Origin of the sequence: Seonamhaeicola sediminis, assembly GCF_004358095.2 — a bacterium.
Taxonomy (GTDB): Bacteria; Bacteroidota; Bacteroidia; order Flavobacteriales; family Flavobacteriaceae; genus Seonamhaeicola; species Seonamhaeicola sediminis.
Genome location: NZ_SMZJ02000008.1, coordinates 1 through 57,671, shown reverse-complemented (window position 1 = coordinate 57,671; position 57,671 = coordinate 1). Strand labels below are relative to the sequence as shown.

General features: G+C 32.3%; 55 protein-coding genes, 2 tRNA genes and 1 pseudogene (1 of these 58 running past the window's edge). 47 read left to right on the top strand and 11 right to left on the bottom strand.

Going from position 1 to position 57,671, the window contains the following annotated elements:
• From E1J38_RS12570 to E1J38_RS12560, 3 genes are all read left to right on the top strand, one after another.
• On the top strand, window positions 1-185 hold the 3' portion of the coding sequence (locus E1J38_RS12570) for an OsmC family protein (RefSeq protein WP_133357163.1). 370 nt of this gene lie to the left of the window's left edge; the window shows 185 of its 555 coding nt (coding positions 371-555); its start codon lies beyond the left edge, outside the window; it ends in the stop codon at window positions 183-185.
• Between the two features lie 75 nt (window positions 186-260).
• Window positions 261-3,746, top strand: a complete 3,486-nt coding sequence (locus tag E1J38_RS12565) for a 4Fe-4S binding protein (RefSeq protein ID WP_133357164.1) — start codon at window positions 261-263, stop codon at window positions 3,744-3,746.
• Window positions 3,747-3,924: 178 nt separating this feature from the next.
• Window positions 3,925-5,259 (top strand): adenylate/guanylate cyclase domain-containing protein, encoded by a 1,335-nt coding sequence (locus E1J38_RS12560; RefSeq protein WP_133357165.1) that lies wholly within the window; start codon window positions 3,925-3,927, stop codon window positions 5,257-5,259.
• Window positions 5,260-5,298: 39 nt separating this feature from the next.
• Here E1J38_RS12560 and E1J38_RS12555 read toward each other — a convergent pair whose 3' ends face one another.
• Window positions 5,299-8,628 (bottom strand): tetratricopeptide repeat protein, encoded by a 3,330-nt coding sequence (locus tag E1J38_RS12555; RefSeq protein WP_186525866.1) that lies wholly within the window; start codon window positions 8,626-8,628, stop codon window positions 5,299-5,301.
• 123 nt (window positions 8,629-8,751) lie between these two features.
• Window positions 8,752-9,603, bottom strand: coding sequence for a universal stress protein (locus E1J38_RS12550; RefSeq protein WP_133357167.1), 852 nt, complete (start codon window positions 9,601-9,603; stop codon window positions 8,752-8,754).
• Between the two features lie 180 nt (window positions 9,604-9,783).
• Between E1J38_RS12550 and E1J38_RS12545 the strand changes: the two genes are divergently transcribed.
• The 5 genes from E1J38_RS12545 to E1J38_RS12525 all read left to right on the top strand — a co-directional run bounded on the left by E1J38_RS12545 (window position 9,784) and on the right by E1J38_RS12525 (window position 13,728).
• Entirely contained in the window at window positions 9,784-10,548 is a 765-nt protein-coding gene (locus E1J38_RS12545; protein WP_133357168.1) for a DUF3108 domain-containing protein, read from the top strand.
• A gap of 4 nt (window positions 10,549-10,552) precedes the next feature.
• Window positions 10,553-10,921: an FUSC family protein gene (locus E1J38_RS12540; protein ID WP_133357169.1), complete on the top strand. Its 369-nt coding sequence runs from the start codon at window positions 10,553-10,555 to the stop codon at window positions 10,919-10,921.
• 104 nt (window positions 10,922-11,025) lie between these two features.
• On the top strand, window positions 11,026-12,078 hold the full coding sequence (locus E1J38_RS12535) for a M28 family metallopeptidase (RefSeq protein WP_133357170.1): 1,053 nt from the start codon (window positions 11,026-11,028) through the stop codon (window positions 12,076-12,078).
• A gap of 64 nt (window positions 12,079-12,142) precedes the next feature.
• Window positions 12,143-13,156, top strand: coding sequence for a M28 family metallopeptidase (locus E1J38_RS12530; protein ID WP_133357171.1), 1,014 nt, complete (start codon window positions 12,143-12,145; stop codon window positions 13,154-13,156).
• A gap of 71 nt (window positions 13,157-13,227) precedes the next feature.
• Window positions 13,228-13,728: a hypothetical protein gene (locus E1J38_RS12525; RefSeq protein WP_133357172.1), complete on the top strand. Its 501-nt coding sequence runs from the start codon at window positions 13,228-13,230 to the stop codon at window positions 13,726-13,728.
• A 99-nt stretch (window positions 13,729-13,827) separates the two neighbouring features.
• Here the strand turns inward: E1J38_RS12525 and E1J38_RS12520 are convergent.
• Together E1J38_RS12520 and bshB1 are read right to left on the bottom strand one after the other, a co-directional pair.
• Window positions 13,828-13,903, bottom strand: a tRNA-His gene (locus tag E1J38_RS12520).
• Window positions 13,904-13,998: 95 nt separating this feature from the next.
• Entirely contained in the window at window positions 13,999-14,721 is a 723-nt protein-coding gene (gene bshB1, locus E1J38_RS12515; RefSeq protein WP_133357173.1) for a bacillithiol biosynthesis deacetylase BshB1, read from the bottom strand.
• A gap of 307 nt (window positions 14,722-15,028) precedes the next feature.
• On the opposite strand from bshB1, the gene E1J38_RS12510 reads away from it, so the two are divergent.
• The 3 genes from E1J38_RS12510 to E1J38_RS12500 all read left to right on the top strand — a co-directional run bounded on the left by E1J38_RS12510 (window position 15,029) and on the right by E1J38_RS12500 (window position 19,330).
• Complete coding sequence (locus tag E1J38_RS12510) at window positions 15,029-16,861, top strand: SLC13 family permease (protein ID WP_133357174.1); 1,833 nt, start codon at window positions 15,029-15,031, stop codon at window positions 16,859-16,861.
• A 41-nt stretch (window positions 16,862-16,902) separates the two neighbouring features.
• Complete coding sequence (gene pckA, locus E1J38_RS12505) at window positions 16,903-18,534, top strand: phosphoenolpyruvate carboxykinase (ATP) (RefSeq protein WP_133357175.1); 1,632 nt, start codon at window positions 16,903-16,905, stop codon at window positions 18,532-18,534.
• Window positions 18,535-18,670: 136 nt separating this feature from the next.
• Window positions 18,671-19,330 carry an HAD family hydrolase gene (locus tag E1J38_RS12500; RefSeq protein ID WP_133357176.1) on the top strand — a complete coding sequence of 220 codons (660 nt, stop codon included), beginning with the start codon at window positions 18,671-18,673 and terminating at the stop codon, window positions 19,328-19,330.
• Between the two features lie 7 nt (window positions 19,331-19,337).
• Here the strand turns inward: E1J38_RS12500 and mscL are convergent, their stop codons facing one another.
• The 3 genes from mscL to E1J38_RS12485 all read right to left on the bottom strand — a co-directional run bounded on the left by mscL (window position 19,338) and on the right by E1J38_RS12485 (window position 23,593).
• The gene (gene mscL / locus E1J38_RS12495) at window positions 19,338-19,787 is read right to left on the bottom strand and encodes a large conductance mechanosensitive channel protein MscL (protein ID WP_133357177.1); all 450 of its coding nucleotides are present in this window, start codon (window positions 19,785-19,787) and stop codon (window positions 19,338-19,340) included.
• Window positions 19,788-19,858: 71 nt separating this feature from the next.
• Window positions 19,859-23,152, bottom strand: coding sequence for a cytochrome c biogenesis protein (locus E1J38_RS12490; RefSeq protein WP_133357178.1), 3,294 nt, complete (start codon window positions 23,150-23,152; stop codon window positions 19,859-19,861).
• A 114-nt stretch (window positions 23,153-23,266) separates the two neighbouring features.
• Window positions 23,267-23,593: a group III truncated hemoglobin gene (locus E1J38_RS12485; protein WP_369407163.1), complete on the bottom strand. Its 327-nt coding sequence runs from the start codon at window positions 23,591-23,593 to the stop codon at window positions 23,267-23,269.
• Window positions 23,594-23,716: 123 nt separating this feature from the next.
• Between E1J38_RS12485 and E1J38_RS12480 the strand changes: the two genes are divergently transcribed.
• The 11 genes from E1J38_RS12480 (at window position 23,717) to E1J38_RS12430 (ending at window position 35,207) form a co-directional block, all read left to right on the top strand.
• The gene (locus E1J38_RS12480) at window positions 23,717-24,475 is read left to right on the top strand and encodes a Rossmann-like and DUF2520 domain-containing protein (RefSeq protein WP_133357179.1); all 759 of its coding nucleotides are present in this window, start codon (window positions 23,717-23,719) and stop codon (window positions 24,473-24,475) included.
• Window positions 24,465-24,995 (top strand): KdsC family phosphatase, encoded by a 531-nt coding sequence (locus E1J38_RS12475; RefSeq protein ID WP_133357180.1) that lies wholly within the window; start codon window positions 24,465-24,467, stop codon window positions 24,993-24,995. Before E1J38_RS12480 ends, E1J38_RS12475 begins: the two co-directional genes overlap by 11 nt.
• A 74-nt stretch (window positions 24,996-25,069) precedes the next feature.
• Window positions 25,070-25,978, top strand: a complete 909-nt coding sequence (locus E1J38_RS12470) for a geranylgeranylglycerol-phosphate geranylgeranyltransferase (protein ID WP_133357181.1) — start codon at window positions 25,070-25,072, stop codon at window positions 25,976-25,978.
• The gene (locus E1J38_RS12465) at window positions 25,979-26,572 is read left to right on the top strand and encodes a Maf-like protein (protein ID WP_133357182.1); all 594 of its coding nucleotides are present in this window, start codon (window positions 25,979-25,981) and stop codon (window positions 26,570-26,572) included. It begins immediately after the preceding gene.
• Window positions 26,573-26,602: 30 nt separating this feature from the next.
• Window positions 26,603-27,526 (top strand): septum formation inhibitor Maf, encoded by a 924-nt coding sequence (locus E1J38_RS12460; protein ID WP_133357183.1) that lies wholly within the window; start codon window positions 26,603-26,605, stop codon window positions 27,524-27,526.
• Between the two features lie 55 nt (window positions 27,527-27,581).
• Window positions 27,582-28,130, top strand: coding sequence for a mechanosensitive ion channel domain-containing protein (locus E1J38_RS12455; protein WP_133357184.1), 549 nt, complete (start codon window positions 27,582-27,584; stop codon window positions 28,128-28,130).
• A gap of 26 nt (window positions 28,131-28,156) precedes the next feature.
• Window positions 28,157-29,224, top strand: coding sequence for a magnesium/cobalt transporter CorA (corA, locus tag E1J38_RS12450; RefSeq protein ID WP_133357185.1), 1,068 nt, complete (start codon window positions 28,157-28,159; stop codon window positions 29,222-29,224).
• A 111-nt stretch (window positions 29,225-29,335) separates the two neighbouring features.
• Window positions 29,336-29,812: a hypothetical protein gene (locus E1J38_RS12445; protein ID WP_133357186.1), complete on the top strand. Its 477-nt coding sequence runs from the start codon at window positions 29,336-29,338 to the stop codon at window positions 29,810-29,812.
• A gap of 84 nt (window positions 29,813-29,896) precedes the next feature.
• Entirely contained in the window at window positions 29,897-32,419 is a 2,523-nt protein-coding gene (locus E1J38_RS12440; RefSeq protein WP_133357187.1) for a PIG-L family deacetylase, read from the top strand.
• Window positions 32,420-32,533: 114 nt separating this feature from the next.
• The gene (locus tag E1J38_RS12435; protein WP_133357188.1) at window positions 32,534-34,243 is read left to right on the top strand and encodes a sodium:solute symporter family protein; all 1,710 of its coding nucleotides are present in this window, start codon (window positions 32,534-32,536) and stop codon (window positions 34,241-34,243) included.
• Entirely contained in the window at window positions 34,215-35,207 is a 993-nt protein-coding gene (locus E1J38_RS12430; RefSeq protein WP_133357189.1) for a Gfo/Idh/MocA family protein, read from the top strand. Before E1J38_RS12435 ends, E1J38_RS12430 begins: the two co-directional genes overlap by 29 nt.
• 58 nt (window positions 35,208-35,265) lie before the next feature.
• On the opposite strand, the gene E1J38_RS12425 is transcribed toward E1J38_RS12430, so the two are convergent.
• A complete protein-coding gene (locus tag E1J38_RS12425) occupies window positions 35,266-36,117 on the bottom strand; it encodes a DUF2911 domain-containing protein (protein ID WP_133357190.1) in 852 nt (283 codons plus the stop codon).
• A gap of 201 nt (window positions 36,118-36,318) precedes the next feature.
• Between E1J38_RS12425 and E1J38_RS12420 the strand changes: the two genes are divergently transcribed.
• The 22 genes and pseudogenes from E1J38_RS12420 (at window position 36,319) to E1J38_RS12315 (ending at window position 52,680) form a co-directional block, all read left to right on the top strand.
• The gene (locus tag E1J38_RS12420; RefSeq protein ID WP_186525864.1) at window positions 36,319-36,975 is read left to right on the top strand and encodes an MIP/aquaporin family protein; all 657 of its coding nucleotides are present in this window, start codon (window positions 36,319-36,321) and stop codon (window positions 36,973-36,975) included.
• Window positions 36,976-37,074: 99 nt separating this feature from the next.
• A complete protein-coding gene (locus E1J38_RS12415; protein ID WP_133357192.1) occupies window positions 37,075-37,731 on the top strand; it encodes a TetR family transcriptional regulator C-terminal domain-containing protein in 657 nt (218 codons plus the stop codon).
• A 3-nt stretch (window positions 37,732-37,734) separates the two neighbouring features.
• Window positions 37,735-39,048, top strand: coding sequence for an ABC1 kinase family protein (locus E1J38_RS12410; protein ID WP_133357193.1), 1,314 nt, complete (start codon window positions 37,735-37,737; stop codon window positions 39,046-39,048).
• Window position 39,049: 1 nt separating this feature from the next.
• Window positions 39,050-39,682, top strand: coding sequence for a flavin reductase family protein (locus E1J38_RS12405; protein ID WP_133357194.1), 633 nt, complete (start codon window positions 39,050-39,052; stop codon window positions 39,680-39,682).
• Window positions 39,679-41,148 (top strand): SDR family oxidoreductase, encoded by a 1,470-nt coding sequence (locus E1J38_RS12400; protein WP_133357195.1) that lies wholly within the window; start codon window positions 39,679-39,681, stop codon window positions 41,146-41,148. The genes E1J38_RS12405 and E1J38_RS12400 overlap by 4 nt, the downstream gene beginning before the upstream one ends.
• Window positions 41,099-41,239 carry a DUF2256 domain-containing protein gene (locus E1J38_RS12395; RefSeq protein ID WP_133357196.1) on the top strand — a complete coding sequence of 47 codons (141 nt, stop codon included), beginning with the start codon at window positions 41,099-41,101 and terminating at the stop codon, window positions 41,237-41,239. The genes E1J38_RS12400 and E1J38_RS12395 overlap by 50 nt, the downstream gene beginning before the upstream one ends.
• Entirely contained in the window at window positions 41,215-42,525 is a 1,311-nt protein-coding gene (locus tag E1J38_RS12390; RefSeq protein ID WP_133357197.1) for a DASH family cryptochrome, read from the top strand. Before E1J38_RS12395 ends, E1J38_RS12390 begins: the two co-directional genes overlap by 25 nt.
• 3 nt (window positions 42,526-42,528) lie before the next feature.
• On the top strand, window positions 42,529-44,016 hold the full coding sequence (locus tag E1J38_RS12385; protein ID WP_133357198.1) for a cryptochrome/photolyase family protein: 1,488 nt from the start codon (window positions 42,529-42,531) through the stop codon (window positions 44,014-44,016).
• Entirely contained in the window at window positions 44,006-45,487 is a 1,482-nt protein-coding gene (locus E1J38_RS12380; RefSeq protein ID WP_186525867.1) for a cryptochrome/deoxyribodipyrimidine photo-lyase family protein, read from the top strand. Before E1J38_RS12385 ends, E1J38_RS12380 begins: the two co-directional genes overlap by 11 nt.
• Before the next feature lie 122 nt (window positions 45,488-45,609).
• Window positions 45,610-46,038, top strand: a complete 429-nt coding sequence (locus E1J38_RS12375; protein WP_133357200.1) for a hypothetical protein — start codon at window positions 45,610-45,612, stop codon at window positions 46,036-46,038.
• Window positions 46,035-46,308, top strand: a pseudogene (locus tag E1J38_RS12370) (TIGR03643 family protein). The gene E1J38_RS12375 and the pseudogene E1J38_RS12370 overlap by 4 nt, the downstream one beginning before the upstream one ends.
• Window positions 46,309-46,356: 48 nt before the next feature.
• On the top strand, window positions 46,357-47,052 hold the full coding sequence (folE, locus tag E1J38_RS12365) for a GTP cyclohydrolase I FolE (protein WP_133357201.1): 696 nt from the start codon (window positions 46,357-46,359) through the stop codon (window positions 47,050-47,052).
• Between the two features lie 4 nt (window positions 47,053-47,056).
• Entirely contained in the window at window positions 47,057-47,293 is a 237-nt protein-coding gene (locus E1J38_RS12360) for a hypothetical protein (RefSeq protein ID WP_133357202.1), read from the top strand.
• A 2-nt stretch (window positions 47,294-47,295) separates the two neighbouring features.
• On the top strand, window positions 47,296-47,979 hold the full coding sequence (locus E1J38_RS12355; RefSeq protein ID WP_133357203.1) for an SDR family NAD(P)-dependent oxidoreductase: 684 nt from the start codon (window positions 47,296-47,298) through the stop codon (window positions 47,977-47,979).
• Window positions 47,980-47,982: 3 nt separating this feature from the next.
• Window positions 47,983-48,513, top strand: coding sequence for a glutathione peroxidase (locus tag E1J38_RS12350; protein ID WP_133357204.1), 531 nt, complete (start codon window positions 47,983-47,985; stop codon window positions 48,511-48,513).
• A 7-nt stretch (window positions 48,514-48,520) separates the two neighbouring features.
• Window positions 48,521-48,697 (top strand): Lacal_2735 family protein, encoded by a 177-nt coding sequence (locus E1J38_RS12345; protein WP_133357205.1) that lies wholly within the window; start codon window positions 48,521-48,523, stop codon window positions 48,695-48,697.
• Window positions 48,684-49,145 (top strand): TspO/MBR family protein, encoded by a 462-nt coding sequence (locus E1J38_RS12340; protein WP_133357206.1) that lies wholly within the window; start codon window positions 48,684-48,686, stop codon window positions 49,143-49,145. The genes E1J38_RS12345 and E1J38_RS12340 overlap by 14 nt, the downstream gene beginning before the upstream one ends.
• Before the next feature lie 2 nt (window positions 49,146-49,147).
• Complete coding sequence (locus E1J38_RS12335; RefSeq protein WP_133357207.1) at window positions 49,148-49,609, top strand: SRPBCC family protein; 462 nt, start codon at window positions 49,148-49,150, stop codon at window positions 49,607-49,609.
• 6 nt (window positions 49,610-49,615) lie between these two features.
• Window positions 49,616-50,920: a cryptochrome/photolyase family protein gene (locus tag E1J38_RS12330; protein ID WP_133357208.1), complete on the top strand. Its 1,305-nt coding sequence runs from the start codon at window positions 49,616-49,618 to the stop codon at window positions 50,918-50,920.
• Window positions 50,921-51,066: 146 nt separating this feature from the next.
• Entirely contained in the window at window positions 51,067-51,297 is a 231-nt protein-coding gene (locus E1J38_RS12325; RefSeq protein WP_133357209.1) for a hypothetical protein, read from the top strand.
• Between the two features lie 244 nt (window positions 51,298-51,541).
• Window positions 51,542-52,177, top strand: a complete 636-nt coding sequence (locus E1J38_RS12320) for an MOSC domain-containing protein (protein WP_133357210.1) — start codon at window positions 51,542-51,544, stop codon at window positions 52,175-52,177.
• Window positions 52,177-52,680: a cupin domain-containing protein gene (locus E1J38_RS12315; RefSeq protein WP_133357211.1), complete on the top strand. Its 504-nt coding sequence runs from the start codon at window positions 52,177-52,179 to the stop codon at window positions 52,678-52,680. The genes E1J38_RS12320 and E1J38_RS12315 overlap by 1 nt, the downstream gene beginning before the upstream one ends.
• Before the next feature lie 17 nt (window positions 52,681-52,697).
• On the opposite strand, the gene E1J38_RS12310 is transcribed toward E1J38_RS12315, so the two are convergent.
• Complete coding sequence (locus tag E1J38_RS12310) at window positions 52,698-53,363, bottom strand: M15 family metallopeptidase (RefSeq protein WP_133357212.1); 666 nt, start codon at window positions 53,361-53,363, stop codon at window positions 52,698-52,700.
• A gap of 679 nt (window positions 53,364-54,042) precedes the next feature.
• On the opposite strand from E1J38_RS12310, the gene E1J38_RS12305 reads away from it, so the two are divergent.
• The 3 genes from E1J38_RS12305 to E1J38_RS12295 all read left to right on the top strand — a co-directional run bounded on the left by E1J38_RS12305 (window position 54,043) and on the right by E1J38_RS12295 (window position 57,013).
• Window positions 54,043-54,759, top strand: a complete 717-nt coding sequence (locus E1J38_RS12305; RefSeq protein ID WP_133357213.1) for an outer membrane beta-barrel protein — start codon at window positions 54,043-54,045, stop codon at window positions 54,757-54,759.
• A gap of 234 nt (window positions 54,760-54,993) precedes the next feature.
• Complete coding sequence (locus tag E1J38_RS12300; protein ID WP_133357214.1) at window positions 54,994-56,262, top strand: DUF819 family protein; 1,269 nt, start codon at window positions 54,994-54,996, stop codon at window positions 56,260-56,262.
• A 46-nt stretch (window positions 56,263-56,308) separates the two neighbouring features.
• Entirely contained in the window at window positions 56,309-57,013 is a 705-nt protein-coding gene (locus E1J38_RS12295) for a DUF4369 domain-containing protein (RefSeq protein ID WP_133357215.1), read from the top strand.
• 91 nt (window positions 57,014-57,104) lie between these two features.
• On the opposite strand, the gene E1J38_RS12290 is transcribed toward E1J38_RS12295, so the two are convergent.
• Together E1J38_RS12290 and E1J38_RS12285 are read right to left on the bottom strand one after the other, a co-directional pair.
• Window positions 57,105-57,178, bottom strand: a tRNA-Thr gene (locus tag E1J38_RS12290).
• Window positions 57,179-57,234: 56 nt separating this feature from the next.
• A complete protein-coding gene (locus tag E1J38_RS12285; protein ID WP_133357216.1) occupies window positions 57,235-57,504 on the bottom strand; it encodes a hypothetical protein in 270 nt (89 codons plus the stop codon).
• Between the last annotated feature and the right edge of the window lie 167 nt (window positions 57,505-57,671).

Sequence of the window (57,671 nt, the reverse complement as noted above, 5' to 3'; positions counted from 1 at the left end):
CAGATTTACATGGTTTCTTAGGATTAGATCCAGAAGTAAGAACTGGTTTTGATGGTATCACCATGCAATTAAGGGTAAAATCTGATGCTTCTGCAGAACAACTCGAGAGATTAGCTAAATTTTCTCCTGTTTTTGATATGATTAGCAATCCAACACCTGTTAAGATTGAAATTATAAAGCAGTAATAAACACCAAAATAATGGCTGCTATGTTAATAGCAGCCATTTTTCTTCATCAATCTTATTTTTCAACACCAAAATATGAAAACTTCAACACAACAAATTTCCAATGCAAATCAAGCGGTAGCAAGAATTGCTTATAAAACCAATGAGGTTCTTCCCATTTACCCCATTACACCTGCCTCTGAAATGAGTGAATTAGTGGAGCAATGGTGTTCTGAAAACAAACCAAACTGCTTTGGTAATGTACCTTCAGTTTTTCAAATGCAAAGTGAAGCCGGGGTAGCCGGCACAATGCATGGAGCCCTACAAACAGGTTCATTATCAACCACTTTCACAGCATCACAAGGCTTATTGCTTATGCTCCCTAATATGTGTAAAATTGCAGGCGAATTGACCCCTAATGTAATTCACGTAGCCACCAGAAGTATAGCAACCCATGCCCTATCTATATTTGGAGACCATAGTGATGTTATGGCGGTTCGTCAATCGGGGTACGCTATGTTAGGAAGCGCATCGGTAAAGGAAGCCCAGGATTTTGCACTTATAGCCCAAGCTGCAACCTTAGAGTCACGTATACCTTTTATTCACTTTTTTGATGGCTTTAGAACTTCTCATGAAATTTCAAGTATTGAACTGCTTTCTGAAGAAACCATTCAGTTTATGATGGACAAAAAAGCTATAAAAAACCATAAATTAAATGCCTTAAACCCTAACAGTCCAGTAATTAGAGGCACCTCTCAGGGCCCTGATGTATTCTTTCAAAGTAGAGAAGCCATCAATCCACTTTATCAGATTTGTCCTGATATTGTTCAAAACAAAATGAACACATTCGCATCTTTAACCAATAGACAATACAACCTATTCGACTATACGGGTGCAAAAGATGCCGAACATATTATTGTATCTATGGCTTCTTCAACAGAAACGATTGAGCAAACCATTCAGCAACTTAATAAAAAAGGGAATAAGTACGGTTTGATTAAAGTTAGATTATTCAGGCCATTCAGCACTAAACATCTATTACAGGCTTTACCAAAATCAGTAAAATCTATTGCTGTTTTGGACAGAACTAAAGAAGCAGGCTCTAATGGAGAGCCTTTGTATTTAGACATTTTAAAATCAATTGCCGAAGCATATCAAAATCATCAACTAAAAAAATTTCCTAAAGTTTTAGGGGGTAGATACGGGCTATCTTCAAAAGAATTTACGCCCAGTATGGTGAATGCTATTTTCAAAAATTCAAAACAATACCAACCTAAAAACAATTTCACTATTGGTATCAATGATGATGTCTTAAATTTAAGTTTAAATGTTTCTGAACCACTACATATTACCAACAATAATTATCAAACCATATTTTATCAGAAAAAAAACATCAAGCAAACTAAAAGTTTCACAAACATATTAAAGCTTATTTCAAAAAAAGAAAACACGTTTATTCAAGGTTATATACAATGCGATTATAAAAAGTCTAACGCTTATAACGCAGCGCATTTACGCATTGACAACAATCTTATAAAAGCACCATATTTAATAGAACAAGCTAATTTTATTGGTTGCCAGCAAGCTAACTTCACTTTAAACAACAACACTTTAAAAAATCTAAAATCAGGCGGTACGCTACTGGTTAACTCTTCACTAACGTCAAAAGCATACTGGCAATCATTATCAGTAAATATCCAAAGAGAAATTAAAAGAAATCGCATCAATTTACTAATTGTAAATATGACTGATATTGAGAAACTAGAAATATTTAAAAATGAAAATATATCTGAATTACATGCTTGCTTTCTAGCTTTAAAAAAAGATTTGATTTATTCTGAATCCATTAATGATTTAAACGACTTCATTTACAAGGTCGACACTACTAATATCAAAATAAGAGAAACTATTTTGAATCGTTTTGATGAATCTTTTGACCGTTCTCTTTTAGGCAAATTATTAAATAACAAAGGAAATGACATTCCAGTAAGCCAATTTCCTATAGATGGTACTTTTGAAAGTGACACCTCAAAATTCAATTTGGTTCAAAATTCAAAATTTATTCCAAAATGGGACACAGATACTTGTACCCAATGTGGTGCTTGTAGTATGGCATGTCCGCAAGCTGCTTTAAGAATTAAAGTTTTTAGTATTGATCATTTAAATAATGCTCCCAAAACTTTAAATCATATAGTTTCTCAAGATTTCGATTTAATGAATTATACCATTCAAATTAATCCAGACCAGTGTAATGGTTGCAATAACTGTGTGGATGCCTGTCCTGTAAAAGCACTAAAACTTGAAAAAAGTGAAAACGTTTACAAAGAACAAAAAAATAACTGGGAATATTTTAAGACTATTCCTGAATTTGATAGGAGTTTAATAGACACATCAAAAGTGAGCCAACAACAGTTACAAGAACCTTTATTCAAGTACTCAAACGGTGTTAAAGGTTGTGGTGAGGCACCCTATTTGAAACTTATATCGCAATTATTTGGAGAAAGATTATTAGTTGCAAATGCAACGGGCTCAAGTTCTATTTTTGGCGGTGCTTTACCAACAACACCTTGGTCTAAAAACAACAAAGGTCAAGGTCCTGCATGGTCTAACTCATTATTTGAAGATAATGCCGAATTTGGTCTAGGTTTTAGATTATCCATAAAACAAAAAGAACAACAAGCTAAACAACTCTTAGAAGAGTTATCATTTCAAGCAGGTTTTGAATTATCTTTCGATATCCTGAACAACCCTCAAAACACAGAGCAACAAATCAATCAACAAAAACAAAAAGTTGCTAATCTCAACACAATACTACAAAAGCTAAATACACCTAAAGCCAAAGATTTACTTTTGATTAGTGACGTCTTTATTAAAAAAAGTATTTGGATTGTTGGGGGCGATGGATGGGCTTACGATATTGGATTTGGGGGTATTGATCATGTGTTAGCATCAGGTGAAAACGTGAATATCCTAGTTTTGGACAATGAGGTTTATGATAACACTGGAGGACAAGCATCAAAAGCAACACCTTATGGTGCACAAGCAAAATTTGCCTTCAACGGAAAACAAAAACAGAAGAAAGATTTAGGCTTGTTAGCTATGAACTATGATAACATTTATGTAGCGTCTGTAGCTATAGGCGCAGACCAAGACCAAACCTTAAAAGCCTTTAATGAAGCTGAAAGTTTTGATGGACCTTCTGTAATCATTGCCTATTGCCACAGTGAATCCCATGGTATTGATATAAAAAGTCCAAGCCAATATCATAAAGCAGCTGTAAACTCTGGTCAATGGCTATTGTATAGAAATGACCCAAGACGGTCAGAATACAGGCAAAACACGTTTAAGCTAGATTCTAAGGTTCCTTCAATAAAAATTAAAGACTACCTAAAAAAGGAACAGCGTTTTTCAAAACTATTAAACTCTAACCTTGCGGACTTTCAAATTTTGATGAGGCAGATTCAAAAACATATAGATAATAGGTTTAATAAATATTTAGCAGTTTCTTCATCAAATCTCAGTAATAGAACAAAGCTTGTTCAAAATAAAAAATTTCAAATGATTTTGGGACATAAATCATAAAAAACAGAGTACGAAAGTATTAAAAATCTAATATTCTTTAGATGATTAAAAATGTGGTTATGGCTGTAACTTTTTAATCTGTATCTAATTACAAAAAAAAAGTCTTATTGAAAACATTTTACTTTTAATTATTAATCAAAAATGTTTTTAGTAACTTTAATACTCCAATCAATGCAAAATGCCAGAAGTAAAAGCTTCAATTATAACTTACACGGGAATCAACCAACAAGTTGAACATCATGATCTTGATGCTTCACTTTTGGAATGTTCTATAATGAACCAAATTCCACACATTCATGAATGTGGAGGTAATGGTTTGTGTACAACTTGCCGTATTAGAGTGATGGACGGACATAGTAATTTAAATCCTCGCACCTTAAAAGAACAAGAAGTTGCTAGGGTACGTAAATGGGATCCTTCCATTCGTTTAGCTTGTCAATGCTATACCAAAGGTAATGTAAGTATTCAACGTTTGGTTTGGACCAATTCTGAGGTTAACAGATTACAACTTGAAACCATTCCTGAGGGTGTGGCCGAAGAACGTCCTATAGCCATTTTATTCTGTGATATTAGAGGGTTTACAAAACTAGCTTCTGAAAATAGCTCTTTTGATGTGGCTCACATTTTAAACAGGTTTTACACGGTTTTGGGAGATCCTATCCTAATAAATAACGGTGTTATTTATCAATACGTAGGTGATGAAATTATTGGCTTATTTGGTGTCTCTGGTGGCTTGAAAAGTAAAAACTGCAAAGATGCTATAAGAGCTGCATTGGGCATGCAATATGCTATTGAACGCCTTAATCATATTGAACTGGTTGATTTTAATGTTAATCTAAAATTGGGAATAGGTATTAATTTTGGCAGAGCTTACATAGGTCATTTAGGTCATCCAAAGCACAAACAATTTGCTGTTGTTGGAGACCCTGTAAACACAGCAAGCAGAATACAATCTTTCAACAAACAAGCGCAAACCTCTATTTTAATTTCAGATTCTGTTTTCAAAAGTGTTTCACCAAATACTTTAGATATAGGACGCTCATTTTCAAATCAAATGGCCGGGCATGACCATGACACGGTAATACATGAATTATTTGGCTTTAAGGAAATGGACGTTCAGTTAGAATTACAACAGTCTCTTGATCATTTACTGAGAAATGAAGATGCTTTTGCTAGTAAGTTCTATGATAAAGTATTTACTAAAGCACCAGATGCTAAAGCCCTATTTAAAAATAATATGGCTTCTCAAGGAAGACTTCTAACCCACATGTTGGGTGGTATTGTTTATTCTATGAGTAGACCAGAACATCTTACTTTGGGGCTTAAACTCTTAGGGGAAAGTCATTCACGATACGGTGTTCAAGAAGGACATTATCCAGTTGTTTTAGAGTGTCTTATGGAAACTATAGAGGAAACATTAGGAAGCATGAGTAACCCACAACTTTTAAAGGCTTGGAAACAAGCCTTGGAAACTGTAACCTCAGAAATGAAACGCTTTGCCAAAGAAACTTAAACATATTATTTATTAAACTTAACATTAAATTTCACAAAGCTATTTTTTATCCATTTTATTAATCACTTCCCAATCCTCTGGTACTCCAGAAATAGTATACTCAGCAGATTTAGTCATAAAATAGTATGCTACGTCATCTTTTGGATTTTTATTGATTACCTTATCAAATAACGCTGAAGCTTTTGGAAACTCTTTGTTTAAAAAATGTTTCAAACCTTTATCAAAATCTTTAAGAGTCTTTAGTTTTAATTCTATCTGTTTCACCGAATCACCGTCAAAGCACTCATAAATTCCCATAGCATGCTGCTTTCCTTTTACCATTACCTTTCCTAAAAATCTAAAATTAAAATCTTCTTTATTTATAATAGTATCAATGCTTGCCTCACTTAAAATAATATTAGCACCATAGTGCTTGGTTACACCCTCCATACGAGATGCCGTATTAACTGTATCTGCAATTATGGCCGTATCGTTTCTATTGGGGTCACCAATGATACCCATTACCAACTTACCAGTGTGTAAGCCCATACCTACATGTATAATATCATAACCTTCTTTTTGTCTCCGTTCGTTATACTGTTGGATAACCTTTTGCATATCTATACACGCCATAAGTGCGTCTTGGGCTTGCTCGGGAAATAACGCCATGATACCATCTCCCAAATACTGATTTACAAATCCATTATTATTTTGAATTAAAGGCCCCATCCTTCCTACATAAGCATTGACAAATTTGAAATTCTGTTCTGGAGTCATAGATTCTGCCAAACTCGTATAATCTCTTACATCGGTAAATAAAACCGTTATTTCTTTTTCAATATAATCTCCTAACACAACATCAGTTATAGCCTCCCTTCCTACTGATCTTAAAAATTCATAGGGTACAAACTTACTTGTAGCCTTATGAATGCCATACAAGCTTAAATGCGTTTTAATTCTACTCAACAATTCGTTTTTTGAAAAAGGCTTTGTCAAGTAGTCATTAGCCCCTGCATTAAACCCTATTACCAGATCACTCACCCTATTTTTTGCAGTCAGTAATATAATTGGTAATTCACTGGTCAGGTAACGCCTCCTTATGATTTCACATACCTCATAGCCCGACATATTGGGCATCATAATATCCAATAAAACTAAATCAAATTTGTAACCCTCATCTAAAAGTTCTAATGCTTCTTTACCACTTCCTACTTCATGAACATTATATCCGGCTACTGAAAGGTGATTTTCTAAAACACGACGGTTAATAGGTTCATCATCAACAATTAAAATATTTGTATGATTTTTTAACTGAGGTATTTCTAATATAGATTCCTTTGAATTATGATTTGCCAAAGACTGAACTTGTAGACTTTCATCAGTTTGTTCAGAAAATGAATGGTCGCTTCGCTTATCTGGGCTTCTTGGAATTGTAAAACTAAATGTGGAACCTTCTCTGACTTTAGAATTTACTTCAATTTCGCCACCGTGTAATTCTACCAGCTGTTTGGTTACAGTTAAGCCTAATCCTGTACCTCCGTATTCACGTTCTGTTGAACCGTCAACTTGTTCAAAGGACTTAAATATTGCTTCAAACTTGTCTTCTGGAATCCCAATACCTGTATCTACTACATAAGTCTTTATAAACTCTCCATCAACCTTTGAGCTAATTTCAATTTTCCCTCTTTCAGTAAACTTAATAGCATTACCTATAATATTATATAGAATTTGCTGCAGCCTATTCTCATCTGCCCATACCAAAGGAATATCCTTAGGTATAGAATTCACCAACCTTACTGGTTTATCTTTCACAAATACCTCAGAAATTTTCAATGCCATACAAACAACAGAATACAAATCTACTGATTGTAAAGACAGGGTAATATCTTTATTCTTAAGTTTAGAAAAATCTAGGATATCGTTTACTAAATAAGATAATCGCTTACCACTATTTACAATCATGTCTAAATTTTCAATTGCTTTTTGAGACAATTGACCAGCTACACCATCCTTTAATGATTCAGATAACCCTATAATTCCATTTAAAGGTGTACGAAGTTCATGCGAAGTATTCGCTAAAAATTCATCTTTTAATTGATCTACTTGCTTTAATTTATTAACAATATTTCTTTCATTTTTTAGTTTAATACTTTTTTGTCTTGACTGCCAATAAACCCATCCTATTACCAACAACCCTATAGTACCAAATATTAGAAGGTTTATTTTATTTCTTTGTTTACTTAAGTCTTGAGCAAATTGTAATTCTTGTTTAGCCTGCTGTTTATTAAAGGCTATACTATCGGCAAGCTTTTGTTTGTCAAACTGATATTGCATTTCTTGCCGGGTAATTTCCTTAGTTTTCTCGTTGTTGAATAGTGAGTCTTTAGCTGTAATTGATTGTTTATAATATTGAAGCGATTTATTATAGTTACCTAGTTTTTCCCAAACTTTACTTAAACACTCACACGCTTCTTTTTCGGCAATTAAAACATTCATGTTGCGAGCTAATTCCAAACTTTTTTCACAATCTGATTTAGCTAAATAATATTTACTTGTATAAAAGTGGTTACCCCCACCCCGGTATAAATAATTGGATACTAAACCTTCGTTGTCTCCTATTTGTTCTTTAATTTTTATTGCTTTATTAAGATACTCCAAACCTTCTGTAAACCTGCCATGAATATTATAAAGCTGACCAATATTGCCATAGGCTCTAGATAGCGATCTTTGATCGTTAACTTCGTTAGAAAGCTCAGCACTGATTAATAAATTCTCTAAGGCTAGATCAAAATTCTTTAAGTTTGTATATACCAATCCAACATTATTGTATGCATGTGAGATTGAATATTTATTTCCAGATTTCTCTTTTAATTTTAAACTTAAATTATAATATTCAAGCGCTTTTTCTTGATTCTTCTGTCGTATATAAACATTACCCAAATTATTAGTAACTCTTGAGAGATTTAAAGTGTCATTTAAGCTCTCAGATAACTTATACCCTTGAAGTAAATAGTCTAAAGCCTTTGTAAAATCACCTAACTCATAATAAGTGATTCCAATATTATTATAAGTGGTTGCCATACCTTTCTCATCTGATAATTCAGTTAGCAACTCATGACTGGCAAAAAAAAATTTTAAGGATTCTGTAAACTGGCCTTTAGCCGCATAAGTATTACCAATAAATCTTAGAGAAGTTGCACGCCAGTTTGTGTTGTTTTTTTCTTCAGAAAATTTTAAAACCTTATTTCCAAAAACTCTTGCAGTATCAATATTTTTTCTAAAAAGTATCATGAAAGCATCTAAGCCTGCCTCAAAACGTATAGAATCTGTCTGTTTTTGATCTTCAAAAATAAATTTAAGACTATCTATTTTTTCTGTTTGCGAAATCAAAAAATTAACAAAGACTAAATAAAATAATATACAAAGTTTATATTTCATTAAGATATAGGAAACAATTGATTTTATTTCCTAAAGGTATAAAATAAACTTTTTGAACCGAAGGGGGTTAAGCGATTATGTATTAATTGTGGAACTCTCTACTACCAAGAAAGGCACATCAATACTGAAAGCGAAAGTTTCAAGAGCATGTCTTGTAAACAATCTATCTAAAAAGGAGTGCTTTTCACTAATCATAGATAACATATCTATATCATTATCAATAATATACTGATGCACAGTTTCAAACATATCTTTCTTATTAACATCAATAAAGTCATGAGTTGCTTCTGGGAAATAAGTGTTAAAAAAATCCATATTCTGTAATTGCTTTTGTGCCAAATGATGCTCATCGGCTACGTGCAAAATGTAAAGTTTAGAATTATTAAGAGCTAAAATATCTTTTAGTGTCTGTAACTCTTCAATAGAAAATAAATTTATGTGATTGGTTGTAAAAGCTATTTTCTTTAGTGTGGTATATCTACAACCATCAGGTACAGCCAAAACAGGCACATGACATCGTTGCATAACTCTTGCTGTATTACTACCAAACAGAACACGCTGTAAACCAGAAGCACCCTTAGTACCCATAATAATTAAATCTACTTGATGTTTGTCTGAAATCTGGTTTATAGAATCTATAAAATTGTCGTAATCAACTATGGAATGAAATTGATGTTTATCATTGTGCTGCTTTAGTTTAAGTCCAGATATAATATTTGTAATAGATTTTTTAGCGGCGTCTATTAATGTAGAATAGATTGTGGTAGATGAAGAAACCGACATCATATCATCAGAAATAAATGAGGATGCTTTTTGAACATTGAGAATATAAAAATCACATACCTCATTTTTAAGCAACTTGGTAGCGTATTTAATAGCGTTTATGGAATTCTTTGAAAAATCTGTAGGTAATAGTATAGTTTTCATTGCTACACAAATTTTGATGATACGTAAATATATATCTAGAATACAATAAAAACTATGACAATTATCAGTTGTACAATAGGTTACAGCGTGCCAAATAAAATTAGCAAAATAAGTCAAAGCATTGTATTTTCGGCACAATAAATGTTAAACCTAATGTTTTAACCTAAAAAGCCTTTTTTTATGACGCGTTTTCTTTTCCTAGTTATTATTTTTTGGTCATTTGCATGTACCGCCCAAAACACGGCCATAGCTCCAGGAGAAAAACTAGTATACACTGCATCTTATAACATGTCTGGGATACTTAATGATATTGCACAAGTAACCATGGAAACCAGTGATGTACAAACCTCTAAAGCTACACTTTTAAGATTAAAGTGTACCGCAGCAACCTATAGTAAATGGGATACCTTTTTTAAGATTAGAGACTTATATGAAAGCTATGTAAACCCAAAAACTTTGACACCTTATTTATACAAACGGAATATAAATGAAGGGAGCTATTTTAAGGCTATGAAATATACTTATAGCCATAAAACAAATACTATAAAGTCTGTTCAAACTAAAAAGAACAATCAGGTTCAAAACAAAGACTTTACGTTTAACTCTGGATCTAACGATATTGTTTCAACACTTTATAAATTGAGATTACTGGATTATGAAACCATGAGGGTTGGTCAACAAAAAACAATTAATGTTATTTTTGATAGAAAAGAAACCAAAGGGTATATAACCTACTTAGGAAAAGAAAACTTAAACACTGCTATTGGAACAAAAACATGTTACAAAATTTCAATTGGAAGCGACTCAAAAGCTTTAGAAGGTAGTAATTCAAATTTGCTATGGCTTACAGCAGATGCTAATAAAATTATAGTCTTTGGAAAATTTAAAATTCCAGTTGGTAATGGGGAGTTAAAAATTAAATCAGCCTCTGGATTAAAAAACTAAAAAAATGAAAAAACTATTTACTACACTAGCAATTATAGCTTCGCTTTTAGCAATAATATTCGCTATTTTGCCTATTTCCAATTTAGCTATAATTCCATCAATCTTGGCGCTTGTATTTGGTTTATTGGCTTTTTACTTTTCAAGAAAAACCGGACAAGTAAAAAAAATAATTCAATTTACTTTCTTATTAACCATTATGGCTTTGGCAATCACTACGTATAAAGCATTATTTATTAAAACCGAAGTAGCTGACACCCAGGAACTAAAAGCCACAGAATCGCAATCAAAAGAAGAAGCTTTAGAAGAACTAGAAGATTTAGAAATTGATGATATTGAAATTGATGCACCTGAACTAGAAGATATAGAACTATAAAGGTAAGTTTTTTCGCTATTATTTGTATCTTTGAGCAAAATAAAATTAGCACGCTTTATTAAAGTGCTAATACATCTGATTCAAAACACACAGATTACACACAGATGAAAATCATATGCATTCTCTCAATGCTAGCTCTTGTTGGTACTTGCGCTACACCAAAGTATACTACCAAAATTCAAAATTTAAAAGATAGTATTCAGCTTGTAGATAGTGTTGCTGTTATAAAATATGCTAGTACGATTACAGCTAGTGAACTAAAAACACATCTTTATACATTTTCTTCTGATAAATTTGAGGGCAGAAAAGCCGGTGAAAAAGGACATGTATTAGCTGCCAATTTTTTAAAGGCGTACTATCAAAATGAAAGCATTGAGTCTGCTTATGGTGGTAATAATTACTTTCAAACCATTCCAGCTGAGTTTCTATCAAATAAAGCCAAAGACACCGATAATGTATTAGCATTTATTGAAGGATCTGAAAAACCAGACGAGATTGTAGTGATATCGGCTCATTTAGACCATTTAGGAATTGAAGATGATGGTCAAATAAACTATGGTGCAGATGATGATGGGTCTGGTACAGTAGCCCTCATGGAAATGGCTCAAGCTTTCAAAATGGCAAAAAACGACGGTCATGGACCAAAAAGAAGCATCTTGTTCCTTCATTTTACAGCAGAAGAATTAGGTAAAAAAGGTTCTGAATATTACACTAATAATCCTGTTTTTCCCATTGAAAACACAGTGGCAAATCTTAATATAGATATGATTGGAAGGGTTGATGATTTACACAAAGAAAATAAAAATTATATCTATTTGATAGGCTCTGATAGGCTAAGCAAAGAATTACACTATATCTCTGAAAAAATTAACGACAAGTATTTCAGTATTAATTTAGACTATAAATACAACGTTAAAGGAGAAAGTAACCACTATTATTCAAGATCTGACCATTATAATTTTGCAAAAAAAGGAGTGCCAGTAATATTTTACTTTAATGGCGAACATGATGATTACCATAAACCTACAGATACTCCAGACAAAATTGACTATCCGTTGCTCCAAAAAAGAACACAACTTGTGTTTGCTACTGCTTGGCAAATAGCCAACCAAGAACAAAGGATAGCTTTAGATAAAGACAACGAATTGTTAAAATAAGTTGAATGGAGCTTTTTCATAAAGGCTTTTTTTGTATTATAGCGTTAAATACTGATTCATAATTATGCGAAAAATTTTATTACTTCTTTGTGCTACCTGTCTTATTACCTCTTGTAGTTCCTCTAAGAATAAAGAAAAAAAGAAGGAAGCTAATCGGGTTAATTATGCCAATACTATAACCCCTTCAGAGTTAAAAGAGATGCTTTACACCTATGCGTCTGACGAATATGAAGGCAGAAAAACAGGGGAGCCAGGGCAGAAAAAAGCGGTAGAGTTCATTAAAGCTCAATACATTGCTAACGGTATCCCTTCTCCAATTGCAGAAGGTGATTATTTTCAAGAAATACCAGAATCTTTTTTTAAAGGAGATATCAAAGCTTCAGAAAATGTTTTGGCTTACATAAAAGGCTCTGAAAAACCAGAAGAAATTATAGTAATCTCTGCGCATTTAGACCACATTGGGATTTCTAAAAGTGGTGAAATTAATAACGGAGCAGATGATGATGGGTCTGGTACCGTTGCTATTTTAGAAATTGCTGAAGCCTTTAAAACAGCGGCTGACAAAGGTCACGGACCTAAACGTTCTATTCTATTCTTGCATGTTACCGGTGAAGAAATTGGGCTTTACGGCTCGCGTTATTACACCGATGTTGACCCTGTATTTCCTCTAGAAAATACGGTTACTAACCTAAATATTGATATGATTGGTAGAATTGACCCCAAACATGAAGGCAACCCTAATTATCTGTATTTAATTGGGTCTGATAAGTTGAGTAAAGAACTACATGACATCTCTGAAGATGTAAACAAAAGGTTTACTAATTTTAAATTTGATTATACCTACAATAGTGACAGAGATCCCAACCGTTTTTATTACCGTTCAGATCACTACAACTTTGCTAAAAACAATATTCCTGTAATTTTCTACTTTAACGGAACCCATGCCGATTACCACAGACCAACGGATACCCCCGATAAAATTGAATACGAACTGTTAGCTGCAAGAGCCAAATTAATTTTTCATACGGCTTGGGAATTAGCTAATAGAGAAGAGCGTGTTAAGCTAGATAAGAATTAAGAAAAGGGATTTACAATAGCACATTTAAGTGAACAGCTTTATACGCTTGGATTTAATTTACCAAAAATCCCATGGAACAAATTAGAGATTATAGTTTAGAAGATTTTAAAGAACTTCTACTTAACAACTTTAAAAATATATATGACTTAGAATTGTTAATTCTCAAAGGCCATATCATAACCGAATTTACAATAAACTGTTATCTTGAAAATTTATCTAATAATTCAGACGCAAACTTCTTCAAAGGAGGATATAGCCATAGTCTAAAAATTGGAATGATAGAACACTTTGGAAGATTTGGAGAAAGAAGTTCAGGAATTATAAAGTCCCTTAGATTATTAAATAAAATCAGAAATGGAATTGCTCATAATTTAAGTGTGAACGAACAATTAATTCGGGAATATATAAATTCTGTATTACAAATCGCAAGTACAAATTTCATAAATCCAGAATATGAATTAAGACTAAAATTTTCATTGTCTACAGGTTATTTATGTGCTGAGATTTTTGGAGAATACTATGAAGAAAGAGAAAAAACTAAGTCCAACAATGGCTCCAATAAAAAGCACTGAACTAGTTCTTTATAAAGATTAATATGGTTTACTCTTTGTATATTATTGAGTTCAAACCACAAAAAAAGCCTTTCAATGTCTTGAAAGGCTTGTCTTTTTGGGTGGAAGATCGGTCTCGAACCGACGACCTCCTGAACCACAATCAGGCGCTCTAACCAACTGAGCTACAACCACCATGTTTACGCATTTATTAATGCGAGTGCAAATGTAACAGATTTCGGTTTTTCTACAAAGACTTTTTTTAGTTTTTAATCAATATTTACCCTTCTTCTATTTAAGATTGAATAAACTATCAACAGCCACATAACGCTCTACATTAAACCCCTCGGCATACTCTACACCTATTAAGCGTCCTAAATCTCTGGCCCTATAAGTTACACTATCTTTAAAGTTCACACTAGAAATAGGAGTAACAGGCTCTTTACTATCAGCATCAAAAAACTGGGTTTTATAAGCTAAAACAGCGTCTATTTTTTTATTCATGAACCCAGTTACATCAACCGCAAAATCGGGTTCTAAATTTTTCCATTGCATATAATGATACACATGCTTCGGTCTCCATGGTTCTTGCCATTCATCATCATCTTCAATTTTAGTGTTAATTTTAATCAATCCACTTAAAAAACAAGCATCACTAACCAATTTACTGCCCTTTCCATGGTCTATATGCCTATCATCAACAGCATTGCACAATACAATTTCTGGCTTGAATTTACGTATCATTTTTATGAGTTCTAATTGATGGTTTTTGTCATTAACAAAAAACCCATCAGCAAACTCCATATTTATTCTAACCCTAACTCCTAAAATATTTTTCGCATTTTCAGCTTCTTCATGTCTTGTTTCAGCGGTACCACGGGTTCCTAACTCACCCCTAGTTAAATCTATAATACCTACTTTTTTACCATGGGCAATCTCTTTGGCAATGGTAGCACCACAACCTAACTCAACATCATCTGGATGCGCCCCAATAGCAAGAATATCTAGTTTCATTTATTAATTTTGTGTTTAAAAGTTTTTTCAAAAACCCTATTTTTTTCATAATAATCCTTAAAGTTTTTAAATGTAATGAAAAAGAGTTTCTTTAATCCTTCAAAAGAAATTTAAAATCATGTAAAAACTCTGATTACGAAAACGTCTTCGCTAAAAGTATTACCAAATTTTACTAGCTAAATATAAGAATAATTAAAAAATAATTACACGCCTTTGTTTATGACATTAATCATAATAAATTGGGGCAATCAATAGTAATTTTACACAATAATTAATCAAACGAGAAAACACTAGAAACATGTATTTAATGCTCTTTATTTTAGTAGTAACAATTGTACTTTTTGTTTGGGGAAAATTCACTCCAGATATTGTTGCACTAATATCTATGATTACCTTGTATTTAACAGGTATTTTGACACCCGCTGAAACTTTAAGCGGATTCAGTAACCCAACCGTCATCATGATTGCTGCCCTTTTCATTATAGGAGAAGGGATTGCTCAAACTGGTTGGACAGCCATGGCTGGTAAGAAATTTGTTGAATGGGCTGGTAAAAGTGTGCCTAAATTATTAGTTATAGTAAGTTTGGGTGCTGGAGTATTATCTGGTTTTGTAAGCAATACGGGTACTGTTGCAACCCTTATGCCTCTAACTATATCATCAGCGTGGAGCATAGGAACATTACCTTCAAAAATGCTAATGCCAGTTGCTTTTGGCTCTAATACAGGTGGTTTACTTACTTTAACTGGAACGCCTCCTAATATCATTGCTAGTAACTCATTAGTTGAAGCAGGTCATGAAGGGTTTTCATTCTTTGAATTTGGCTTAATTGGCTTACCCCTGTTAATAATTGCTTTGCTTTATTTTAGATATGTTGGCTATAGGTTACTGCCTGAAAATAAAACCAATAACAAACCAGTAAATATAGAATCTACTTTGCACAATTGGATTGAGGCTTACAAAATTGATGATGATTACTATAGGCTACGTATTAGGTCTTTATCTCCATTAATTAATACTAAAATTGAAAATTGGAATTTTGAAAAAGAGTTTAATATCACCATAATTAGACTAAAAAGAAGACATCCTAACAGATTAAAAGGATATCCTAAATTTGAAGAATTCCCAGATTTAAATACGGAATTAAGGTACCATGATATTATTACTGTTAAAGGTGATACAGAAGCTATCAACCGCCTTATGATTAGGTTCAGGTTAGGGTTATTACCTTTAGAGGAAGAGTCTACAGAAGAATTAAAAAACAATCTTATTAACCAAGAGGTTGGTATGACTGAGGTTTTAGTAAACCCTAACTCCATGTTGGTTGGTAGGAAATATAATTTAGCAGATTATTTTAAAAGATTTAACATTCAATTACTGGCTGTTTCAAGAAACCAAAAGCCTTTACAAGATAAAGAGATAACCGTAAAAGTAGGCGATGCCTTTTTATTAAGAGGTACTTGGGCTAGTATTGATGACCTAAAAAAACAACACGAAAATTTAGTAATATGTGGTAGCCCTGAAGGAATGGCTAAAAACGTAGAAAGCCTCAATTACAGATCTTACATTGCTATGGGTGCTTTACTACTTATGATTGTTTTTATGGTTTTTAAAGTAGTACCAGGCTCTATAGCCGCTTTAATAGCTGCGGGTATCATTTTACTAACAGGTTGTGTTCCAATGGCAAAAGCATACAAAGGTATAAGTTGGACCAGTGTAGTTATGATTGCGGCCATGATTCCTATGGGTATTGCTTTACAAAAAACAGGAACTGCACAAGTTATAGCCAATGGTTTAGTAAATTACCTAGGTGCCATACATCCTGTGGCATTATTAGGGGGTGTTTTTATTTTAACCACTACCTTTAGTCAGGTAATTAATAACTCTGCTACAGCCGTACTAATGGCTCCTATTGCCATATTAGCCGCTAGTTCTCTAAACCTTTCGCCAGAGCCTTTTATGATTGTGGTTGCTATTAGTGCCTCAACAGCGTTCTTAACACCAATAGGGACTACAACAAATGCCATGGTTATGACTTCTGGAGGTTATAAGTTCATGAATTATCTCAAAGTAGGCGCCCCATTATTACTCTTGTTCTTAATTGTTTCGCTAGTGCTCGTGCCAATGATTTGGCCATTCTAAATATAGAAATAAATAATAGTAGGAATCTTAAATTGAACAAAATGAAAGAATCAATGACAATCCCAGAAAAACCCATCTTATCTAAGTATGGGTTAAAAGATGTGACTGCCCATTGGAACTTATCTCCGGAAGAGCTCCAAAGAATCACTCTTGAAAAAGGAATGGGTAAAGAGACCTCTAACGGTACATTAGCAATTAGTACCGGTAAATTTACAGGACGTTCCCCTCAAGACCGATTCCTTGTAAAAGATAATTATACTAAAGATAAGGTTTGGTGGGGAAAAGTCAACAAACCAATTTCACCAGAACACTTTGATAAATTAGAAAGAGCGGTTCTAAAATACCTGTCAGGTAAAGAAATATTTGTTAGAGATGGATATGTGTGTGCAGATCCTGAGTATAGAATGAACGTAAGAACTGTTACAGAGTATCCTTGGTCTAATATGTTTATTTATAATATGTTTTTAAGACCTAGCCAAAAAGAGTTAGAAAATTTTGAAGAAGAATGGCTCATTATTTGTGCTCCTGGGTATGAGTGTCCAGACCCTGCAAGTCATGGACTTCGTCAAGGAAACTTTTCAATTTTAAACTTCACTAAAAAAATAGCCTTGATTGGCGGTTCTGCTTATACAGGTGAAATGAAAAAAGGCATTTTCTCTGCCCTTAATTTAATTTTGCCAACAGAAAAAAACGTCTTACCAATGCACTGTTCTGCAAACGTTGGTAAGCATGGAGATACTGCTATTTTCTTCGGATTATCTGGAACGGGTAAAACTACACTTTCTGCAGATCCTGAAAGAAAATTAATTGGTGATGATGAACATGGTTGGACTTCCGATAATACCATTTTTAACTTTGAAGGCGGTTGTTATGCTAAAGTTATTGATTTAACTGAAGAAAAAGAACCAGATATTTACAGAGCAATCAAACCAGGTGCTATTTTAGAAAATGTTGTGTTTAAAAATAATGGTGAAGTAGACTATTCTGACAGTAGCATTACACAAAATACGCGTGTAAGTTACCCCATACATCATATTGATAATATTCAAGAAACCTTGTATGCCAGTAACCCAAAAAATATTTTCTTTTTAACCTGTGATGCGTTTGGTGTTTTACCTCCAGTTTCTAAGTTAACTCCTGGTCAGGCCGCTTATCACTTTATTTCTGGATACACAGCAAAAGTGGCTGGAACAGAAGCTGGAATTACAGAGCCTGTTCCCTCATTCTCAGCTTGTTTTGGAGCACCGTTTATGCCATTACACCCAACGGTATATGCTGAAATGTTAAGTAAAAAGATGGAAGAAGCCGGTGTAAATGTATGGTTGATAAACACTGGTTGGAGTGCAGGCCCGTATGGTGTTGGTTCTCGTATTAAACTAAAATATACTAGAGCTATGATAACTGCAATACTTAACGGAGATTTGGATAATGTAGATTATGAACAAAACTTTATTTTTGGCTTATTCATGCCTAAATATTGTCCTAGTGTTCCTTCTGAATTATTAGACCCCATGAATACTTGGTTACAAAAAGGTGCCTATGTGGGGAAAGCTATTCAGTTAGCTCACTCATTCCATTTAAATTTCGAAAAGTTTGCAGATCATGCTTCTCAACAAATTATTGAAGGTGGCCCATTAATTGATGAACACCATCATTTACATGAACACTTTTAATAGGTTCTTATTTAAACAAGAGGGAGTTCTTTTTAGAACTCCTTCTAAAATTATTATTAATACTGTTAAATAAAAGATTTGAATGTATTTTTAGGCAAGATTTTTAGATTCATATATCTTCGTAAAAAAAATTGAAATGCTTAAAGCAGTTATTTTTGACATGGATGGTGTTATTATTGACAGTGAACCCATGCATTATAGGGCATACCACGATATGTTTGACGAAATAGGAATAGCGGTTACCAGTGAACTTTATGAATCTTTTACTGGACAATCAACCATCAATATTTGTAGACGTTTATGTGAACATTTCAATTTAAAGCAAACTCCAGAAAGCTTAGTAGCTCTAAAACGAAAGCACTACAAGCAGTTTTTTGAAAATAATTCTGATTTGACTTTAATTGATGGTGTTTTAGAACTCATAAAAGACTATCATAGTAATGGACTGACATTGGTTTTAGGTTCTTCTGCCGCCATGACCAGTATCAATCAAATATTTGACCGCTTTGAATTAAATCAATATTTTAAAGCAAAACTAAGTGGTGCCGATTTAAAAGAATCTAAACCTCATCCCGAAATATTTATTAAAGCTGCTGAAGCATCAGGTTATAAACCTGAAGAATGTATGGTTATTGAAGACTCTACCAATGGTATTTTGGCTGCTAAAGCTGCTGGAATTTACTGTGTAGGCTTTGATAGTTTCCACTCTAAAAATCAGGATTACTCAAAGGCAAATAAAACCATTACTGACTTTAAAGAGATATATTATAGTAGTCTATCAAGTATTTTAAATTAATTATAATTTAAAGTTTTTTGTTAGCCTTTAAAAGCTGGTTTTGTTCTTCCATTAATGTAGTTAGGCGATCTAGTAATTCTATATCTTTTGGGGTTACAACCGTTGTGTCTTTTGCATCTTGGGCTTTTTGTTTTAACCTATTTAAAGATTTAACAACTATAAAAACGGTAAATCCAATAATAATGAAATCTAAAAAAGCTTCACTCAAGGCACCATAACCAATAGCAACTTCTTCTGTAACCAAAGTACCTTTGCTGTTTAAAACAGATTCTCTTAGAATTAGCTTTTTATGTTCAAAGTTCACTCCATTGGTGAGTAATGATAATGGCGGGAGCATAACCTTCTTAACTAAAACATCTATTACTTTGTTAAAAGCTGCACCTATTATAATACCAATGGCCATATCCATCATATTACCCTTTACAGCAAATTCTTTAAATTCTTTTATTAAATGCATACCTATAGTTTTTGTTAGCTACAAAACTATGCGTTTAAACTTGAAGATTAAAAAATAGATATTAATTCATCTTACTTCTTGTAGTACTTAACATACCCCCTATAACTAAAGAAACCTAATAAAATCAAAAAACAACAGGCAATAGCAATAATCTTAAAGCTGTCTAGCTGCTGACCTGATTGATAGGAATGAAGGCCTGCTAAATAAAAATTCACACCAAAATAGGTGAAGATTATAAATGAAATTGCAATAACTGAACAGAGGTTAAAAAACCAACGCCCCCTGAGTCCAGGTATCAGCCGCATATGAATTACAAAAGCATAAATTATAATACTAATGAGTGCCCAAGTTTCTTTAGGATCCCATCCCCAATAACGTCCCCAACTTTCATTGGCCCACATACCACCTAAAAAGTTTCCTATGGTTAACATGACTAAGCCAACCGTTAAAGCCATTTCATTTATAATGGTAAGCTCTTTAACATTTAGATTCATTTTTTTACGGTTTTTAGAAGTTGTAAGTGCCATCAAAAAAAGTGAAACAACACCTAAAATCATCCCTAAAGTAAACGGACCATAACTGGCCACAATTACCGCTACGTGTATCATAAGCCAGTAGCTATTTAAAACTGGTTGCAAGTTTCCTATTGCAGGATCCATCCATTGAAAATGAGCTACCATTAACAACATTGATGTAACAAAAGCTGCAGAGGCTACCGTTAAATCAGAACCTCTTCTATTAAATATTCCAAATACAGGTGATATAAGACTGGTAGCCACAGGGACGGCATCATCTAAACTTACCTTTTTCTGCCTTTTACTTAAACCTGTAATTAATCCAAATAACATGGTAGACCACGCTACATATATCATAGATTCATAAGCGTTACTCCAAGGTGCATGACCAGACACGTACCAACGTAAAATTAAACCTCCTAAATGCAGAAAAAACAATCCAACAATTATCCATTTAAAAACGGATACAAGATTACTGAGTACTTTACTTTGATCTCTAAAAATCTGAATAATTAATAAAATAAACATCAAACTTCCTGCATACATGTACCAACTAAAAAGTCTTTCAAAAACATCGTACTTGTTATACAATACTTCAGTATGAACTTTATCATCAGAAAGCATAACTTCACCGCCATATTTATGTTGTGTCTTTTTGAAGGCTTCTAACAATTTTTCAGCTTCAGAATAATCTCCTGATTGTTTTGCTTTATTTAGAGTAATAAGATAGGCTTGAAATCCATTCTTAATAAAGTTACCATAAAGTGAATCTTTAATTTTATGAGCTTGGAATCTGTAATCGTATGAAGACATCCAGGTGTTATTTGGGTCATCTGGAATAGGAAACAAACGCAAAGAAACACCTTCAATAGCATCATGCAAAAGGCGAACACGCTTATACGCTTCTTGTATTTCCTTTTGATAACCGTTAGGTTGTGTTGTATTAAAAGCGTCCTCTAAATACGGTTGTATTTTAAGCTCTCCTTTGTCTGTAAAGAAATCGGCTAAAGTCACATACTTATCTTCCACACTGGTACCAATAATGTGCCTTATGGTATCTGCTTTTTTCTTGGCTAAATAAATCACAGGAACATTATACCATAGTCTTGGACTTTCCTGCATTGACAAAAATACTTGATGCGCATCAAAATCTTCGTAAGTATCATGTTTACTCAATTTCCTAAGCATTTCAGAGGCGTAAGTACTCACGGGTTTCATTCGTCCGTCTAAATCCTGAATAACCAAATGTGCAAATTTTTCAGCGTATTCTTTTGGTGTAATATTAGCTGCTAAAATGGAGTCTATTTGAGATTTTGTTGGTTTGGTTAAGACTGCTGCAGTATGCTCATGATTGTGACCATCATGTGAAGAATGTTGTTGCGAAAAACCGCTTAAACCTAAACATAAGAACACAACAGTAATTAATTTTGATTTCTTTTCTTTTACTTTATTAAGTTGCTTTCTTAAATATGAAAACCGCGTTCCTTTAACAAATAGAATGGCCATTAAACCAAAGTATAGCATAAAGTAACCAATGTAGGTAAACAGTGTACCCCAATAATCATGATTTACTGATAAGATGGTTCCAGACTCATCAGGAAAAAAACTAGATTGAAAAAAACGATACCCCCGATGATTTAGGATATTATTCATATAGATTTTATAATCAAAACTACCTTCTTTTTCATCTATGACGGTAACCTCACTAGAATAAGCAGAATTTATATCTGAACCTGGAAATTTATCTGCCTGAAAATCATTCAATTTAATGCTAAAAGGCAACTGTAAAACCTTGGCTCCGTATTGGAACGCAAAATCTAAGCCTCCTACTTGAATTTTTTTATGTGGTCTATTCATGCCCTGCCCCCCCAGTATGGCAACACGTTTTGTTTCACTACCAGTGGAAACTTTTAAAACAATACCATCTTCATCATTTTTATTAACTTGTTCTTTTTGAACAATATCAAAAACACCTTTAGTAACAGGCTCAGGAATTACCATTTGCATATTACCTATTCTGTAAAGTGATCGTAATTTTAAAGATTGTAAGCTATCTTTAACTAAAGTTCCCCTTTCTTGGGTAGCCATTACCATGTAATCACCTTCAAATGGAGAGTCTATTAACAACGAATCCCCTTGATATAATATGTTTACTGCTCCTTTTGCTGGATTGTTTAATGTAAAAATTACATTGTGAATACTAGCTTGCTGCCCAACTTTTAAAAAATGATTATGTCTACCGCCTCCGCTAGTTCCAACAAGTTTTAAATACGCCTCACCATTGTCATCTGGAACAATGGTTTCTTCGGCACCAACCACAAATTTTTCTAATTCAATAGTAACAGGTTGCTTGTTATACTTGGTTTGAATCTTAAAATCGTTGTCCAATCTTTTTGAAAAATCTACCTCATACTCTAAAGGTAGCCTTTGAGCTACACCATCAATTTTGTAATCACCGTCAATGTAAGCAGTAACATAAGTTTTTTGAGAAAGAAATACATTTTCAGTGCCACCTTCGGGTATTGACATCATCCCTTCAAAACTGATATATCTTGTAATAAAAGCACCTAAAAAAATAAAGATGAATGCCACGTGCAAAATCAATGTTGCCCATTTCTCTTTTTTGTACAATCTATATCTAACAATGTTTCCACAAAAATTAACTACAAATAACACCATGATAACTTCAAACCACCATGCATTATAAATTAAATTTCTTGTGTAAGGTGTTGGTGATGTTTCTTGTCCTGCATCTAAAAAAGTTCCTGTTACCATAGCTGCAGCAAAAACTAAAAATAAAAAACCAGTAAGACGTGTTGAGAAAAGGGTATTGGCGAGTAATTTTTGCATAGTATTTACCTATTTTAAGGTCATGCAAATTTACATATTTAAGTTTATTTTAGAATGTTAAAGTTTGTTTAAAGACAAAAACTAGAGAACCGAATGTTGATAAATACAAACTACCTACTTATTCTGTCTAGCTTCAAATACTTTCAAATAAATAAACGTACCCATTTTTCTAGCACGTCGTTTAGCATTTTCGGCATAATCACCTTGAAAAAGCTCATCTATAGTTTGAAACCAAAGATTTAGCCATAGGCCAAAGTGCATTTCGGTAATAGCGTTTTTGTTTTCCTTATCTACTTTTATATGAGCTTCCAATGGATCTCCGTAATATCTAGTTCTCAAGAATAAACTAGACTCCCAAAAGCTAGTTAGCTTTTCTAAATGGGTATCCCAATCTTTTATGACATCATTAAAAAATGGTCCTAAAACATCGTCTTTTCTCACTTATTTGTAGAATGATGACACCAACAAATAAACGTCATCTCTAGTTTTTATATCTGATTTTGACATAAAACAAAGATACATCAATACCCTTTTATTTACCACATTATTACTTATTTTAGCAACATGATTTCAGTGATTATTCTTGGTTCAGGAAATGTAGCCAATCATTTATATAAAGCTTTTAGAAAAGCCGAAAACGTTTCTGTACAGCAATGGTATAACCGCAATATTAAATCTATAAATAGTTACAAAAACGAAGTTGAGATTACTGATGATTTATCAAAACTTAAGGATGCTGATATTTACATTTTGGCTGTAAGTGATGATGCCGTTTCAAACTTATCGTCTAAAATACCTTTTAAAAATAAATTAGTAGTTCATACATCAGGTAGCGTAAATGTGCATGATTTAGACAAAAAACACAAACGTGGCGTGTTTTATCCTTTACAAACTTTTAGTAAAAATGCTGATTTAAATTTTTTAGATATACCTATTTGCGTTGAAACCATAGATAAAAAAGAGTATCACACTTTAAAAGCGTTAGCAACTTCAATCAGCAATACGGTAAAAAAGGTAAATAGTAATCAGCGTCAAGTACTTCATTTAGCAGCTGTTTATGTAAATAATTTCACTAACCAATTATACCGTATTGGTCATGAGATAACCGAAAGTGAAGGTGCTGAATTTGATTTGTTAAAACCCCTAATTTTAGAAACTGCAAAAAAGGTTCAGGAATTATCCCCCTATATGGCACAAACAGGACCTGCAAAACGAAATGATAAAAAAACTATCAAAAAGCATTTAAAGCTTTTGAAAAAAGAACATCATAAAGACATTTATAACTTACTAACTGAATCTATAAAGAAAACCCATGGAAGATAAAAGCTATAAAGAATATCTAGAAAACATTAACACTTTTATTTTTGATGTTGACGGTGTTTTAACCGACGGTTCTGTTACTATCATGACTAATGGAGATATGTTAAGAACTATGAATATTAAAGATGGATACGCCTTAAAAACAGCTATTGATGCAGGTTTTAATGTTTGTATTATTTCTGGTGGTTCAAATGAAGGTGTTAGAAAACGTTTAGCAGGTTTAGGCATAAAAGATATTTTTCTGGGTGCTCATAACAAAATAGATCAGCTAAACGAATACTTAAACAGTAAAAATGTGGCTTTAGAAAATGTATTGTACATGGGTGATGACATTCCTGATTTCCCAGTAATGAAACTAGTTGGTTTACCTTGTTGCCCACAAGATGCTGTTCCAGAAATTAAGACGATTTCAAAATATATTTCTCATAAAAATGGGGGAAAAGGAGCGGCACGTGATGTGATTGAACAAGTACTTAAAGTACATGACAAATGGAACAGCAATTTTAATGCGAAATATGATTGAGTTTAAGAGGCTGTCACTATTTTTAATAAAGTCATTTATGAACTCGCGTTAACTTTAATTTTGGATTATAAACTTTGAACTTCCTAAACCTCATCCGCTGGAAAAACCTAATCATGATTGCCATTGTGCAATTACTTATAAAATACGCACTATTAGAACCATTTGGCGCTTTAACCAGTTTAAATACTTTAGGTATCATCATTTTAATTTTAGCTACCGCTTGTATTGCTGCTGCTGGAAACATCATTAATGATATTAATGATATTGAAACCGATTTGGTAAACAGACCTAGCAAAGTTATTGTGAGTAAATTCATTTCAGAAAAAACAGCCTTTACCCTATTTATTATCTTTAATTTTATAGGTGTTGGTTTGGGCTATTACTTATCTCATTTAGTAGGCAAAAGCGCTTTTTTTGCCTTATTTGTTATTATTTCGGCATTGCTTTATGTGTATGCTAGTTATTTAAAACAAACCTTCTTATTAGGCAACATTGTTATCTCTCTATTGGTAGGACTAAGTGTTTTAATAGTAGGAATTTTTGATTTAACACCAAACATAACCCCAGAAAACCAACAACTACAATTGGTGTATTTCAAAATTATTTTGAACTATGCCACTTTCGCTTTTCTAATTAATTTAATTAGAGAAATAACTAAAGATATTGAAGATGTTGATGGCGATTATAAAGCAGGTATGAATACCTTGCCCATTATTATTGGAAGAGAACGTGCCTCAAATATTTTATTTACGTTAACACTTATTCCCATTTTAGCAATAGGATATTTTGTAGTTTATAAAATTTATCAAAATGAAGCAGCGGTTATTTATTTTTTAATTTGTGTACTTGCTCCTCTTATTTATATATCCATTAAAGCGTTTGGTGCCAAAACTAAAAAACAATTCCATCACATTAGTAACCTACTAAAATTAGTAATGTTTTTAGGAATGCTTTCCTTACTTTTATATAAGTTTTCTTTTTAAATGCTTAACAAAAAACTTAAAGACTATAACCTAATTTTAGCTTCGGGTTCTCCTAGAAGGCAAGCATTTTTTAAAAGTTTGGGGGTAACATTTGAAATTAGATTAAAACCTGTAAAAGAACAATATCCCCCTAGGCTAACCCATTTTGAGATAAGTAATTACTTGGCGCAACTTAAAGCAATACCATTTAAAGATGAATTGAAAGACAATGATATTCTAATTACCAGTGATACCATTGTGTGGCACAAAAGTAAAGCTTTAGGCAAGCCTAAAAATAATGACGAGGCTTATTATATGTTAAAATCTTTAAGCAACACTACACACGAAGTTATAACATCGGTTTGCTTTACCTTAAAAAACTACGAAAAGACTTTACACAATATTACTAAAGTTACTTTTAAAGCGCTGACAGATGAAGAAATTTGGTACTACATAAAAGCCTATAAACCATTTGATAAAGCAGGTGCTTATGGTATACAAGAATGGATTGGAGAAATTGGCGTTACAAAAATTGAAGGCTCTTTTTTTAATGTGGTTGGTTTACCTGTACATCTTGTTTATAAAACGTTAAATGACATTGTAGACCGAGGATAACTTATTAATTTTAAATCAAAATAAGTTGTTATGAATACCTTACTTAAAACTTTAGTTCTCATACTATTATTCTCTTCCTGTAAAGACCAAAGGCATCAAAAAGATTTAGCCCATAATTGGGAAACTCATTTTGAAATTGCAGAACCATTTGAATCAAAAAAGCTTTCTCAAGAGTTTAAAGACTATTGGTATGCAGGAGAAGCCGAAATTTCTTCGTATGAATTAGAGCAAGCACGTTACGGAGAAACTAGAACAGGAAAAGCCGTTTTAATTTATGTTACTGAAGATTTTCTACCTAAACTTCAGGTTAAAGCAAATAATCAAAGTGCTAAAAACATTGCTGTTTTAAAGCTAAATACCACCAAAAATTTCAACACAGGTATCTATCCCTATTCTATAATGCAAAGTGTATTTTATCCGGTATCTAACAATCAACATGCGTTAAAAGTATCTAGTTCAATTCAAGAATGGTGCGGACATGTTTATACGCAATTAAACAATCGTGATAAATTCGAAATCATGTCTCATTCGTATTTTGAAGGAGAGGCAGACCAACAATTCAATTTAAATAAATCTATTTTAGAAAATGAATTGTTTACGCAATTGCGTATTAACCCAAAATCTTTACCTGAAGGTTCCTTGGAAATTATTCCATCTTTTGAATTTTGCAGATTGAGTCATAAAGAAATTAAACCATACAAAGCTATTGCTAGATTAAAAGGTAATGACTATGAGGTTAATTATCCAGAACTTGATAGAACATTATCTATTACTTTCAATCCAGAATTTCCTTATCAAATTTTAGGCTGGGAAGAAACTTATAAAAGTGGCTTTGGTTCCAATAGCAAAACACTTACCACAAAAGCTATTTTATCAAAGCGTATAAAATCATCATATTGGAATAAAAACAGTAATAAACACGAATTCATAAGAGATTCTCTCAATTTAAATTAAATAATTATTGTGCTAGCTTTAGTATCTTTGTAGGACAACTTGAATACATTTTTTTATGGCTTTAAATGACTTTAAATGGGAACTAATACAATCTGGAATTGTAATAATTTCACTTCTTGTTTTAAGGTTTATAATTAATTTTACAATTGCAAAAATTGGCAAGAAAAATGGCATTAACATAGCGCGGATCAGGCTTATACAAAGATACACTTCCGTAGTTTTAATGTTGATTGTAATTCTGATTGAAGCTTATATTTTTGGAGTAGAATTCAAAGATATTGCAGTAATTTTTTCTTCAGTTTTTGCTATTCTAGGTATTGCCCTTTTTGCTATATGGTCTATTTTAAGTAATATAACATCAGGTGTTATTATGTTTTTTAGCTTTCCATATAAAGTAGGTGACAAAATAGAAATACATGATAAAGATTTTCCTGTTAAAGCAATTATTGAAGATATTAGGTCATTTCAATTGCATTTGAGGTTAGAAAATGGCGACTTGGTAACTTATCCAAATAATCTGATACTTCAAAAAGCAGTTACATTAATTCAAAAAGATGCCATTGAAGAAATAGTTTCAGATGATGATGGTGCAGATATTGTTTAAAAACATTGACTTGAAACACCATATGAATGTCTAGAAAAAGATTACAACGATCAAAAAAGAAATTGGGGCAGGCTCCTGGAAGTATTATCTACACGGGAGAACGCACAAAAGACAAACTCAATATTGAGGCATTTGACTTTACCCAAGAAAACTACTCAGAAAAAGAGCTACAACACATCACAGATTGTTTTGAATATAAGTTTTCAAATACAGTAACCTGGATAAATTTAAATGGCCTAAATCATGTAAAGGATATTGAGGCTTTAGGTAATCACTACGAACTACACCCTTTGGTTTTAGAAGATATTGTAAATATAGCGCAACGCCCAAAGGTTGATGATCATGAATCTTATCTCTTTATTGTTTTAAAAATGCTGTATTATGACGATAGGCAAAATCTAACATCAGAACAAGTAAGTTTGGTTCTTGGCAATAACTACGTAATATCATTTCAGGAATCTGAAGGTGATGTATTTGAGCCAATAAGAGACCGCATTAGGCACGCTAAAGGTAGAATAAGAACCATGTCTTCAGACTATCTTTTATACACCTTAATTGATGCCATTGTTGACCATTACTTTAGCGTTATTGAAATATTGGGCGATAAAATTGAAGATTTAGAAAATCAGGTGTTTTCTGCTAGTACACAACAAGATTTAAGTATCAAAATACAAGATCTTAAAAGAGAAGTGTTACGTGTAAGACGTGCTGTTTTTCCGCTTCGCGAAGTCATAAACAGGATTGAAAAAAATGAAACGTCGCTAATTAAAAATAAAACGCTTACCTATTTTAAAGATATATCAGACCACCTAACTCAAGTTGCTGATAATATTGAAATATCACGAGAAATAATTGGTGGTTTAATGGGTATGTATCTTACAAATATTAGTAATAAAATGAACGAGGTTATGAAAGTACTTACTATTATGGCCTCTATTTTTATTCCCTTAACCTTTATTGCTGGTATTTATGGAATGAATTTCAACTACATACCCGAATTGCAATTTAAATATGGGTATTTTGGAGTTTGGGGTGTAATGATATTAATATTTCTAGGCTTAGTTTATTATTTTAGGAAGAAAAAATGGTTATAATCCTGCCATTTTGTCAAACCTCATAACCGTTTTTCTAATTGTTTTTTAGCTGGTACATTTTTTGAAAAACACTTATTACAAGATAAGTCTAATTCAAAAAAATTAATAAAGATGAAAGCATTGAAGATACTACCATTGTTTTGTCTATTATTTTTTAATTGTTCTGGGCAAGACAAGCAAAAACAAGTTAAAACCCCTAATTTAAAACCTGATGAAAATATTACGGTTAACAAAGAATATGATGAATATGGAAACCTTAAACGTTATGATTCTATTTACTCCTACAGTTATTCATCTAATGGTAAAATAAGCGATAGCCTTACACTACAGTTTCAAAAGCATTTTAACAACCATTCGCTCTTTAACGATTCTTTTTTTGATGATTTTTTTGGAAAAGATTCTAGCACAGGTGGTTTTTACCCCGATAATTTTTTTCATAACGGTTTTATGAATCACAACAAACAAATAGAAGATATGATGAAGCGAATGGATTCCATTCAAAAACTATTCTTTAACAAGAGATTAACCCCAATTGTACCTGCAGAACCCGAAAAAGAAAAACCGCTGAAAAACTCAAGACAAATTTAGTTTCAATAACTGTTAAATAAAGATTAAAACCAGCCCCTAGGCTGGTTTCTTTGTTATCTTTGAGTTTTAGCAAAGGAATTAATTATGCGAAAACACCTGTTGATTGTTGGGTTTTTATTTTTAGCACCAACATATCTTAATGCTCAAAAACCCAAAGCTCCATCAGCATCAGATATCTATGAATCCATTCAAAAATTAAATTTTTTAGGTTCCGTTCTTTATGTAGCAGCACACCCAGATGATGAAAACACACGCTTAATTTCTTATATATCTAATCACATAAAAGCAAGAACAGCCTACTTATCTTTAACCCGTGGTGATGGCGGACAAAACCTAATTGGTTCAGAACTGCGAGAGCTTTTAGGCGTAATAAGAACTCAAGAATTACTTGCCGCAAGACGTATTGATGGCGGTGAACAAATCTTTACAAGAGCTAATGATTTTGGGTATTCAAAACACCCCGATGAAACTTTTTCTATTTGGAACAAAAAGCAAGTTTTAAGTGATGTAGTTTTAGCTATTAGAAAATTTAAACCAGATGTTATTATCAACCGTTTTGACCACAGAACACCCGGAAGTACCCATGGTCATCACACCAGTTCCGCAATGTTAAGCTATGAAGCATTTGATTTAGCAGGAGATAAAACGGCACTCCCAGAGTTACTGAAATTTGCCAGTATATGGAAACCAAAACGTTTGTTTTTCAATACCAGTTGGTGGTTCTACGGTAATCAAGAAAACTTTGAAAAAGCTGATAAAACCAATATGATAAATTTTGATATTGGCACTTACTACCCTTTAAAAGGCATGTCTAATAATGAAGTGGCAGCTTTAGCAAGCAGCCAACATTTATGTCAAGGTTTTGGTAGGTTATCACAACGCGGGTCACAGCAAGAATACATTGAACTCATTAAAGGAGAACCCTTAAATGGAAATGATATTTTTGCTGGCATTGATACCTCTTGGAACCGCGTTAAAGGAGGTAAACCTATCGGAGATATTTTATATGCTATTGAAAATAACTTCAATTTTAAAAATCCATCAGCACATGTACCGCAACTTATTGAAGCATATAAATTGCTACAAACTATTGAAAACAACCATTGGAAAACACAAAAAACCAAAGCACTAAAAAGCATCATAGAAATGTGTGCCGGTTTATATTTAGAAGCATCAGCCGAAACTTATTCCAGTACCCTTAATCAGAGAGTCTCTTTAAATATTGAAGCTCTTAATCGTAGTAATCAAAATGTAGTGTTAGAAAGCATCATGCTTTGGGATGGAAATACACTCAATAAAAATATCACCTTAAAAAATAACCTAAAAGAAACCTTTAAAACAGAATATTATATTTCAACAGAAGAAAGTTATACTTCGCCTTATTGGCTAAATGAAAAAGGAAATTTAGGCATGTATAAAGTGGAAAACGAATATCTTATTGGTAAGCCAGAAACCCCAAAAAACGTAAATATCAATTTTAATTTAAGAATAAATGATTATCCAATAATTTTAACAAAGAACGTTATACACCGTTATTCAAAACCTGATAAAGGTGAACTATATCGGCCTTTTGAAGTAGTTCCCGAAGTTTCGGCTAAAATATCCCAAAAGGTTGTCATTTTTGAAAACGATAAACCTCATGATATTACAGTTATTGTTAAAGCAGGAAAAGACAATTTAGAAGGTCATGTAGAAATTTGCCACCCTAACAATTGGAACGTATATCCCAAAAATCAAAAAGTTTCTATTAAATATAAAGACGAAGAACAATCACTCACGTTTACAATCATTCCTCCTAAATATCAAAGTGAAGGTTTTATAAGTCCTATTATTCATATTGGTGAGAATAAATACACTAAAGAACTTATTGAAATTAAATATGATCATATTCCTTTTCAAACCGTGTTACTCCCAAGTGAAAGTAAAGTGGTTAGACTAGACATTCAAAAACGAGGTGAGAATATAGCATACATACAGGGGGCGGGTGATGTAGTTCCAGAGAGTTTACAACAAATTGGCTATAATGTTCAAGTTATTAAACCAGAAGCCATTAATGCTGAACTGTTGCGTAAATTTGATGCTGTGGTATTAGGAATTAGGGCATACAACACCATTGAAACGTTAAACTTTAAACAACAAACCTTATTTGATTTTGTAGCAGATGGAGGCAATATGATTGTGCAATACAATACCTCCCACAGGCTAAAAACAAAACAGCTAGCACCCTACCATTTGAAACTTTCAAGAGATAGGGTTACCAATGAACATGCTGAAGTTAGGTTTCTTAATCCAGAACACCCTGTCTTGAATTACCCCAATAAAATAACCCAAAAAGATTTTGAAGGCTGGACACAGGAACGTGGTTTATACTTCCCAAATGAATGGGGAAAAGAATTCACTCCTATTTTATCAATGAACGATAAAAATGAAAGTCCTAAAGATGGAAGCCTATTGATAGCTAAACACGGGAAAGGTTATTATATTTACACAGGCATCAGTTTCTTTAGAGAATTTCCTGAAGGTGTTTCAGGAGCATATCGCCTATTTGCAAACATACTTTCTTTAGGAAAAGAAGACCTAAAATTGGAAGCTAAATTAAATGACTAATGATGGCTCATAATAACCAACCTAAGCAAAAGTGGCTTAAACTTTACTCTATTGTATTAATAGCCAATGCCGTTTATTTCATATTGTTTTACTTAATCATGAAAGCTTATTAATATGCAGTTAAACTGGATTGATTGGGCGATACTAAGTGCTACTTTATTTGCTATTGTTGCATACGGCACATGGCAAACCAGAGGCAGTAAAAATGTAAAAGATTATTTGAGAGGTGGAAATAAATCAAAATGGTGGACGATTGGCTTGTCTGTTATGGCTACCCAAGCTAGTGCTATTACCTTTCTTTCTACTCCTGGTCAAGCCTTTAATGATGGCATGGGTTTTGTACAATTTTATTTTGGGTTACCCATTGCCATGGTAGTTATTTGTATGGTATTTATTCCTTTATATCATCGGTTAAAAGTATATACTGCCTATGAGTTTTTAGAAAGTAGATTTGATCTAAAAACCAGAACACTAACAGCAATTTTATTCCTAATTCAGCGGGGTTTAGCTGCTGGTATTACCATTTTTGCACCGGCCATTATTCTATCTGTTGTTTTAGGATGGGATTTGATAACTCTCAATATTGCCATTGGGCTTTTGGTAATAATCTACACCGTTTCTGGTGGTACACGTGCTGTAAACGTAACACAAAAACATCAAATGGTGGTGATATTTATCGGTATGTTGGTTGCCTTCTTTTTAATTGTAAGTAAACTCCCTGAAGATATTACTTTTAGTAAAGCCCTAAATATTGCTAGTGCTAGTGGAAAAATGGAAATTTTAGATTTTTCTTTCAGCCTTAATAACCGCTATACGTTTTGGAGTGGTATTATTGGAGGTACGTTTTTAATGTTATCTTATTTCGGAACTGACCAAAGTCAGGTACAACGTTATTTATCAGGTAAATCAGTAAAAGAAATGCAATTGGGTTTAATATTTAACGGATTGCTAAAAGTACCAATGCAGTTCTTTATTTTGTTGGTAGGGGTTATGGTTTTTGTGTTTTATCAATTTAATGAAGCACCCATCAATTTTAATCCAAACGGAAAGGAAATAGTTCTTAAATCTCAATATGCAGAGGCCTATAAAGCACTTGAAATAGAGCAAAAACAAGTATTTAATGATAAACAAAAAATAATCAATTCATACCTAGAAACTAAAAGTGAAACATCTAAAAAATATATTACTCTGGCTAATGAGGCTAATGATGACATAAGAGAAGAAGCCAAATTACTGATTGAAAAAGCAGCCGAGGAACTAGACGAAAAAGTTGTAAGTAATGATAAAGATTATGTGTTTATCAACTTTATTTTAAATAATCTACCCAGAGGATTAATAGGTTTATTATTAGCGGTTATATTAAGTGCTGCTATGTCTAGTACTGCTAGTGAGCTCAACGCGTTAGGCTCTACTTCTACTATAGATTTATACATTAGAAATAGTGGAGAAAAAACAGAAGAAGAAAAAGTAAAAATATCACGGTGGTTTACTTTTGCTTGGGGTATTTTAGCTATTGGAATAGCTTGTATTGCCAACCTTTTTGAAAATTTAATACAACTTGTTAATATCATTGGCTCTATTTTTTATGGTAATGTATTAGGCATCTTTTTGCTGGCATTCTTCTTTAAGTTTATAAAAAGTAATGCCGTATTTGTGAGTGCACTCATAACACAAGTAATTATTTTTGGATTGTATTTTCTTAACGAGTTTGAATATATTAATTTACCATTTCTTTGGTTAAATTTTGTAGGTTGTGCAATAGTTATTATTATAGCCATTATAATCCAAACTTTAAATGGAAACACAAAAACAATCACAGCATAAAACCATTAACTGGGGTATTATAGGGCTTGGAAGCATTGCTCATAAATTTGCCAAGGATTTATTAACTATTGAAGGAGCAAACCTGCTCGCAGTAGCTTCAAGAACTCAGGAAAAAGCTAATGTATTTGCTTCACAATACAACGCAACCAGAGCATATTCTAGTTATGAGGCCTTAGCTCATGATGAAAATATTGACGCCGTTTATATTGCTACACCGCATGCACTTCATAAAGAAAACACCTTACTTTTTTTAGAACATGGCATTGCTGTTTTGTGTGAAAAGCCTTTTGCTATGAATAGTGAAGAAGTCAATGAAATGATTTTAAAGGCTAGAGAAAAGAATGTGTTGTTAATGGAAGCACTTTGGACCTATTTTTTACCGCATTATCAACACGTTCTAGATTTGGTAAAAAACGAAACTTATGGGAAGTTGCTTAACATTGAGGCTGACTTTGGTTTTTATAGAGCTTTTGACAATAACGCTAGACTCTTTAACAAAAACCTTGGAGGGGGCAGCTTGTTAGATATTGGCATCTACCCTATTTTTGTAGCCTTATCTACTTTGGGAATCCCAGATAAAATTGAAGCAGATGCCACTTTTTTCGGAAACGGAGCCGACTCCACTTGCCAAATAAAATTTCATTATCAAAATAACATAATGGCGTCTCTAAAAAGTTCATTAATTGAGGACACACCTACTCAGGCAACTTTTCATTGTAAAAATGGTATAATTAAAATTAATACCATGTTTCATCAACCATCAACAGTAACGATTATAGCTGATGGTAAGGAAGAAACCATTGATTTTGGATACAACACTATTGGCTATAACTACGAAGTTATACACTTTAATCAATTATTACGAGATGGGAAAACCGAAAGTGATATTATGACTTTTGAGTTTAGTAGAAATCTTATAAAGTTATTAGATAAAGTTAGAAATGAGATTGACTTAGAATACTAAAAAAAGCGCAACTATGGTTACGCTTTTCTTAATACTTTAATCTAGTATTTTTAATGTTTTATAAAGCTCCCCATTCCTTCAGTACATCTTCATTTTTTTTGATATAAGGAGCATAATTTTGCTTCTTGGCAAGCTCTAAAGAGGCTTTAGCGGCTTCAATAGCACCTTTTTTATTTCCTGCTTTAGCATGAATTAAAGCCTGTTGATGTATGAACCAAAAGCGAGGTTTTTTACTGGTCATTTCAACTGCTTTGTCAATCCATTTTACAGCTTTTTCAATATCTTTCCCTTCCTCGTAATAATAGCTAGCAGAGGCAAAATAATCCTGCGCGCTGGGTCCTCCCATAACCGCTTTAATACTTTCAGAAACTTTGGTATCTGTCGGTACAGAAAAAGGAACAGCAGCATACGATTTTTCCCAAATCAATTCTAAAATGGCACTGTCATTTTTTATATTATTAATGTCAATAGCAAAGGTTTCCACATTAAAAGGAATTTCTTCTACTTCAACCTTAGCAGATGCAACTACTTTACTGTCATCCCAGTTTTGAGGCGTGCCCCAATTATTGGTGTCAGAATAAAGCATAACATCCCAATCGGTAGCAGAATTCAACCTTGTATAGATAGCATAAGTTCCAGCTTTAACGTCAGTTCCTGCAAAAGTAACATCATCGCTAAAAGTAATAGTGGTATTTTTATTAGCTCCTGTTCTCCAAATAGTTCCCCAAGGCTCTAATTCGCCAAATATAGTCCTACCCTTTACGCCTGGGCGAGAATACTCAATAGTTATATCTGTTAACCCTACCTTTTGTTCTAATTTGGCAGACGGACTTGGTGCTGGGGTTTCAACTTGTGCACTTACCATGTTAGTTGTAGCAAATGCCATAAATAGTAATAATAACTTTTTCATTTTTGATTGTTTTAAATTTACATCTGTTAAAATTAACGATTAAATAACTGCTTACTGTTAATAAAACCTTAAATAAGCCTTTATATTTGCATGGGCTATTTTTCAATTCTTTAGTAAAAAAGATTTATATGAAATGCTAAAGAAAAAAACATATTTAGAGAATAAGGGCATATCATCAGACCCCAAAAACAAATAGTAAAAATGAAACAATACATTTCAGAAACCATAGGAACCTTTGCCATGATATTCTGTGGTTGTGGCGCCATGACTATCAATGAAGTATCAGGGGGTGCTATTTCACACGTTGGAATAGCTGCTACTTGGGGGTTGATTGTAATGGCCATGATTTATGCATTTGGTGAAATATCTGGAGCACATTTTAACCCTGCAGTAACCATAGGATTTGCCTTTGCGAAAAAATTTCCTTGGAACAAAGTACCGCTTTACATAATTGCTCAAACTTTTGGAGCTATTTTAGCTGTTTTTTTGTTATGGTTTCTATTTCCAGAAAGTCAGTTTTTAGGTGAGACAACACCTGCCGAAGGCTTTCCTGCTCATAAAGCTGCCATTTTAGAATTTCTTCTAACGTTCTTTTTAATGGTTGTGATTATTAATGTATCTACAGGAAGTAAAGAAATTGGTACAATGGCTGCCATTGCTGTTGGTGGAGTCATTCTTATGGAAGCCATGTTTGCTGGCCCTATGACCAAAGCTTCCATGAACCCAGTGAGATCTATTGCCCCTGCCTTATTCACAGGGAATTTTCAATACTTATGGCTCTATATAACAGCGCCTATTTTAGGGGCCATTACTGCGGTATCTAGTTGCAAATTAGTAAAGGATGACAAATGCTGCTAAACTTACAATAGAAAACTTCTATAGTCATATATTTTATTTTGTTTAACTTTTTTTAAAATTAATTAAACATTTTGTATCTTTACCATAAATATCCAAATTATGGCAAAGAAAAAATCCATTTCAAAAAACGATATCATTTCCTGGTACATGGATTATGTATTGGAATATGGTGAAAACCCTAAAACAGTATTTGCTTTTGCCAAAACTAATAATTTTGAGGAAGCTGAATTCTACAAATCTTTTGCATCATTCCAAGCCATTGAAAAAGGCATTTTTGAAGCATTTTTTACAAACTCAGTAAAAGTGCTCAATAAGAACGAAGATTATGCAATTTTTGATGCTCGCAATAAATTATTAAGCTTTTACTATACGTTCTTTGAGAATCTTACAGCAAATAGAAGTTATGTAAAACACGTGCTTAATAAGTACAAAAATGATCTTAAGGGACTACAAGTGCTTTCAGAATTAAAATGGCATTTTACAAGATACGTGGGGCAATTAGAAATACAAATGCTAGATATAAAACAAGAGCAGATAGAGAAATTACAAGAGAGAGCTCTTAAAGAATCAGCTTGGTTACAGTTGTTAATGACTATAAAGTTTTGGTTAGATGATACCTCGGCTTCATTTGAAAAGACAGATATTTTCATTGAAAAATCTGTAAACACCACATTTGACGTGTTAGACATAGCACCTGTAAAGAGTGTGATAGATTTAGGAAAATTTCTTTTCAAAGAAAGATTTAGCATGAACTAGCTTATGAAAACCATTGATAACATACCTACATCAAAAATTCAACGTGCTACAAAGCTAGTTACTACTGGTGCCAAAGTTGGCGTGAATTATATAAAATATTATGGTGATAAGATTGTAAAAACAGAAGCTGAAGCCAAAGAACGCCTTAATAAAAATAATGCAGAAGACATTTATGACGGTTTAAAACAACTCAAGGGTAGTGCTCTAAAAGTGGCCCAAATGCTTAGTATGGAAAAAAGCATTTTACCCAGAGCTTATGTAGAGAAATTCTCTTTAGCGCAATTTTCAGTGCCACCTCTATCACCACCTTTGGTAATTAAAACATTTAATAAATATTTTGGAAAACATCCAAATGATTTATTTGATACTTTCAATGCAACTTCTGTAAATGCCGCTAGCATCGGTCAGGTGCATATAGCATTTAAAGATGGGAAAAAACTTGCTGTGAAAATCCAATACCCAGGAGTTGCAGAAAGTATCGCTTCAGATTTAGCCATGGTTAAACCCGTGGCTATGAGCATGTTTAATATTAAAGGAAAAGATTCAGATAAATATTTTAAGGAAGTAGAAAATAAGTTGGTTGAGGAAACTAATTATATTTTGGAGGTAGAACAAAGCAAGGAAATATCAAAAGCTTGTGCGCATATTTCTAACTTAAAGTTTCCGAAGTATTATGAACAATTTTCTTCTGAACGTATCATTACTATGGATTACATGGAAGGTGAACATCTTTCTGAATTCACGGCTCATAATACCGACCAAGAGAAAGCAAACAAATTAGGTCAAGCCCTTTGGGATTTTTACATGTTTCAAATACACAATTTAAAAAAGGTACATGCTGATCCACATCCTGGAAACTTCCTGATTTCTCAAAAAGGAGAATTAATAGCTTTAGATTTTGGGTGTATGAAAGCCATTCCAAAGGAATTCTATACACCCTATTTTGAGCTTGCTTTGCCAGAAAATATAAATAATCAGGAAAAATTTGTTACAAAATTATATGAGCTAGAAATCTTGAAAGATGATGATAGCAACGAAGAATTGGAATTTTTCACAGAAATGTTCCATGAGATGCTAAGTCTGTTTACACAACCATTTCATAATGAAATCTTTGATTTTTCGGATGCTACATTTTTTGGAAAAATTACAGAATTAGGAGAGCGTTACTCAAAAAGTACAGATTTAAAGAAAATGAATGGTAATCGTGGTTCTAAACACTTCATATACATCAATCGTACCTTCTTTGGACTTTATAATTTAATGTTCGATTTGAAGGCCGAAAACATCAAAATAAATAATTATCTAAGATTATCATAACATGCGGTATTTCAGCGAAAGCGACATACAAAACTTAAATCATATTTATAAAATCAATTTGATTAATAGTTGTTCTGGTTATAAATCTGCCAACTTAATCGGCTCCATTTCTGAAGACGGTAATGAGAATGTAGCCGTATTCAGTTCTGTAACACATATTGGGTCTAGTCCCGCCATGTTGGGCTTTTTTTTGAGACCAACAACTGTGTTAAGAAACACTTATGAAAATTTAAAGGTAACAGGCCAATATACCATAAACCATATACATAAAAACATTACTAGCGAGGCTCATCATACCTCAGCAAAGTATGATGCTGATATTTCAGAATTTGATGTTACCAATTTAGAGGCAGAATACAAACCTAAATGTATAGCACCTTTTGTTAAAGGAGCCCCTATTCAACTCGCCATGCAATATATTGAAGAGTATCCCATAAAAGCAAACAATACCATTTTAGTTATTGGAAAAGTTAAAGGCCTATATGTAAATAGTGGTTTAATTGAAGAAGACGGATTTATAAACCTTTCAAAAGCTGAAGTAGCTGCTATTAACGGATTAGATGGCTATGTAATTCCTAAAGAAAAAGTACGCTATGGCTATCAAAGACCAAAAACATTAATAATGAACTCATGACTATTCTTGTAACAGGAGCAACAGGTTATATTGGTAAGCGTTTGATTCCTCTATTATTGAATCAAGGGCATACTATTGTTTGTGTGGTTAGAGATAGATTAAGAGCAGATAAAAGTTATGCTGATGAGGACAATATTTACGTAATTGAAGCCGATTTTTTAAAGCCAGAAACGCTTGTAAACATTCCAAAAAAAATTGATGTTGCTTATTATCTAATTCATTCCATGTCTAATTCTTCAAAAGACTTTGAATCTCTTGAAGAACGTTGTGCTATTAACTTTAAAAATTACGTTGAAACTACAGATGTTGAACAAGTTATATATTTGAGTGGGATTACCAATGAAGATGTTTTATCTAAACACTTACGCTCCAGAAAAAATGTTGAGGAGCATTTAAAATCCGATACTTATGCATTAACTATTTTTAAAGCTGGAATCATTGTAGGTTCTGGAAGTTCTTCTTTTGAAATCATCAGAGATTTAGTTGAAAAACTACCCTTTATGATTGCTCCAAAGTGGTTAAACACTAAAACGCAACCATTGGCTGTAAGAGATGTTTTAGCATTTTTGTATCACGCCGCAGGAAATGAATCCGTGTACAATAAATCATTTGATGTTTTTGGTCCGGAAATTTTAACATACAAAGAAATGCTACTTCAATTTGCGGAAGTTAGAAGCTTAAAACGTTACATTTTTACAGTGCCTTTAATGACCCCAAAACTGTCATCGTATTGGTTGTACTTTGTAACATCAACCTCATACAAATTAGCGACCTCGTTGGTAGATAGTATGGGTATTCAAATTATTGGAAAATCTAGCAACATTAATAAATTACTTAAAGTAAACCCTATAACCTACAAGGAGGCAGTGCAGCTAGCTTTTGAAAAAATAGAGCAAAATAGTATTGTTTCCAGTTGGAAAGACTCAATGGTTAGTAGCGGCAGACTAAAAAATAACTTGCATAAATATGTTAACGTACCAAAATTTGGTTGTTTTGAAGATGTTCAAGAACGTAATATTATAGACGCAGACCAAACCATTGAAAAAATATGGCGTATTGGTGGTAAAAATGGTTGGTATTACGGCACAATTTTATGGAGAATACGAGGTTATTTAGATAAACTGTTTGGTGGTATTGGTTTACGACGTGGTAGAACCAACCCTACAGCGTTAGATGCTGGAGATGCTCTTGATTTTTGGCGTGTTATTTACGCAAATAAATCCCAACAAAAATTATTGCTTTATGCAGAAATGCGCTTACCTGGTGAAGCTTGGTTAGAATTTAAAATAAGAGATAACAAACTGATACAAACTGCAACCTTTAGACCTAGAGGGTTATGGGGCAGGTTATACTGGTATAGCGTTCTCCCCTTTCACAGTTTTATTTTTTCTGGAATGATTAACAAATTAGTTAAAGTTGAATCACAAAAAGCAGCACTTACCACAGAAAATTTGCCCAATTTGTAAGCGTCCGTTCTCGTGGAGAAAAAAATGGGCAAAACATTGGGAATTTGTAAAGTATTGTAGCAAAAAATGCAGAAAAAACAAAGTAACATAGGTTTGGTTTGGTTTAGAAACGATTTACGTGTTAACGACAACATGGTTTTAAATGCAGCCACAAAACAGCATAAACATGTAATTGCATTGTACTGTTTTGATCCTAGACATTTTAAGGAGGAACCATTTGGCTTTAAAAAAACTGAAAAGTTTAGAGCTAAGTTTTTAATTGAAACCGTTGAAAATCTAAAACAAAATTTAAGTGATTTTAATATTGAACTTTTCATTTATCTTAAACAACCTGAAACCGTAATTCCAAAACTAATTGATCAATTTAATATAGATTCCATATACCTACAAAAAGAATGGACTAGTGAGGAAGTTTATGTTTTGCAACAGGTAAAGTCTAACATAGCAAAACACGTTACATTCAAAGAATATTATAATCAATTTCTATTTCATCCAGAGGATCTTAATATACCATTTGAAGATATTCCTAAGGTATTTACAAACTTTAGAAAAAAAGTTGAAAAATATGGTACAATAAGACAAGTTGAGCATCCTAAAGCGGTTGCACCCATTGAGACCCTTTTAAATACAACTAAAATTCCAAAACTAGAAGATTTGGGCTTTGGTTATTTTGAAACACACACAAATTCTGCCTTTCCTTTTAAAGGTGGTGAAAATGTAGCTACAAACAGATTAAATGATTACTTTTTTCAAACTAAAAGATTAGGATTCTACAAAAAAACAAGAAACGGACTTGTAGGTAAGGATTATAGCTCTAAACTCTCCCCATGGATGGCAAATGGCAGTATTTCAGCAAGAACAATTTATTGGCAAGTAAAACAGTTTGAAAAAGAATACTACAAAAATCAATCTACATATTGGCTCATTTTTGAACTCATTTGGCGCGATTATTTTAAATATATTTCACTTAAACATGGTAATTCTATATTTAAAATTGAAGGAATTCTAAACAAAAATTACGAATGGAAAAGTAGTAAATCTAAGTTAGAAAAATGGATTCATGGAGAAACATCTTCATCTTTCGTAAATGCCAATATGATAGAGCTAAAAAAAACTGGTTGGATGAGCAATAGAGGTAGACAAAACGTAGCATCCTATTTTTCAAAAGATTTGCATCTCGATTGGAGAATTGGTGCTGCATATTTTGAAGCACTTCTTCTAGATTATGATGTTCATAGCAATTATGGTAACTGGATGTACGTAGCTGGTGTGGGCAACGACCCGAGAGACAGAAAATTCAATGTGGATTTACAGGCTGAACGTTATGATGCTTCTGGGAAATTTCAAAATATGTGGTTACAAAAGACATTATTCTAAGACATGAGCAATAATGAAATTCACATTATATTTCCGCATCAATTATTCAAAACGTCTAAAGCTCTAGATGCAACTGATGTCATTTATTTAGTTGAAGAATACTTATTTTTTAACCAATATAAGTTCCATAAACAAAAACTGGCTTTTCATCGTGCAAGTATGAAGGCATATCAGGATTTTTTAGAGTCTCAAAATAAAACAGTTACTTATATTAGTGCTATTGATCACACATCAAATGTTAGAGTACTACTTCCAAAACTTAAGAAAGATGGTATTACAACCCTTCATATTATAGAACCCACAGATAATTGGCTAGAAAAACATATCAAAGTAGCTTCTAATGGCATGGAGCTGAAATGGTACGAGAGCCCTCTTTTTATAAATACAAAGAAGGATATATCCTCGTTTTTCAAACCATCAAAGAAAAAGTTTTTTCAAACGTCATTTTATAAAGGTGAGCGGAAAAATAGGGATATTTTAATGCATGGCGATGAACCAATAGGTGGAAAATGGACGTATGATTCAGATAACCGAAAAAAATATCCTAAAGGAAAAACACCTCCGGATATCCATTTTCCAAAAAAAACCAAATTTCATAAAGAGGCTGAGGCCTATGTTAAAGATAATTTCTCTAAAAACTATGGACAGTTGGATGATTTTATGGTTTACCCAATAGATTTTAAATCTGCTGAAACTTGGTTTAAACAATTTTTAGAACAACGATTTCATGAATTTGGAGATTATGAGGATGCTATTGTAAAGGAACAACACTTTTTAAACCATAGTTTATTATCACCATTAATTAATATTGGACTTTTAAACCCTAAAACGGTTATAGAAGATGTCATTAATTATGCCAGAGTAAATAAAGTTCCTATAAATTCAACCGAAGGTTTTGTGCGTCAAATTTTAGGTTGGCGAGAATTTATAAGAGGAGTTTATGAGGTTAAGGGTACAGAAGAGCGTACCAAAAATTTTTGGAACTTTTCTAGGAAAATACCCAAATCATTCTATGATGGTTCTACCGGAATTAAACCTGTAGACGACGTTATTAAAAAAGTATTAAAAACAGGTTATGCACATCATATTGAACGCCTAATGATTTTAGGAAACTTTATGGTGCTTTGTGAGTTTGACCCTGATGATGTATACCAATGGTTTATGGAGTTGTTCATTGATGCTTACGATTGGGTAATGGTGCCCAATGTATATGGCATGAGCCTATTTGCCGATGGTGGGTTAATGAGCACAAAACCGTATATAAGCAGTAGTAATTACATTATGAAAATGAGTAATTACCAAAAAGGTGAATGGCAAAACGTCTGGGATGGGCTATTTTGGTCCTTTATGGATAAACAACGTGACTTTTTTTTAAGTAATCCAAGGTTAGGTATGCTTATTAGAACCTTAGACAAAATGAAACCTGAAACAAAAAGAACTCATTTTAGCAAAGCTGAAACTTTTTTAAATGCCCTTGATGATGACAAATAGAGAAGAAATACAAGTTGTATGGCTAAAGCGTGATTTACGTTTACAGGATAACAAAGCCATTTTTGATGCTTTAAATTCTGAAAAACGTGTATTGCTTTTGTATTGTTTTGAACCTATGTTACTTAATGATCCGCACTACAGTGAACGCCATTGGAATTTTATTAAAGAATCTATTAGAGATATGAACAAGGCTTTAAAGCCTTTTAACTCTAAAATCTTGGCAGTAGAGTCTGATATTATTCCAACCATAAATCAGTTGCTTACAAAACACAGAATTTCAAACATTTATTCGCACCAAGAAACAGGCATATTAGTGACTTACGAACGGGATAAAAATTTTAAACGCTATTGCAAAAACAATTTAATCCAATGGCATGAAAATATAAACAATGGGGTTCAACGCGGTTTAAAAAATAGAGATGGTTGGAATAAAATTGTGGATACGTTTTATAGTATAGAACCACTCCCCTTTTCGCCTGTAGAAAATCAGTTGATAAACAAAAATGAAATTGAAACTTTAGAAAACTATTTTAAAATTCCAGATTTAAATACACCAAATGCGACATTGTTCCAAAAAGGAGGTAGAACCACAGGGCTAAGATATCTAGATTCATTTTTTAAAGAGCGCTATCTAAACTACATGAACCACATCTCTAAACCTGAATTAGCCAGAGCAAGTTCCAGCAGAATTTCTCCCTATTTAGCTTGGGGAAATTTATCGGTTCGCGAGGTATATCAAAAAGCATCTAATTTCAAGAAAACAACAACACAAAAAAAACCACTTGAAGCGTTTATGTCGAGGCTGCGATGGCAAACTCATTTTATTCAGAAATTTGAAATGGAGCATACTATGGAAGAAGCCAGTGTAAACAGAGGTTTTCATAAATTAAAAAAAAGTGTTTCTAAAAAATATAAAATAGCTTGGAAAACCGGACAAACAGGATACCCTCTTGTTGACGCTTGCATGCGTTGTTTGAGCGAAACAGGATACTTAAATTTTAGAATGCGTGCATTGGTAGTTTCATTCTTTACTCATAACCTTTGGCAGCCATGGCAAGAAGCTACCACCCATTTATCGCAAATGTTTTTAGATTTTGAACCTGGCATTCACTTCCCCCAGTTACAGATGCAAGCAGGTGAAACTGGTGTGAACATGCTACGCATATACAACCCAGTTAAAAATAGCTTAGAACATGACCCTGAAGCAACTTTTATAAAAAAATGGGTACCAGAATTAAAAGAATTAGACACACCTTTTGTTCATCAACCTTATTTAATGACTGAATTGGAAGAAAAGTTTTATAATTTCAAGTTAGGAAAAGATTATCCAAAGCCAATTGTGGATATAGAAACTTCTCGCAAAAAGGCTAGTGACATCCTTTGGAAATTTAGAAAAGACAAAACTGTACTAGAAGAAACAAAAAGAATACTGAAAAAGCATACCTTGAAAAACCGATTAACTCAGTCTTAAAAAACTGTATTTCAATCACTTATTAACCTTATAAGTTTTATCAATAGCTATATGTTAATTTTTGTTTAACTTTTTTTATTTAAAGTTAAACATTTTGTATCTTTACTTCATAAAGCTATAAAATGATTCTAAATACAACTTATTTTAACAAAGAACATAAACAGTTGTTACAAGATTTGGTAGGACCTCCATTTTCATTTATAGAAGCATTCAAAATGAAAGGTGTAGGATCAAAACGTATGATTATTGAAGATGTTAGTCCTAACCTAAATAAATTCATGAATAAAGTCTCTGATGTAAATTATGCTAATATAGAATTACGTAAAAATGGCATTTTAATATTAATAAACAAAGGCTTGCAAAATTACACTTGGGCCATACCCTATTATCAGTTGGTGATTTATAAAACTAATGGCTCTAGTATTCATGCTCAAGGTAAATTCATTCATTTTAGAAACAGTACAACATTCAAAGAAAACAAAAAGTTTTTTGATAAAATGTTAGATGAAAAAATAAAGTATGACGAGCAATATAATTTTCAAAATATATGAGACTGCATGTTTTAGAAATTGATAGAATTATTGAAATGGCTTGGGAAGACCGTACCACTTTTGAGGCTATTAAATTTCAGTTTGGACTGAACGAACAAGAGGTTATTGAATTAATGCGAAAAGAAATGAAACCCAGTAGTTTCAAGATGTGGCGCAAACGTGTACAAGGTAGAATCACAAAGCACGCAAAATTAAGAACATTTGAAAAAAGTCGCTTTAAATGCAGCAGGCAAAAAAAAAATAACACATAATAAAATTTCAAAACGCTAACGTGCTTTGATTGGTTTTAAAACCTATACAGCACATAAAAAAGACGATATGCAATTAGAAAGATTAAAAACAAAAGCAAACGGACACAAGTTAAATGGGTTTACAATAGAAGATATAGGCGATGACCATCTCTTCACAGGACTAGAAACCCCTATGAGAAAAGATGCTTTTAAACTGAGTGATACTGAAAAAAAAGAACGAATTGCCATTTTATTTGAAGAAATTATGGAAGTAATGGGTTTAGATTTGACGGATGATTCTTTAAAAGGTACCCCAAAACGCGTGGCTAAAATGTACATAGATGAAATATTTTCTGGATTAAATCCTGAGAATAAACCCAAGGTTGCCTTATTCGATAATAAGTACCAGTACAACCAAATGTTAGTGGAAAAGAACATAACATTTTATTCTAATTGTGAACATCATTTTGTACCAATTATAGGGAAAGCTCATGTAGCTTACATCTCATCTGGTAAAGTTATAGGGCTGTCTAAATTAAACAGAATTGTTCAGTATTATGCCAAAAGACCACAAGTACAAGAGCGCCTAACCAATCAGATTGCAAACGAATTAAAATCAATTTTAGACACCGAAGATGTTGCCGTTATAATAGACGCAAAACATCTATGTGTATCATCAAGAGGTATTAAAGATGATACCTCTGCGACGGTTACTGCCTATTATGGCGGAAAATTTAATAATTCAGATAAAATTAAAGAATTACAAAATTATTTAAACGGTTAACATTATGGAATTAGAATTAATTAACAGAGCGTTAGAGTTTGAACAAAGAAAAATGCGAGGTTTATCAACTAGTGATAGAGTAAAAATTTCAAGGGAAGCTAAAACTCTAATTTTAGATTTAAATCAGATTTATAAAGCCAAAAAAGACGAAAAAATCATGGACATCATGAAACGTCTAACAGCAATAAAAAGAAAGGTTGAAAAAAGACTACTTGGTAAACATTTAACAGCCGGAATTTAACAATGGAAACAATAGTTATAATTGGTGGTAGTAAAGGTATTGGTAAAACTATTCTAAAAGAATTAGTTACCAACAATAAGGTCATTAATATAAGTAGAACAGCTCCCGAGCAAACACATGTCAACTTAACACACTATGACTGTGATGTTACTAAAGATCAATTACCAAACCTAGAAAATACCGATAAACTAGTTTATTGTCCTGGTAGCATAAATCTAAAACCCATTTCAAGATTGAGTTTAGATGACTTTCAAAGTGATTTTAACATCAATGTTTTGGGGGCAGTAAAGGTTATTCAAAAATATTTACCACTCCTTAAACAAGGAAAAAACCCTTCTATGCTTCTATTTAGCACGGTTGCTACTAAATTAGGAATGCCTTTTCATGCCAGTGTAGCCGTATCAAAAGCAGGTGTTGAAGGCTTGGTAAAATCTCTTGGAGCAGAATTGGCTCCTACCGTAAGAATAAATGCCATTGCTCCAACTGTAACTAATACAGAATTAGCTACGAAACTATTGAGAAATGAAAAAATGATTGAGAATATAACAGAACGTCATCCTTTAAAAAAATTCCTTGAACCCAAGGAAGTTGCACAAATGGCTACGTTTTTACTATCGCAGAAAGCAGCTTCAATTTCTGGGCAGATTTTTGAAATGGACTGTGGCATTGTAAATTTAAAAATCTAAATTATGAATACACTAAAAGCTTTTGTTTCTACATTGCATACACCCGTGAAAAGACTTAATAAAGAAAGTATCTACGATATTTCGATTAATGACCTAAATGGTAATCCTATAAATTTCAAAGATTTCCAAGGGAAGTATTTAATGTTTGTAAATGTCGCATCAAAATGTGGTTTTACACCGCAGTACAAAGATTTACAACTATTATACGATACTTACAAAGACCATTTGGAAATCATTGGTGTGCCATGTAATCAGTTTGGTAATCAAGAACCCGGAAATGCCAGTGAAATAGAAACCTTTTGCCAGATTAACTATGGTGTAACTTTTACCATTACAGAAAAAATAAATGTAAAAGGAAAAGATCAGCATGAACTCTATAGTTGGCTTACTGAGAAACTAAATAATGGCGTTAAAAGTTCAAATGTTAAATGGAACTTTCAAAAATATCTAGTAGACCCCAAAGGACAATTAATTGAATATTTTTTTTCAATTACCAATCCTATGAGTTCAAGAATCACCAAATATCTTAAATAAAAAAGCTATGTTTAAATTATTTAAAAGAAAATCGAAAAGAGAAAAATTAGAAGAAAAGTTTAAAAAATTAATGCAAGAGTGGCACAAATTATCATCAATTAACAGAGCTGCTAGCGATAAAAAATATGCTGAAGCTCAAAAAATCGCACAAGTTTTACATCATATGAAACATGAAGCTGCTTAGTCTATTAATCATATTTCTAGTCATTAATTTTGGGGGGTTAGCCTTGGGTAATTGGTTTATGGGAAATGGTCCTCAAACCCAATGGTATTTATCTTTAAATAAAGCCCCATGGACGCCTCCTGGTTGGGTTTTTGGAGTGGCTTGGTTTAGCATAATGGTTTGTTTTTCTATTTATATGGCTTATCTCTATAAGCTCATTCCAGAATACCAAGTCATTCTGTTATTTGGTATTCAGTTCATGCTTAATGTTAGTTGGAATTATGTATTTTTTAACAAGCAATATATTGCTTTAGGCTTTATTGTAATTCTGTTACTAACCTTAGTTATAGCTTTGCTACTATACCTTTACGCAAAACCTTTAAAAAGTATAAACCTATTAATACTACCCTATTTATTATGGCTAATTATTGCATCTACTTTAAATGGTTATATATTATTTAATAATTAAAAATGAAAATCTATACATTACATAAAAAACAAAAATTTCCAATTAGTATTGACAAAGCTTGGAACTTTTTATCTGATCCAAAAAATTTAAAAACCATTACACCAGATTATATGGGTTTCAATATTTTATCTGGAGCAGACAGACCCATGTACGCAGGACAAATTATTCAGTACATTGTAACACCTGTTTTAGGGATAAAAACTAAGTGGGTCACGGAAATTACACATGTAATTGATAAACATTATTTTGTAGACGAGCAACGTTTTGGCCCGTATGCTTTATGGCATCATAAACATTTTATAAAAGAAATTAAAGGTGGCGTTGAAATGGAAGATATTATAGATTATAAACTACCATTTGGCTTTTTAGGCTCTTTAATGCACCCTTTTATGGTAAAACCAAAATTAGAAGAGATATTTAACTACAGAAAGCAAAAGTTAGAAGAACTATTCGGTTATTATTGATAGTAAATGAAACAGCCCATTAACTTATTCTGGTTTAGAAGAGACCTTAGACTTTATGACAATAAAGGATTATCAGAAGCCTTAAAAGGCAAATACAAAGTATTACCAATATTCATATTTGACTCTATTATCCTAGACAAGCTACCAAAAGATGATGCTAGGGTAACCTTTATTCATAATACGCTACAAACTATGCGTGAGGATCTACAAAAAAATAGCAAATCTAATATTGCTCTTTTTTATGGTACACCTATCGATGTTTTTAAAACCATTACAAAAACCTACAATATTAATACTGTATATACGAATCATGACCATGAACCCTATGGTAAAGAAAGAGATATAACTATAGAACGCTTTTTGAAAAATGAAAAAATAGCTTTCAAAACATTTAAAGATCATGTTATTTTTGAGAGGTCTGAGGTAGTTAAAAGTAATGGAGAACCATATTTGGTATATACCCCTTACATGAAAGCTTGGAAAAAAAAGTTTACTGAGGGTCATCTTGATGAATATAAAACTGAAGAAAATTTCAATAATTTATACCAACAAAATGAAGCTTCTAATATAAAACTTGCTGATATTGGGTTTAAAAAATCTGGTCAATCTATTAAACCTTACAAAATTGATTCAGAGCTAATAAAGACCTATGAAGCCAATAGAAATTTCCCAGCAGCAGATGCTACTTCCAGATTAGGGCCTCATTTACGTTTTGGAACCGTGAGTATTCGTAAGATTGTTAAAAAATCTCTTTCCCAAGAATACCCTGTCTTTATAAATGAACTAATATGGAGAGAATTTTTTATGCAAATTCTTTGGCACTTTCCCCATACTATAAAAAAGTGCTTTAAACCAAAATATGAGAGACTGCAATGGAAAAATAACGAAACAGATTTTAAAGCTTGGTGTCTTGGTCAAACAGGATATCCCCTAGTTGATGCTGGTATGCGACAGCTTAACGAAACTGGCTTTATGCATAACCGGGTGAGAATGTTGGTAGGCAGTTTTCTTTGTAAACATTTACTAATAGACTGGAGGTGGGGAGAAGCCTATTTTGCAGAAAAGTTACATGACTATGAACTCTCAAGCAATATAGGTAATTGGCAATGGGTAGCCGGATGTGGTGTGGATGCTGCACCCTATTTTAGGATTTTCAATCCAATAACACAGGTTAAAAAATTTGATAAAAATTTAGATTACATAAAAAAATGGGTCCCAGAGTTCCAAGAATTTAACTATCCAAAACCTATAGTAGAACACAAATTTGCGAGAGAACGTTGTTTAGATTTCTATAAAAAAGCCCTGAATTAATATAATCTATAAAGTAGTTTGAAAACTCTTCGTTTATTTAAATCATAAATTTTGTATAATAATTCAGCTTAGAAAACATAAGTTTCATAGATTTTATTATATTGTCAAAATTCGATGTTTTAATCGATTTAAATTATATTAAATATATGAAACTTATTGAAAGAGCTTTAGAGTTTGAACAACGCAAACACACCTTTAAAACTACTAGCGAGCGTATTGAATCGTCTCGTGAGGTTAAAGCACTTATTCTAGAGATAAATGATGTTTATAAAGAAACTAAAGATCCTGAACTTATGGATTTGATGAAACGCTTAACTGTAATAAAACAAAAAATTGAAAAACGATTAAAAGGAAGGCAAAACAATTTAATTGGATAGTTTATTTAATCATCAAATCAAAATATCTTATTCATAGTATTATCCAAATCATTTAATTAATTTTTACTTATATAAAAATACAAATACTTTTTAAGATAGTTAACTTTTAGTAAAAACACATTGTGAAAGCTAAAATTTAGGGTAAATTAAAACTCTAAAATAGTTTTGGAACGAAATGCTTAAAACAAAATCAATAAAAAGTGAGTTTTATTATGATTATTAAGCTTTTGTGTATTTTTAATACATGCAAGTAACCTCAACTAATATAGCAAAACCAACTACCTTTACTTGGAATGGTAAAACCATTACCACAGGCATTTACAAATTACCAACAGATAAACCTTTTTTCTTGGGGACATATGATGTTAAGAACGACTCCGTTATAGATAGAAAAAATCATGGAGGCGAATTTAAAGCCTGCTACCTATTCTCTGAAGATCATTACGATTATTGGAAAAAATTATACCCTAACTTAGATTGGAATTGGGGTATGTTTGGTGAAAACTTAACGGTTTCTGGTTTAAATGAGGATAAGATATATATTGGTGATGTTTATAAAGTTGGAAAAGCTTTAGTACAAGTTACCCAGCCTCGCGAACCCTGTTTTAAATTTGGTTATAAATTTGGCTCACAGGAAGTCATAAAACAGTTTATTGACTATGGGTATCCCGGTACTTATGTCCGTGTTTTAGAAGAAGGGTATGTTAGAGAGGGTGATAAATTTAAATTAATCAAACAAGCTGAAAACAGCATTACAACAGTAGAATTCTTTAACTTATTTTTCTCAAAAAACAAAAACAAAACTCTTATTAAGGCCATCATTAACAATAATTCACTACCACAAAGAAAACGAGATAAATTGAAAACTTTTTTATATTAATGACCAAATTCGAAGAAATTGTAAATATTTTAGACATGCAACCGCACCCTGAAGGGGGCTTCTTTAAAGAAACTTATAGAAGTAAAGGACTCATTAGAGAAAAAGATTTGAACGATTACATCAATGGAAAAAGAAACTATTGTACTGGGATTTACTTTTTACTGACATCAGATTCCTTTTCAGCATTTCATAGAATTAACCAAGATGAAATGTGGCATTTCTACAAAGGCACTCCTTTAAAATTACATATAATTTCAGAAAAAGGAAACTACTCCAATGTTATTGTTGGTAACAACTTAGAAAAAGGAGAAGTGCCTCAATTCACAGTTAACGCCAGAGATTGGTTTGCTTCCGAAGTTGTAGATAATGGTGATTATGCCCTTGTGGGCTGTACAGTCTCTCCTGGATTTGATTTTAGGGATTTTGAACTTGCTAATAGAGAAACATTAATTTCAAAATTCCCTCAACATTCAGAAATTATCACAAAACTTACCAGAGTTTGATTAGTTCTAAAACTGATTTATTCTACTGGAAAATCAAAATAACTGTTTGAAAATGGTTCATCTTTAAGTGTAAAGTGCCACCATTCCCGTGGGTAGTTTTTAAAACCAAATTTAGTCATAACTTCGTGTAAAAGTTTTCTATTTGCTTTTTGCTCTTCAGTAATACCTTCATAATTCACCCATGATTGAACACCAAAAAAATCATAGATGCTTCCCATATCCAAAAGTTTTCCTGTATCGGTATCAATAATCGTTAAATCAACAGTACTGCCTTTACTATGCCCAGACTTTGCTGCAATATATTCCTCTTTAAAGAGGTCCTTCTTATTAACATTTGGATAGTATATTGACTTATTGATTGTATCATTTAAGTTTTTTGCCCAACGAATAAAATGATTCACAGCTCTTTGAGGTCTGTACCCGTCATAAACTTTTAAACTCAACCGTTTATTCTTTAGATGCTTGTTGATTAATTTTAAGGCTTCGGCAGTTTGTTTAGTAAGAATAAGTTTATTGGATTTATAACCCTCTATTGGTTTTCCAATAAAGTTCTTTTCAGAAAAATATTTGAGTTCAACATTTAAACTTGGGATAATTTCGTTTACATAGACAAACCCTTCAGGTAGTTGTCCAAAAGAGTAAAAACTATACAGTAATAATGAAAATCTAATAATTTGTTTCATTTTCACTAATTTATTAAAAATTACAATGCAAAATATAAAGCACAAAAAAACCGAGTTCCCTCAAACTCGGTCTTTTCTTAATTTGCTTTTTTATTATGTATTAGATTTGGGGTATCCATATCAACAACATAATGCAAATATTAATTAATTAATCCATTGAACTAAAAAGTATGTTATTTAGTACACTTCAAAAGTAAAATTTAATTTCATTAAAAACGATAAAAAACATTATTAATCGATGAAATACATATAATTTTAACATTTATAGATGAAATACACATAAAACCAGATTAAAAACAAATTATAATATATAAGAATGAAGCACAATCTTCATTTAGAAAATAAAAACCCAATGATTCATCATTAACGACTCTAAAGCTTTACAAGTAGTCAAAAAGAAGTTCGTGTACTATATAAATCGAACTTGAATTGTCAATTAGAAATTATTGAAAAAATGTAACAAATGCTTGTTTCAATTGAAGAAAATAATTTATGAAATTCTAAATCTTATCATCAACCTCAAAGAAAACTATCACCAGTCGTTAATATTACAAACATAACCTTCATAATATCAATCAATTAATCATTTCGTAGTTAAAATTAACATCTTATCGTTATTTGAATAATTTTCATAACATAAGCTTTATATTACACAAAATTTTAACCAAATCGTGTAATAATGAAACTACTTTACCTACTAGTTACTGCATTTATGTTACAATCATCTTTCCTATTTTCTCAAGAATTTGTTTTAGGATTAAAAGGTGGTTTAAATAATAATACCATTGGAGATATTAATTCAAGAGGAGGGTCTATATCAGCAGGAAAACCTGATGAGGTTTTTAGTCCTAACAAAGAAATTAGTTATTTAATTGGAGGTTATTTTATGGCAGAGTTTGGAAGTTTTTTTATCAGACCTGAACTTAATTATGTTTCATTAAAGAACAACTATGATTTCCCTGTAAGAAAAGCTAAATGGGAAACTTCAAAAATTGAATTTCCAATATTACTTGGTGTTGAAGTTTTTGAACCTATTTCCATTTATGCTGGTCCAAGTTTTAACTTTTATGATGAAGTCATTCTTGATGGAGTTCAAGTAACATCATTCAGTGATGGAGGTCCCGATCTTGAAGCTAAAACCATAAGTTTAAATTTTGGGGTGATGGTTAGATACAACCGGTTTGGTATTGACTTAAGATATGAAATTAGCACCAATGAAACAGAAGAAGAACTTTTAGATATTAATAATTCTGCATATGGAGTTAATCTAGCAGATTTGAGGACTTATAAACCAAAAATGCTTAGTTTAAGTTTATCAATAGACATTTTTAGAACAGATGGAACAAATATAGCCGATTTGTTTAAAAGTGATAAAAATTGTGGGTGCCCTTATTAGTTTTTATTTTTAAAATCTACACAAAATAAAAAAGCATCTAATTAAATAGATGCTTTTTTGCTAACTAACTAACCAAAAATATGAATTACAATTACTAAGTTTAAAGTAACCACTCAATAAACTTTTTCATTAAGTGTAATCAAATTATAAATATCAAGCACCGTGCCAAACTAAACTAATCACGTTTTTTATTTTAATTATCTTGCATCTTAATAATTGTAAACCTATCATTTAATGAATAAAGAACCATTATTGACTAACGACACTATTGTTTTTGGGTTGCTAATGTTAGTGCTTGCCTTAGTATTTTATACTTCGTCAAAAAAAACTGGATTTTGGAGAAAATTCTACAACATAATTCCAGCCCTTTTAATGTGTTACCTTTTACCTGCCATATTAAACTCCATTGGACTAATTTCTCCAGAAATATCACAAGTTTATAATATTTCAAAGAACTACTTATTACCAGCAGCCATAGTTTTAATGACCCTTAGTTTAGATTTAAAATCTGTATTGAATTTGGGCCCCAAAGCACTTATTATGTTTTTTACAGGAACCATTGGAATTATTATTGGTGGCCCTTTAGCTATTCTTATAGTATCAATTTTTAGTCCCGAAACTGTTGGAGGTTCAGGACCTGATGCTGTTTGGAGAGGGCTTTCAACAGTAGCTGGAAGTTGGATTGGTGGGGGAGCAAACCAAACTGCTATGTATGAAATTTTTAAATATAATCCAGAAAAGTTTGGAGCTATGATATTAGTCGATATTGTAGTAGCTCAAATATGGATGGCATTTTTACTTTTTGGAATTGGAAAAAAAGATAAAATAGACAATTGGTTAAAATCCGACAATACAGCCATTGAAGCATTAAAACAAAAAGTAATTAACTATGAAAAAAGTGTAATGAAAATCCCCAACCTAACAGACTATATGATCATGCTGGGAATTGCTTTTATGACTGTAGGTATCTCCCATTTAGGATCCATCCACATTTCAGAGTTTTTAACTAATAACTTTAACATATTTACTGATAAAACATCTGCTCTTGCTTCATTTAGCTCCACATTTTTTTGGATGATTACCATCGCAACAATTATAGGTATTGTTTTATCTTTCACTAAAGCCAAAAAATATGAAGGTGCTGGAGCCAGCAAAATAGGGAGTATTTTCATCTATATACTTGTTGCAAGCATTGGAATGAAAATGGACTTAAAATCAATTTTAGAAAACCCAGGCTTACTTATTGTTGGCCTTATTTGGATGGCTGTTCATGTACTACTATTAATAATTGTTGCAAAAGTTATTAGAGCTCCTTATTTCTTTTTAGCCGTTGGAAGTAAAGCCAATGTTGGAGGTGCAGCATCAGCTCCTGTTGTGGCAGCTGCTTTTCATCCCTCTTTAGCAACAGTAGGTGTACTACTAGCTGTAGTTGGTTACGCCATAGGTACTTTTTCTGCACTATTTTGCGCAACTTTGATGGAATTAGTATCACCCACACTTTAGTTTTTAAATAATAATTTATGATATTTGCGCCCAAACAAAATCTTAAATGAAAAAAATCACATTCATATTTCTAGCTTTTTTAATTGCTTCATGTGGAAAAAAAGAACATGATTTAGTAGTAAAAGCTCATGTTAAAGGATTGAAAAAAGGAACCGTTTATTTAAAAAAGGTTATCGATACTAATTTGGTTGCTGTAGATTCTGTTATCATTAACGGAAACTCTCAATTTGAATTATATAGCGATATTGAGTCACCCGAAGTTTTCTATTTATACCTTGATAAAAATAGTAAAGAAGAAGATAGAATAACTTTTTTTGCAGATAAAGGAGTTACTGAGATAAACACGTCACTTAAAACTTTTGCGTTTGCACCAAAAATTAATGGAAGTGAACAACAAAAAGTTTTAGAAGATTATCTAAAAATGGCATCTCGGTTTAACAATGAAAATTTAGAATTAATTAAAGAGTCTTTAGAAGCTCAAAAAGATGGTGATACCGCTAAATTATATGCAACAAAAAAAGATATAGATAACTTATTAAAACGAAAATATTTATACACCGTTAATTTTGCGCTTAATCATAATAACAGTGAAGTTTCACCATATCTTGCACTAACTGAGATTTATGACGCCAGACTTAATCTATTGGATACAATTAATAGTTCCCTAACTAAAAAGGTAAAAGATTCTAAATATGGAAAGCAATTAGATGAATTTGTTACCAAAATTAAAGCACAAGAACGAAATCAATAATCATATAATATATATAAAACAAAAAAGCCTTTCAGAAAAGAAAGGCTTTGTTGTTTATAACTCCTTGAAGGGCATTTTTAAAACTTTTTTGAGCCGATAGAGGGACTCGAACCCACGACCTGCTGATTACAAATCAGCTGCTCTAGCCAGCTGAGCTATATCGGCGTTTTAACGGGTGCAAATATAAAATCAAAATTATAATTTGCAACTATTCCATTAAATTATTTTAGGTTGTTTACCTTATCAATTAACGCTTGGGCTTTTTCCTCTAGTTCATTATTAATTGCTTTAAAATGCGCTTTAGCATTATTTACGTCTTTAGCGTTTACTTTAGCTATTAAATCATCAAAGACATCAATAGCTTCATCTATAATAGCTTCACTCTTTTTAGTATCTGTATCGGTATTATCCAACTCCCAATCACATACTGCTCCAATAACATCCCCTAGAACGTTATTAATATCTTTTTTAAGATTTTTTACACTTGCCATTTTTATGTTTTTTTAGTTTAAAATAAACTACCTCGGGGCAAGCCCACGAGGTATTAAAATAATTTGAGTTGTCCTGAATGAACTTCTTTATATTCCTTCTCTTTTCCTTGATTTTCAACATATCTCTGAATCACATCTTTGCTTGCATAGAGCCCTACTGTATTTGC

What these genes read in the sequence shown, in the direction of transcription:
- E1J38_RS12565 (WP_133357164.1), top strand. Translation starts at nt 261, where the DNA reads ATGAAAACTTCAACACAACAAATTTCCAATGCAAATCAAGCGGTAGCA.
- E1J38_RS12560 (WP_133357165.1), top strand. Translation starts at nt 3,925, where the DNA reads ATGCCAGAAGTAAAAGCTTCAATTATAACTTACACGGGAATCAACCAA.
- E1J38_RS12550 (WP_133357167.1), bottom strand. Translation starts at nt 9,603, where the DNA reads ATGAAAACTATACTATTACCTACAGATTTTTCAAAGAATTCCATAAAC.
- E1J38_RS12545 (WP_133357168.1), top strand. Translation starts at nt 9,784, where the DNA reads ATGACGCGTTTTCTTTTCCTAGTTATTATTTTTTGGTCATTTGCATGT.
- E1J38_RS12540 (WP_133357169.1), top strand. Translation starts at nt 10,553, where the DNA reads ATGAAAAAACTATTTACTACACTAGCAATTATAGCTTCGCTTTTAGCA.
- E1J38_RS12535 (WP_133357170.1), top strand. Translation starts at nt 11,026, where the DNA reads ATGAAAATCATATGCATTCTCTCAATGCTAGCTCTTGTTGGTACTTGC.
- E1J38_RS12530 (WP_133357171.1), top strand. Translation starts at nt 12,143, where the DNA reads ATGCGAAAAATTTTATTACTTCTTTGTGCTACCTGTCTTATTACCTCT.
- E1J38_RS12525 (WP_133357172.1), top strand. Translation starts at nt 13,228, where the DNA reads ATGGAACAAATTAGAGATTATAGTTTAGAAGATTTTAAAGAACTTCTA.
- bshB1 (WP_133357173.1), bottom strand. Translation starts at nt 14,721, where the DNA reads ATGAAACTAGATATTCTTGCTATTGGGGCGCATCCAGATGATGTTGAG.
- E1J38_RS12510 (WP_133357174.1), top strand. Translation starts at nt 15,029, where the DNA reads ATGCTCTTTATTTTAGTAGTAACAATTGTACTTTTTGTTTGGGGAAAA.
- pckA (WP_133357175.1), top strand. Translation starts at nt 16,903, where the DNA reads ATGAAAGAATCAATGACAATCCCAGAAAAACCCATCTTATCTAAGTAT.
- E1J38_RS12500 (WP_133357176.1), top strand. Translation starts at nt 18,671, where the DNA reads ATGCTTAAAGCAGTTATTTTTGACATGGATGGTGTTATTATTGACAGT.
- mscL (WP_133357177.1), bottom strand. Translation starts at nt 19,787, where the DNA reads ATGCATTTAATAAAAGAATTTAAAGAATTTGCTGTAAAGGGTAATATG.
- E1J38_RS12490 (WP_133357178.1), bottom strand. Translation starts at nt 23,152, where the DNA reads ATGCAAAAATTACTCGCCAATACCCTTTTCTCAACACGTCTTACTGGT.
- E1J38_RS12480 (WP_133357179.1), top strand. Translation starts at nt 23,717, where the DNA reads ATGATTTCAGTGATTATTCTTGGTTCAGGAAATGTAGCCAATCATTTA.
- E1J38_RS12475 (WP_133357180.1), top strand. Translation starts at nt 24,465, where the DNA reads ATGGAAGATAAAAGCTATAAAGAATATCTAGAAAACATTAACACTTTT.
- E1J38_RS12465 (WP_133357182.1), top strand. Translation starts at nt 25,979, where the DNA reads ATGCTTAACAAAAAACTTAAAGACTATAACCTAATTTTAGCTTCGGGT.
- E1J38_RS12460 (WP_133357183.1), top strand. Translation starts at nt 26,603, where the DNA reads ATGAATACCTTACTTAAAACTTTAGTTCTCATACTATTATTCTCTTCC.
- E1J38_RS12455 (WP_133357184.1), top strand. Translation starts at nt 27,582, where the DNA reads ATGGCTTTAAATGACTTTAAATGGGAACTAATACAATCTGGAATTGTA.
- corA (WP_133357185.1), top strand. Translation starts at nt 28,157, where the DNA reads ATGTCTAGAAAAAGATTACAACGATCAAAAAAGAAATTGGGGCAGGCT.
- E1J38_RS12445 (WP_133357186.1), top strand. Translation starts at nt 29,336, where the DNA reads ATGAAAGCATTGAAGATACTACCATTGTTTTGTCTATTATTTTTTAAT.
- E1J38_RS12440 (WP_133357187.1), top strand. Translation starts at nt 29,897, where the DNA reads ATGCGAAAACACCTGTTGATTGTTGGGTTTTTATTTTTAGCACCAACA.
- E1J38_RS12435 (WP_133357188.1), top strand. Translation starts at nt 32,534, where the DNA reads ATGCAGTTAAACTGGATTGATTGGGCGATACTAAGTGCTACTTTATTT.
- E1J38_RS12430 (WP_133357189.1), top strand. Translation starts at nt 34,215, where the DNA reads ATGGAAACACAAAAACAATCACAGCATAAAACCATTAACTGGGGTATT.
- E1J38_RS12425 (WP_133357190.1), bottom strand. Translation starts at nt 36,117, where the DNA reads ATGAAAAAGTTATTATTACTATTTATGGCATTTGCTACAACTAACATG.
- E1J38_RS12420 (WP_186525864.1), top strand. Translation starts at nt 36,319, where the DNA reads ATGAAACAATACATTTCAGAAACCATAGGAACCTTTGCCATGATATTC.
- E1J38_RS12415 (WP_133357192.1), top strand. Translation starts at nt 37,075, where the DNA reads ATGGCAAAGAAAAAATCCATTTCAAAAAACGATATCATTTCCTGGTAC.
- E1J38_RS12410 (WP_133357193.1), top strand. Translation starts at nt 37,735, where the DNA reads ATGAAAACCATTGATAACATACCTACATCAAAAATTCAACGTGCTACA.
- E1J38_RS12405 (WP_133357194.1), top strand. Translation starts at nt 39,050, where the DNA reads ATGCGGTATTTCAGCGAAAGCGACATACAAAACTTAAATCATATTTAT.
- E1J38_RS12400 (WP_133357195.1), top strand. Translation starts at nt 39,679, where the DNA reads ATGACTATTCTTGTAACAGGAGCAACAGGTTATATTGGTAAGCGTTTG.
- E1J38_RS12390 (WP_133357197.1), top strand. Translation starts at nt 41,215, where the DNA reads ATGCAGAAAAAACAAAGTAACATAGGTTTGGTTTGGTTTAGAAACGAT.
- E1J38_RS12385 (WP_133357198.1), top strand. Translation starts at nt 42,529, where the DNA reads ATGAGCAATAATGAAATTCACATTATATTTCCGCATCAATTATTCAAA.
- E1J38_RS12380 (WP_186525867.1), top strand. Translation starts at nt 44,006, where the DNA reads ATGACAAATAGAGAAGAAATACAAGTTGTATGGCTAAAGCGTGATTTA.
- E1J38_RS12375 (WP_133357200.1), top strand. Translation starts at nt 45,610, where the DNA reads ATGATTCTAAATACAACTTATTTTAACAAAGAACATAAACAGTTGTTA.
- folE (WP_133357201.1), top strand. Translation starts at nt 46,357, where the DNA reads ATGCAATTAGAAAGATTAAAAACAAAAGCAAACGGACACAAGTTAAAT.
- E1J38_RS12360 (WP_133357202.1), top strand. Translation starts at nt 47,057, where the DNA reads ATGGAATTAGAATTAATTAACAGAGCGTTAGAGTTTGAACAAAGAAAA.
- E1J38_RS12355 (WP_133357203.1), top strand. Translation starts at nt 47,296, where the DNA reads ATGGAAACAATAGTTATAATTGGTGGTAGTAAAGGTATTGGTAAAACT.
- E1J38_RS12350 (WP_133357204.1), top strand. Translation starts at nt 47,983, where the DNA reads ATGAATACACTAAAAGCTTTTGTTTCTACATTGCATACACCCGTGAAA.
- E1J38_RS12345 (WP_133357205.1), top strand. Translation starts at nt 48,521, where the DNA reads ATGTTTAAATTATTTAAAAGAAAATCGAAAAGAGAAAAATTAGAAGAA.
- E1J38_RS12340 (WP_133357206.1), top strand. Translation starts at nt 48,684, where the DNA reads ATGAAGCTGCTTAGTCTATTAATCATATTTCTAGTCATTAATTTTGGG.
- E1J38_RS12335 (WP_133357207.1), top strand. Translation starts at nt 49,148, where the DNA reads ATGAAAATCTATACATTACATAAAAAACAAAAATTTCCAATTAGTATT.
- E1J38_RS12330 (WP_133357208.1), top strand. Translation starts at nt 49,616, where the DNA reads ATGAAACAGCCCATTAACTTATTCTGGTTTAGAAGAGACCTTAGACTT.
- E1J38_RS12325 (WP_133357209.1), top strand. Translation starts at nt 51,067, where the DNA reads ATGAAACTTATTGAAAGAGCTTTAGAGTTTGAACAACGCAAACACACC.
- E1J38_RS12320 (WP_133357210.1), top strand. Translation starts at nt 51,542, where the DNA reads ATGCAAGTAACCTCAACTAATATAGCAAAACCAACTACCTTTACTTGG.
- E1J38_RS12315 (WP_133357211.1), top strand. Translation starts at nt 52,177, where the DNA reads ATGACCAAATTCGAAGAAATTGTAAATATTTTAGACATGCAACCGCAC.
- E1J38_RS12310 (WP_133357212.1), bottom strand. Translation starts at nt 53,363, where the DNA reads ATGAAACAAATTATTAGATTTTCATTATTACTGTATAGTTTTTACTCT.
- E1J38_RS12305 (WP_133357213.1), top strand. Translation starts at nt 54,043, where the DNA reads ATGAAACTACTTTACCTACTAGTTACTGCATTTATGTTACAATCATCT.
- E1J38_RS12300 (WP_133357214.1), top strand. Translation starts at nt 54,994, where the DNA reads ATGAATAAAGAACCATTATTGACTAACGACACTATTGTTTTTGGGTTG.
- E1J38_RS12295 (WP_133357215.1), top strand. Translation starts at nt 56,309, where the DNA reads ATGAAAAAAATCACATTCATATTTCTAGCTTTTTTAATTGCTTCATGT.
- E1J38_RS12285 (WP_133357216.1), bottom strand. Translation starts at nt 57,504, where the DNA reads ATGGCAAGTGTAAAAAATCTTAAAAAAGATATTAATAACGTTCTAGGG.